This is a genomic window from Methylobacterium sp. J-043, from assembly GCF_022829505.1.
Taxonomy (GTDB): domain Bacteria; phylum Pseudomonadota; class Alphaproteobacteria; order Rhizobiales; family Beijerinckiaceae; genus Methylobacterium; species Methylobacterium extorquens_A.
Window position 1 is genome coordinate 1 of the sequence record NZ_JAKSYB010000025.1, and the last position, 55,732, is coordinate 55,732.

Annotated in this window: 51 protein-coding genes, 2 tRNA genes and 4 pseudogenes (1 of these 57 cut by a window edge); 35 read left to right on the plus strand and 22 right to left on the minus strand. The window is 66.9% G+C overall.

What is annotated here, in order from left to right:
• The first annotated feature begins 70 nt into the window (after positions 1-70).
• The gene (locus MKK50_RS01515) at positions 71-388 is read left to right on the plus strand and encodes an integrase core domain-containing protein (RefSeq protein ID WP_499019892.1); all 318 of its coding nucleotides are present in this window, start codon (positions 71-73) and stop codon (positions 386-388) included.
• A 42-nt stretch (positions 389-430) separates the two neighbouring features.
• Here the strand turns inward: MKK50_RS01515 and MKK50_RS01520 are convergent, their stop codons facing one another.
• From MKK50_RS01520 to MKK50_RS01535, 4 genes are all read right to left on the minus strand, one after another.
• Complete coding sequence (locus tag MKK50_RS01520) at positions 431-1,624, minus strand: patatin-like phospholipase family protein (RefSeq protein ID WP_499019894.1); 1,194 nt, start codon at positions 1,622-1,624, stop codon at positions 431-433.
• 463 nt (positions 1,625-2,087) lie between these two features.
• Positions 2,088-3,578 (minus strand): efflux transporter outer membrane subunit, encoded by a 1,491-nt coding sequence (locus tag MKK50_RS01525; protein ID WP_499019896.1) that lies wholly within the window; start codon positions 3,576-3,578, stop codon positions 2,088-2,090.
• 11 nt (positions 3,579-3,589) lie between these two features.
• Complete coding sequence (locus tag MKK50_RS01530; RefSeq protein ID WP_253368014.1) at positions 3,590-5,137, minus strand: MDR family MFS transporter; 1,548 nt, start codon at positions 5,135-5,137, stop codon at positions 3,590-3,592.
• The gene (locus tag MKK50_RS01535; protein WP_499019898.1) at positions 5,134-6,426 is read right to left on the minus strand and encodes an HlyD family secretion protein; all 1,293 of its coding nucleotides are present in this window, start codon (positions 6,424-6,426) and stop codon (positions 5,134-5,136) included. Before MKK50_RS01535 ends, MKK50_RS01530 begins: the two co-directional genes overlap by 4 nt.
• Positions 6,427-6,701: 275 nt before the next feature.
• Between MKK50_RS01535 and MKK50_RS01540 the strand changes: the two genes are divergently transcribed.
• Positions 6,702-7,268: a TetR/AcrR family transcriptional regulator gene (locus MKK50_RS01540; protein ID WP_499019900.1), complete on the plus strand. Its 567-nt coding sequence runs from the start codon at positions 6,702-6,704 to the stop codon at positions 7,266-7,268.
• A gap of 101 nt (positions 7,269-7,369) precedes the next feature.
• Here MKK50_RS01540 and MKK50_RS01545 read toward each other — a convergent pair whose 3' ends face one another.
• Positions 7,370-7,747, minus strand: a complete 378-nt coding sequence (locus MKK50_RS01545; RefSeq protein WP_499019902.1) for a phospholipase A2 family protein — start codon at positions 7,745-7,747, stop codon at positions 7,370-7,372.
• Between the two features lie 305 nt (positions 7,748-8,052).
• Here MKK50_RS01545 and MKK50_RS01550 point away from each other — a divergent pair, with 305 nt between their 5' ends.
• Both MKK50_RS01550 and MKK50_RS01555 read left to right on the plus strand, forming a co-directional pair.
• Positions 8,053-8,733 (plus strand): DUF4142 domain-containing protein, encoded by a 681-nt coding sequence (locus MKK50_RS01550; RefSeq protein WP_499019904.1) that lies wholly within the window; start codon positions 8,053-8,055, stop codon positions 8,731-8,733.
• Between the two features lie 92 nt (positions 8,734-8,825).
• Positions 8,826-9,086 (plus strand): hypothetical protein, encoded by a 261-nt coding sequence (locus MKK50_RS01555; protein WP_499019906.1) that lies wholly within the window; start codon positions 8,826-8,828, stop codon positions 9,084-9,086.
• A gap of 437 nt (positions 9,087-9,523) precedes the next feature.
• Here the strand turns inward: MKK50_RS01555 and MKK50_RS01560 are convergent.
• The 3 genes and pseudogenes from MKK50_RS01560 to MKK50_RS01570 all read right to left on the minus strand — a co-directional run bounded on the left by MKK50_RS01560 (position 9,524) and on the right by MKK50_RS01570 (position 12,227).
• A pseudogene (locus MKK50_RS01560) lies at positions 9,524-10,383 on the minus strand (alpha/beta fold hydrolase).
• Positions 10,384-10,403: 20 nt separating this feature from the next.
• A complete protein-coding gene (locus MKK50_RS01565; RefSeq protein ID WP_499019908.1) occupies positions 10,404-11,405 on the minus strand; it encodes an NADP-dependent oxidoreductase in 1,002 nt (333 codons plus the stop codon).
• A 33-nt stretch (positions 11,406-11,438) separates the two neighbouring features.
• Positions 11,439-12,227, minus strand: coding sequence for an SDR family NAD(P)-dependent oxidoreductase (locus tag MKK50_RS01570; RefSeq protein WP_499019909.1), 789 nt, complete (start codon positions 12,225-12,227; stop codon positions 11,439-11,441).
• 109 nt (positions 12,228-12,336) lie between these two features.
• Here MKK50_RS01570 and MKK50_RS01575 point away from each other — a divergent pair, with 109 nt between their 5' ends.
• Complete coding sequence (locus MKK50_RS01575) at positions 12,337-12,909, plus strand: TetR/AcrR family transcriptional regulator (protein ID WP_499019911.1); 573 nt, start codon at positions 12,337-12,339, stop codon at positions 12,907-12,909.
• A 533-nt stretch (positions 12,910-13,442) separates the two neighbouring features.
• On the opposite strand, the gene MKK50_RS01580 is transcribed toward MKK50_RS01575, so the two are convergent.
• Complete coding sequence (locus tag MKK50_RS01580) at positions 13,443-14,138, minus strand: TetR/AcrR family transcriptional regulator (protein WP_238509798.1); 696 nt, start codon at positions 14,136-14,138, stop codon at positions 13,443-13,445.
• Positions 14,139-14,254: 116 nt separating this feature from the next.
• Here MKK50_RS01580 and MKK50_RS01585 point away from each other — a divergent pair, with 116 nt between their 5' ends.
• The 12 genes and pseudogenes from MKK50_RS01585 to MKK50_RS01640 all read left to right on the plus strand — a co-directional run.
• Positions 14,255-15,133 (plus strand): FAD binding domain-containing protein, encoded by an 879-nt coding sequence (locus MKK50_RS01585; RefSeq protein ID WP_499019913.1) that lies wholly within the window; start codon positions 14,255-14,257, stop codon positions 15,131-15,133.
• A complete protein-coding gene (locus MKK50_RS01590; protein WP_499019915.1) occupies positions 15,130-15,633 on the plus strand; it encodes a (2Fe-2S)-binding protein in 504 nt (167 codons plus the stop codon). The genes MKK50_RS01585 and MKK50_RS01590 overlap by 4 nt, the downstream gene beginning before the upstream one ends.
• Positions 15,630-18,008, plus strand: a complete 2,379-nt coding sequence (locus MKK50_RS01595) for a xanthine dehydrogenase family protein molybdopterin-binding subunit (RefSeq protein ID WP_499019917.1) — start codon at positions 15,630-15,632, stop codon at positions 18,006-18,008. The genes MKK50_RS01590 and MKK50_RS01595 overlap by 4 nt, the downstream gene beginning before the upstream one ends.
• 66 nt (positions 18,009-18,074) lie before the next feature.
• Complete coding sequence (locus tag MKK50_RS01600) at positions 18,075-19,322, plus strand: ABC transporter substrate-binding protein (protein WP_253367995.1); 1,248 nt, start codon at positions 18,075-18,077, stop codon at positions 19,320-19,322.
• Positions 19,323-19,339: 17 nt separating this feature from the next.
• On the plus strand, positions 19,340-20,230 hold the full coding sequence (locus MKK50_RS01605; protein WP_012252921.1) for a branched-chain amino acid ABC transporter permease: 891 nt from the start codon (positions 19,340-19,342) through the stop codon (positions 20,228-20,230).
• 11 nt (positions 20,231-20,241) lie between these two features.
• Positions 20,242-21,255 (plus strand): branched-chain amino acid ABC transporter permease, encoded by a 1,014-nt coding sequence (locus MKK50_RS01610; protein WP_499019919.1) that lies wholly within the window; start codon positions 20,242-20,244, stop codon positions 21,253-21,255.
• The gene (locus MKK50_RS01615; protein WP_499019921.1) at positions 21,252-22,022 is read left to right on the plus strand and encodes an ABC transporter ATP-binding protein; all 771 of its coding nucleotides are present in this window, start codon (positions 21,252-21,254) and stop codon (positions 22,020-22,022) included. The genes MKK50_RS01610 and MKK50_RS01615 overlap by 4 nt, the downstream gene beginning before the upstream one ends.
• Positions 22,015-22,719, plus strand: coding sequence for an ABC transporter ATP-binding protein (locus tag MKK50_RS01620; RefSeq protein WP_499019924.1), 705 nt, complete (start codon positions 22,015-22,017; stop codon positions 22,717-22,719). Before MKK50_RS01615 ends, MKK50_RS01620 begins: the two co-directional genes overlap by 8 nt.
• A gap of 29 nt (positions 22,720-22,748) precedes the next feature.
• On the plus strand, positions 22,749-23,225 hold the full coding sequence (locus tag MKK50_RS01625; RefSeq protein ID WP_499019927.1) for an SRPBCC family protein: 477 nt from the start codon (positions 22,749-22,751) through the stop codon (positions 23,223-23,225).
• A gap of 66 nt (positions 23,226-23,291) precedes the next feature.
• The gene (locus MKK50_RS01630; protein ID WP_499019929.1) at positions 23,292-24,791 is read left to right on the plus strand and encodes a CoA-acylating methylmalonate-semialdehyde dehydrogenase; all 1,500 of its coding nucleotides are present in this window, start codon (positions 23,292-23,294) and stop codon (positions 24,789-24,791) included.
• A 452-nt stretch (positions 24,792-25,243) separates the two neighbouring features.
• Positions 25,244-25,770, plus strand: a pseudogene (locus MKK50_RS01635) (transposase); the annotation flags it as partial.
• A 7-nt stretch (positions 25,771-25,777) separates the two neighbouring features.
• A pseudogene (locus MKK50_RS01640) lies at positions 25,778-26,017 on the plus strand (IS5/IS1182 family transposase); the annotation flags it as partial.
• Here the strand turns inward: MKK50_RS01640 and MKK50_RS01645 are convergent.
• The gene (locus tag MKK50_RS01645) at positions 26,005-26,955 is read right to left on the minus strand and encodes a LysR family transcriptional regulator (RefSeq protein ID WP_499019932.1); all 951 of its coding nucleotides are present in this window, start codon (positions 26,953-26,955) and stop codon (positions 26,005-26,007) included. The pseudogene MKK50_RS01640 and the gene MKK50_RS01645 overlap by 13 nt on opposite strands.
• Positions 26,956-27,563: 608 nt before the next feature.
• On the opposite strand from MKK50_RS01645, the pseudogene MKK50_RS01650 reads away from it, so the two are divergent.
• A pseudogene (locus MKK50_RS01650) lies at positions 27,564-28,219 on the plus strand (IS3 family transposase); the annotation flags it as partial.
• Positions 28,220-28,223: 4 nt separating this feature from the next.
• On the plus strand, positions 28,224-28,628 hold the full coding sequence (locus MKK50_RS01655; protein ID WP_499019934.1) for a hypothetical protein: 405 nt from the start codon (positions 28,224-28,226) through the stop codon (positions 28,626-28,628).
• A gap of 433 nt (positions 28,629-29,061) precedes the next feature.
• Here MKK50_RS01655 and MKK50_RS01660 read toward each other — a convergent pair whose 3' ends face one another.
• The 3 genes from MKK50_RS01660 to MKK50_RS01670 all read right to left on the minus strand — a co-directional run bounded on the left by MKK50_RS01660 (position 29,062) and on the right by MKK50_RS01670 (position 29,976).
• Positions 29,062-29,457, minus strand: coding sequence for a hypothetical protein (locus tag MKK50_RS01660; RefSeq protein ID WP_499019936.1), 396 nt, complete (start codon positions 29,455-29,457; stop codon positions 29,062-29,064).
• 76 nt (positions 29,458-29,533) lie between these two features.
• Complete coding sequence (locus MKK50_RS01665; protein ID WP_499019938.1) at positions 29,534-29,800, minus strand: hypothetical protein; 267 nt, start codon at positions 29,798-29,800, stop codon at positions 29,534-29,536.
• A gap of 86 nt (positions 29,801-29,886) precedes the next feature.
• Positions 29,887-29,976: transfer RNA gene (locus MKK50_RS01670), tRNA-Ser, on the minus strand.
• Positions 29,977-30,108: 132 nt separating this feature from the next.
• Between MKK50_RS01670 and MKK50_RS01675 the strand changes: the two genes are divergently transcribed.
• From MKK50_RS01675 to MKK50_RS01710, 8 genes are all read left to right on the plus strand, one after another.
• Positions 30,109-31,422 (plus strand): replication-associated recombination protein A, encoded by a 1,314-nt coding sequence (locus MKK50_RS01675; protein ID WP_499020146.1) that lies wholly within the window; start codon positions 30,109-30,111, stop codon positions 31,420-31,422.
• Positions 31,423-31,457: 35 nt separating this feature from the next.
• Positions 31,458-32,951 (plus strand): carboxypeptidase M32, encoded by a 1,494-nt coding sequence (locus MKK50_RS01680; protein ID WP_499019941.1) that lies wholly within the window; start codon positions 31,458-31,460, stop codon positions 32,949-32,951.
• A 106-nt stretch (positions 32,952-33,057) separates the two neighbouring features.
• Positions 33,058-34,305, plus strand: coding sequence for an Hsp70 family protein (locus tag MKK50_RS01685; RefSeq protein ID WP_499019944.1), 1,248 nt, complete (start codon positions 33,058-33,060; stop codon positions 34,303-34,305).
• A 212-nt stretch (positions 34,306-34,517) separates the two neighbouring features.
• On the plus strand, positions 34,518-35,873 hold the full coding sequence (locus MKK50_RS01690; RefSeq protein ID WP_499019946.1) for an RluA family pseudouridine synthase: 1,356 nt from the start codon (positions 34,518-34,520) through the stop codon (positions 35,871-35,873).
• A gap of 626 nt (positions 35,874-36,499) precedes the next feature.
• The gene (locus tag MKK50_RS01695) at positions 36,500-37,201 is read left to right on the plus strand and encodes an HAD-IA family hydrolase (RefSeq protein WP_253373948.1); all 702 of its coding nucleotides are present in this window, start codon (positions 36,500-36,502) and stop codon (positions 37,199-37,201) included.
• 60 nt (positions 37,202-37,261) lie between these two features.
• Positions 37,262-38,065 carry an ATP12 family chaperone protein gene (locus tag MKK50_RS01700; RefSeq protein ID WP_499019948.1) on the plus strand — a complete coding sequence of 268 codons (804 nt, stop codon included), beginning with the start codon at positions 37,262-37,264 and terminating at the stop codon, positions 38,063-38,065.
• Between the two features lie 171 nt (positions 38,066-38,236).
• The gene (locus MKK50_RS01705) at positions 38,237-38,374 is read left to right on the plus strand and encodes a hypothetical protein (protein WP_499019950.1); all 138 of its coding nucleotides are present in this window, start codon (positions 38,237-38,239) and stop codon (positions 38,372-38,374) included.
• A 427-nt stretch (positions 38,375-38,801) separates the two neighbouring features.
• Positions 38,802-40,334 carry an acyl-CoA carboxylase subunit beta gene (locus tag MKK50_RS01710; RefSeq protein WP_003597263.1) on the plus strand — a complete coding sequence of 511 codons (1,533 nt, stop codon included), beginning with the start codon at positions 38,802-38,804 and terminating at the stop codon, positions 40,332-40,334.
• A 61-nt stretch (positions 40,335-40,395) separates the two neighbouring features.
• On the opposite strand, the gene MKK50_RS01715 is transcribed toward MKK50_RS01710, so the two are convergent.
• Complete coding sequence (locus MKK50_RS01715; RefSeq protein ID WP_499019952.1) at positions 40,396-40,950, minus strand: tellurite resistance TerB family protein; 555 nt, start codon at positions 40,948-40,950, stop codon at positions 40,396-40,398.
• Positions 40,951-41,089: 139 nt separating this feature from the next.
• A tRNA-Val gene (locus MKK50_RS01720) sits at positions 41,090-41,164 on the minus strand.
• A gap of 224 nt (positions 41,165-41,388) precedes the next feature.
• Between MKK50_RS01720 and MKK50_RS01725 the strand changes: the two genes are divergently transcribed.
• The 4 genes from MKK50_RS01725 (at position 41,389) to MKK50_RS01740 (ending at position 44,839) form a co-directional block, all read left to right on the plus strand.
• On the plus strand, positions 41,389-42,036 hold the full coding sequence (locus MKK50_RS01725) for a TetR/AcrR family transcriptional regulator (protein WP_499019954.1): 648 nt from the start codon (positions 41,389-41,391) through the stop codon (positions 42,034-42,036).
• A gap of 33 nt (positions 42,037-42,069) precedes the next feature.
• Positions 42,070-43,089 (plus strand): ketol-acid reductoisomerase, encoded by a 1,020-nt coding sequence (gene ilvC / locus MKK50_RS01730; RefSeq protein ID WP_056246484.1) that lies wholly within the window; start codon positions 42,070-42,072, stop codon positions 43,087-43,089.
• 165 nt (positions 43,090-43,254) lie between these two features.
• Complete coding sequence (locus MKK50_RS01735) at positions 43,255-43,908, plus strand: pyridoxamine 5'-phosphate oxidase family protein (protein ID WP_253367968.1); 654 nt, start codon at positions 43,255-43,257, stop codon at positions 43,906-43,908.
• Between the two features lie 106 nt (positions 43,909-44,014).
• Positions 44,015-44,839 (plus strand): class I SAM-dependent methyltransferase, encoded by an 825-nt coding sequence (locus MKK50_RS01740; RefSeq protein WP_499019957.1) that lies wholly within the window; start codon positions 44,015-44,017, stop codon positions 44,837-44,839.
• A gap of 68 nt (positions 44,840-44,907) precedes the next feature.
• Here MKK50_RS01740 and ccrA read toward each other — a convergent pair whose 3' ends face one another.
• Both ccrA and MKK50_RS01750 read right to left on the minus strand, forming a co-directional pair.
• Positions 44,908-46,206: a crotonyl-CoA carboxylase/reductase gene (gene ccrA, locus MKK50_RS01745; RefSeq protein ID WP_253367964.1), complete on the minus strand. Its 1,299-nt coding sequence runs from the start codon at positions 46,204-46,206 to the stop codon at positions 44,908-44,910.
• Between the two features lie 180 nt (positions 46,207-46,386).
• Positions 46,387-47,859: a catalase gene (locus tag MKK50_RS01750; protein WP_499019960.1), complete on the minus strand. Its 1,473-nt coding sequence runs from the start codon at positions 47,857-47,859 to the stop codon at positions 46,387-46,389.
• A gap of 355 nt (positions 47,860-48,214) precedes the next feature.
• Between MKK50_RS01750 and MKK50_RS01755 the strand changes: the two genes are divergently transcribed.
• Complete coding sequence (locus MKK50_RS01755; RefSeq protein WP_499019962.1) at positions 48,215-50,281, plus strand: protein meaA; 2,067 nt, start codon at positions 48,215-48,217, stop codon at positions 50,279-50,281.
• A 92-nt stretch (positions 50,282-50,373) separates the two neighbouring features.
• Here the strand turns inward: MKK50_RS01755 and MKK50_RS01760 are convergent, their stop codons facing one another.
• Positions 50,374-51,057, minus strand: a complete 684-nt coding sequence (locus MKK50_RS01760; protein ID WP_499019964.1) for a DUF2490 domain-containing protein — start codon at positions 51,055-51,057, stop codon at positions 50,374-50,376.
• 300 nt (positions 51,058-51,357) lie between these two features.
• Positions 51,358-52,104, minus strand: coding sequence for a glucose 1-dehydrogenase (locus MKK50_RS01765; protein WP_499019966.1), 747 nt, complete (start codon positions 52,102-52,104; stop codon positions 51,358-51,360).
• Positions 52,105-52,212: 108 nt separating this feature from the next.
• On the opposite strand from MKK50_RS01765, the gene MKK50_RS01770 reads away from it, so the two are divergent.
• Both MKK50_RS01770 and trpS read left to right on the plus strand, forming a co-directional pair.
• Positions 52,213-52,542 (plus strand): transcriptional regulator, encoded by a 330-nt coding sequence (locus MKK50_RS01770; protein WP_499019968.1) that lies wholly within the window; start codon positions 52,213-52,215, stop codon positions 52,540-52,542.
• Positions 52,543-52,693: 151 nt separating this feature from the next.
• Entirely contained in the window at positions 52,694-53,755 is a 1,062-nt protein-coding gene (gene trpS / locus MKK50_RS01775) for a tryptophan--tRNA ligase (RefSeq protein ID WP_499019969.1), read from the plus strand.
• Between the two features lie 12 nt (positions 53,756-53,767).
• Here trpS and MKK50_RS01780 read toward each other — a convergent pair whose 3' ends face one another.
• Positions 53,768-53,941, minus strand: a complete 174-nt coding sequence (locus tag MKK50_RS01780) for a hypothetical protein (RefSeq protein WP_003597291.1) — start codon at positions 53,939-53,941, stop codon at positions 53,768-53,770.
• Between the two features lie 161 nt (positions 53,942-54,102).
• Here MKK50_RS01780 and leuD point away from each other — a divergent pair, with 161 nt between their 5' ends.
• Complete coding sequence (gene leuD, locus MKK50_RS01785) at positions 54,103-54,708, plus strand: 3-isopropylmalate dehydratase small subunit (protein WP_253367950.1); 606 nt, start codon at positions 54,103-54,105, stop codon at positions 54,706-54,708.
• 93 nt (positions 54,709-54,801) lie between these two features.
• Here the strand turns inward: leuD and MKK50_RS01790 are convergent, their stop codons facing one another.
• Both MKK50_RS01790 and meaB read right to left on the minus strand, forming a co-directional pair.
• Positions 54,802-55,434, minus strand: a complete 633-nt coding sequence (locus tag MKK50_RS01790; RefSeq protein WP_499019972.1) for a pyroglutamyl-peptidase I — start codon at positions 55,432-55,434, stop codon at positions 54,802-54,804.
• Positions 55,431-55,732: the end of a methylmalonyl Co-A mutase-associated GTPase MeaB gene (gene meaB / locus MKK50_RS01795; protein ID WP_253367946.1), read on the minus strand. It continues 688 nt past the right edge of the window; only the last 302 of its 990 coding nucleotides appear in the window; its start codon lies off the right edge, out of view; its stop codon occupies positions 55,431-55,433. The genes MKK50_RS01790 and meaB overlap by 4 nt, the downstream gene beginning before the upstream one ends.

Sequence of the window (55,732 nt, forward strand, 5' to 3'; positions counted from 1 at the left end):
TTGATTTTTAACAAATTTTCAATCATCCCATGTTAACCTAAGATAGTTCAACGAGGCCCTTGGTAGTTCTATGCTGCGAAACTCTAAGATACTGATTAAGTCGGTTGTTCCACTCTTAATCATGGCTGCCGTCCCGTGGGAGAACGGCTATTGCGAGAGCTTCAACGCGAAGCTGCGGGATGCACTCCTCAACGGCGAGGTGTTCTACACCCTCAAGGAGGCCAGCGTCGTGATCGAGCAATGGCGGAGGAACTACAACAGCATCCGGCCGCACTCGTCGCTCGGCTATCAGTCACCTGCGCCCGAGGTCGTCATCTGGCCAACCGAACCGAGCGGCTCAGGGCCGCTCGCTCACCCCGCCATCGTCACGCGACCGACGATGCACTAACTTCGAACCTGGGCCACCGAATGGGGGCAGGCCAGGGATGGTCTAGTTTGCCGATGCGATGACCTTCGCCGTCAGCGGCGAGACCGGCACGTCCGCCCGCCAGGCTGATCCGGACCGGGCCGGGTCGTAGCCGGCTTGGTAGAGGCTGCGCATGTAGGCCGTGTCGAAGCCGCGCGCGGTCGAGGTCCGCGGCGCGTCGTCGTCGATGTAGGTGAGGTGGAAGCCGATGTTGTTGGCCCGGGAGAAGGCGTAGGTCGCCGCAAGGCTCGCGCGGCTGCGGGCCTGGCTGCCCGTTGCGACCGTCTGCTCGACGATGGAGAGCGTGTCGTTCCTCACCAACTCGAAGTCGGGTTCGACCCTGCCGTTCATCAGGACGTAAATGTTGGATTTGCGCGGGACCGATCCGGCCCGGCCGCCGCGCACCAGGAACGCCTGCGGCACGGTGAAGACCGGTGTCACCACCGAGCCGTCGACATGAAGTTCCTGGAAGGCGCGGTCGCCGGTCCGCACGTCGAGCAGTTGAGGCGGGAACACCGCAGGAATGCTGGCGGAGGCGGTGAGCGCATCCCGGAACAGCGTCACGGCGTTGGGGGCGCCGCTCGCGGCGATAGCACCCATGTTCCAGATCATCGCGCGCTTGGCGTCGAGATTGGTCGTCACGACGAGCAGGCGGCGACCCTTGGCATGCTCGGTGGCGACGGCGGCGAGAAGGTCCGGCGTGACGTAGCGTCCGACGAGATCGCGCAGGCGGTCGTCGCCGAACAGCCCGGAACCGAACAGCACGTTCACGACACTCGGGTCCTTCACCAGGTTGCCGGCGACGCCGCTGGTGTAGATCTCGGTCAGCACCGGATCGTAGTCCGGCCCGAGAAAGGCGAACGGCGCGATCAGGGCGCCCGTGCTCACACCGGAGACGAGGCTGAACTCGGGGCGGGTGCCGGTCGCGGTCCAGCCGTTGAGCACCCCGGCCCCGAAGGCGCCGTCGCCGCCCCCGCCCGATAAGGCGAGGTAGGAGAAGGGGCGGTTGCGTACCGACTTGTCAGACAGCATCGCAGTGAATGTTTCGACGGACGCGTCCGAGTAGGCGCGGGCGCCGGGGATGCCAGACACCTGCCCGGCCGCGGACTCGCCCGAGCCATAGGCAATGCGGGGTACGGAGGCGCACCCTCCCAGCGATCCGGCGACCGCCGAGACGAGGGCTATGCGCGACAGGCTATGGCGGCGGGGGAACGTCATAAGGTTTCCTAAGGTACCCAAGGCGGCGCCGGGCTTCGAACGAGCAGAACGGCCGGCTCAAAGGGGGGGCGGGATGAGCCGGCCGTCGCACCACGCGGCCCAACAGGCTTGGGACGCGCGATCCATAAAAATCCAGGGTTCTTCGACAAACGCGATATCGAAGATGATCATCAGATCGAAGCTTTCACTATCTTGGCAAATATCTATCGTAGAATTTTTACTATATTTCAAATTAGAACATGGTAAATCAGATGGCAATTAGCGCCATGAACAAAAATGCAATGAACAAGTAAAAGATCTTCATGTCACGAATCACATATGGTCGAGATCTGGTTTTTCGGATGGCTTGATCCCGGATTTTCCACCTGGGAACTCCCTGGATTTGATTTCCGAACTTCGGCTGCCCGGAAGGGGGTCCGCCCGGACCCCTGTGTCGAGCGTCGTTCGAGCGAGCGGCGTTTCATCACTCCACGAGCGCCACGCGCTCCGGGCCCAGGCCCCAGCCGAGGCCGAGGCTCTTCTGAAGCGCGACGTAGGCGTTGGTGTACTCTGCTTGCGCCTGGGCGAGGCTCTGCTCCGCCTGGAGGCGCTGGCGCTCGACGTCGAGGACGTCGATGGTGCTGATCGTGCCGGCGTCGTTGCGCTGGTCCGTCAGCATCGAGGCCCGACCGGCCGACGCGTTGGCCCTGGCGAGGCGCGCCACGGTGGCGCGCTGATTGCCGTAGCGCGAAAGCGACGTCTCGGCGTCCTGCATCGCCTGCAGCACGGCCTGCTCGTACTGGGCCAGCGCCACGTCCGTCCCGGCCTCGGACTGCCGGATCTGAGCAAGGGTGCGTCCGAAGTCGAGGATACTCCACGACAGGGTCGGCCCGAGGTTGTAGGTCGAGGCCGCGAGCGAGCCGATGGAGCCGATGTTGGGCGAGACCCAACCGGCGTTGCCGATCAGATTCACGCGTGGGAACAGCCGGGCCACCGATTGCCCGATCTGGGCGTTGGCGGCGGCGAGTTCACGCTCGGCCCGACGGATGTCCGGACGCCGCCGGATCATGGCAGCGGGGTCGCCGATGGCCACCACACGCGGCGGCATCGGCACCGCACGCGGCGGCTTCAGGAGGTCATCGACGGCGCCCGGCTCCCGCGTGATCAGGACGGCGATCTGGCTCAGGGACTGGTCGATCTGGGCCTGGAACGCCGGGGCCTGCGAGGCGGTGGTCTCGAACTGGGTGCGCAGGCGCTCGACGTCGAGCGACGACGCCGCGCCGCCGCCGAGCCGTTGCTCGCTCAATCTGACGGCTTGGCGTTGCAGACCCGCCGCCCTCTGTGTCAGCGCAAGACGCCTCTGAGCCCCGCGCAGGGTGACGTAGGCCTGCGCGACCTCGGCCGCGACCTGCACCTGCGCGTCGGCGAGCGCCGCCTCGGCGGCCTCGCCCTGGGCTGCCGCCTGCTCGATGGCACGCTGCTTGCCGCCGAAGATGTCGATCTCCCAGGTGGCGTCGAAGCTCGCGTTGTACAGGTCGATGTTCAGCGACTTCGGAACGGGGGCCCCGGATGCACCGGCGCCCAGGCCGCTTCCGACGAAGTCCCTGACGGGGAGCTGATTGTTCAGCGCGAAGGTGTTCGCCGAGATGCTCGGGGCGAGGTCGGCCGTCCTTTGGCCGAGCATGGCACGGGACTGACGCAGGCGAGCCGAGGCGATCTGAACGTTCGTGCTGGAGGCAAGCGCCTCCTCGACGAGGTCGCTCAGCACGGGGTCCCGCAGGGCGATCCACCACCGTGCCGGCGGGTCGACCGGAACGGCGGTCCGCACCGTGGCGGCCCGTACGAACGGTGCTCCGGTGGTGGCACGGGGCGCGGCGTCCGGGGCGCCCGCGTAGTCCGGACCGACGACGCAGCCGCCGAGGAAGGCCGCGACCGTCGCGGGCGCCGCGGCGCCGAGCAGGGTTCTGAGGGTCATGACGCGGTGACTCAATGCATCGCGACCGGACCGCCCTTGGGCAGCGGACGCAGGAACAGGACGAGGGGAATGACCACCAGCATGATCACACCGAAGACGAAGAAGAGGTCGGAGAAAGTCATCACCAGCGCCTGGGTGTCGACGACCTGCTTCAGGCCTGCGAGGGCCTGACGCATGCCGTCGGGGCCGCCCGCACCGCCCATCGCGTTCAGGCGATCCTGAGCCAGAACGGAGTTGGCGTTCACGGATTCGAGCAGGCGGTCGGTGTGGAGGTCGTTCCGACGCTCCTGAAGGGTGGTGATCAGGGCGAGGCCGAAGGAGCCGCCGAGGTTGCGTGCGCCGTTGAACAGGCCGGAGGCGTCGTTCGCCTTCTCGGGCGGGACTGACGTCGTCGCGGCCTGGTTGAGGAACAGCAGCGAGAAGCCCTGACCGAGCCCGCGCAGGAGTTGCGAGACCACGAACTGGCCGCCCGCGTCGTCGGTGGTGAGACCGGAATCGAGGAAGCAGCTCCAGCCGTAGAAGATCAGGCCGAGGGCGACGGCGATCCGCACGTCGATCACGCGGATCAGGAATGGGAAGAAGGGCAGCATCATCAGGGTCGGCACACCCGAGAGCAGCACGATGTGCCCCGCCTGCTCGGCGTTGTAGCGCGGCACCTGCGCCAGGAACTGGGGGATCAGGTAGAGGATGCCGTAGAGCCCACCGCCGACCGCGAAGCTCATCAGGAACACGCTGCCGAAGGCCCGCTTGCGCAGAAGGCTCATGTCGATCACCGGGACTCTTGCGGTGAGTTGCCCGATGGCGAGCAGGACGAAGCCGAAGGCCGCTGCCACGCTCAGCGAGACGATGAGGTTCGAGTCGAACCACTGCTCGCGCTGACCGTCCTCCAGCACCACGGTGAGGCAGCCGAGGCCGATGATGAGGCCGAGGATGCCGAACCAGTCGCCTTGGAATATCTGCGCCGGTTGGGCCTTCTCGTGCGGCAGGCCCACGAAGAGCAGGACGAGAAGGCCGAGGCCGATGGGGACGTTGATGAAGAACAGGTAGTGCCAGCTCGCGTTCTCCGTGAGCCAGCCGCCGATGACGGGACCGACGACAGGGCCGAGCACGGCGGTCATCCCGAAAAGGGCGACCCCGATGGGTTGCTTCTCCGGAGGCAGGCGCGTCGCGACGATGGTGAGCGCCGTCGGGATCATGCCGCCGCCGGCCAATCCCTGGCCGACGCGGCCGATGATCATCATGTCGAGGTTGGTCGCCACCCCGCACAGCACCGAGAAGCCGACGAACAGGATGGTGCACGTGACCAAGAAGTTGCGCAGGCCGAAGACGCGTTCGAGCCATCCCGTGAGCGGGATGATGATGATCTCGGCGACGAGGTAGGACGTCGAGATCCACGTGCCCTCCGAGCCGCTGGCGCCGATCTCGCCCTGGATGGTCGGCAGGGCGGCGTTGACGATGGAGGTGTCGAGGGTCGCCATCAGCGCGCCGATGGTCCCGGCTGCGACGGCAAGCCAGGCGGCGGCGTCCGCCTTGGCCGGAGGGGTGTGGTGCTCGCTCACGGACGGGCGCCCGCCGAACGCGCCCGGCCGACCTGTCCGCCCGGTCCCACCTGTGCCACGGGCTCTTCGGCCTCGCCGTCCTCCTCGTCCTTCTCCTCGTCGGTCGCCGCGCGTGTATCGACCGTGACGACGACGCTCAGCCCGGGAACCAGGACCTTGCGGGCCTCGGAGCCGGCCTTGAACCGGATGCGGACCGGCACGCGCTGTACGATCTTGGTGAAGTTGCCGGTGGCGTTCTCGGGCGGGATCAGCGCGAACTGTGCGCCGGTGCCCGGCGAGAAGCTGGCCACGCGCCCCTGCAGGTCCCTACCCGAGAGGGCGTCGACGGCGACGGTCACCGGCTGCCCGATCCGCATCAGGCCGACCTGGGTCTCCTTGAAGTTCGCGTCGATGTAGAGGTCGTCGACCGGCACGACGCTCATCAGGCGCGTACTGGCCTGGACGTACTGGCCGACCCGGGCGGTCAGGTCACCAACTCGGCCGGCGATGGGACTTTTGATCGTGGCGTGGCCGATGTCGATGCGGGCCCGTAGCAGCCCGGCGCGGGCCTGATCCACTGCGGCCTTGGCCTGGACCACTGCAGCCTTCAGGGTGTCGACCTGTTTCGTGGCCGATAGCAACTGGGCCTTGTTGACCTCGACCTGAGCGTCGTTCTGCTCGGCTTGGCTACGATACTGGTCGAGCTTTTCCACGGTGTCGGCGCCCGATGCCGCGAGCGGCTTGTAGCGCCGGACCTGCTCGGCGGAGAACCGAGCGTTGACCTGCGAGACGGACAGCTGTGCCTTGGCCTGGTCGATCTGCGCCTGCTGCCGCGAGAGCTCGGTCTCCGCGCGGGCGACGTCGGCTTGGCGCACGTCGACCTGAGCCTGCTGCTCCGTGAGCCTCGCCTGGGCCTCGCCGTCGTCGATGGTCATCAGGATCTGGCCTGCAGCCACGACTTGGTTCGCCGACACCGGAAGCGAGGAAACGTACCCCGAGACCTGGGGAGAGACCGTCACCTGATCGGCCTTGATGTAGGCGTTGTTGGTCTCCTGGAAGAACCGGCCGACCGTCCAATACCGGTATGCCCAGATCCCGGTGCCGACGATGGCAGCGATCCCGATGACCGCGAGCAGAACCTTCACCCAGGTCTTCTTCAGAGGCGACGGCTTCTCGGCATCCTCCCGCTCGCCATCGGCCTTCGACGCGGTGTCGCCCGCAAACTTGTCGTCACTGCGCGGCCCGCGTTCAGCGCCATCGTGGCTCCGCGTCTGGGAACGGGTCTCCGAGTCCTGCTCAGCCACTGCCATCGTACGTCCGCCACGCGACCGAATTATATGAAACGAAGTCGTTCCCTAATCTCGTTCTGCATGGCGCGCAATTCAAATTCGTAGGCTGATGCGTCCCTGTTCATGGGTGATTCGGCACTACCTAGGGGGATCCCCTTCCGTTAGGGAAAGGCGACCGCTACGTTTCCTGCAAGGGAGGAGCGACATCGATGTCTACGGAGTCAGCGTTGGCGGCGCCCCAGAGGCGTGTCGGGCGCCCTGCGCGCGGGACGGAGGGCGAAGCAACCCTGCGGATCTTGGATGCTGCCACCCCGATCTTCCTGTCAGAGGGGTTCGAGGCGGCCAGCATCGACGCCATCGCGACTGCGGCAGGAATCTCGAAGAAGACCTTCTACGTCAGGTTCGGATCGAAGGCAGACCTGTTCGAGGCCGTTTGCGTGCGCTTTATCGAGCAGCGCATACCGGCCATCGCGCGTGAAGCGGCCCACGATGGTCCTGTTGGCGAACGTCTGCACAGGCTCGCCCTGGCGACGCTGCAGTCCGCATTGGTTCCGGACGTCGTCGCGTTCCAGCGGATCATCACGGCGGAGGCCAAGCGCTTCCCGCAGTTCGCCCACGCGATGTGCGACTTCGGCCAGTCCCGAATCCACGCCATGATCGAGCACTGCCTGGAGGCCGGCGTGCGGACCGGCCAGATCGTGGTCGAAGACGTCCGCTTCGCGGCCAACTACTTCCTCAACGCGACGATCCGACAGCCGCTCGACATGGCGGTCCTCGGCCTGGAACGACCCGAGATGACCCACCTCAAGCGGGAGGCACTGAAGCGCAACGTCGAGATGTTCCTGCGGGGCGTCCGCCCGTAAGGCGCGGCGGGCCGACCGGCATCTGAAACGCCTGCCGACAGCAGCGGCGGGCCGGCGATCCGCGCGTCCGGTCCGGATCCGAGCCGTACACCGAGTGGCATTCAGCGCTGCAAGGCGGCCATGCTGTCGCGACAAATCATCATGTCGCTTCCTTGCGCGACGAAGCCGGCCATCATCCGCACGTCGTCCGGCTGCCGTGGGCTTGCGGCGACGAGGCCGGCTTCCCGCTTGAGCCGCTGATTGCAGCCGCAGGTCGGCAAACCGACATCCGGGGTGCAGGCGTCGTGACGCATGCAGGCCGCGTCGAGGGCGTCGATAGGCGTCACTCCAGGACCGTCGTTGCCTGGGCCGCAGTAATGGCCGTGGATCAGGAGCTTGGGACGCGCGGTCTGCGCGTGGAACTCCTGGGCACCGGCGGGCACCGTAAGGGCGATGGCGAGGATCGGCGCGAGCAGGCCGGCAAGTCTGTGAAGGCGCATGGGACCAGTCCGTTCGGTGCCGCACCATGCAAGCACCGGATTTGGCCACCCAACATTTAGTAAACCTCATCGTTCCATTGGATGACGGCATTCTACCATGCGTTTGACGGGTGGGCAGAGCCCATGATCTGCGGCAGGCCAAGCTTGCCCCACTAAATACCTACCAGATCGTGAGGTAGCGATCCAACGTGCCATTTTATATGGAACGATTGCGTATCCGGTCTGTTGTGGCACCCGAGGCATCCCGGGACCGGCCTGTGGCCCTCTCGCCCCCGCACTCGCAACCCCTTCAGGACGTCGCAGACATGACCACGAACGCACGTGTTTCCCTCGCCGCAGCCGCCCTCGCGCTGAGCATCGCGGGTCTCGGCTCCGCCAATGCCCAGGTCGTCGGCCTCGGTTCCCCCTCGGTCAACACCGGTGTCTTCCGCGCGGAGGCCCTGCGCAACGACGCCTACAGCATCGAGGCGGGCCGCATTGCCCTGTCCCGCTCGCACGACCCGAAGGTCCGTCGCCTCGCGCAGCGCTCGATCGCCAACCGGCAGGCGACCACGGACGCGCTGCTTCCGACCGGCGCCTCGCTCTCGGCCGGCGGCATCGTCGTCGATGACCGCGCCCTGCCGCTCGACGCGCCGTTCGCGGTCATCGGCACCCCCGTCGCGGCCGTCGGCGCGGCGGTCGGCGTCCCGGCCGTGGTGAATGCCAATCGGGCGGAACCCGGCAAGCGCGTGGCCCTCGATCCCGCTCGCCAAAAGATGCTCGCGAACCTGAACGCCGCCGACGGTCGTGATTTCGACGCCGTCTATTCCGGCCAACTGGCAGCCGCCAACGCCGAGAACGTCAGGCTCTATCGCGGCTACGCCCGGACCGGCGACAGCGCCGCCGGCCGCCAGTTCGCGACCCAGGCCCTGCCGATGCTGGAGGACACCCGCGAGGACGGCGCCGTCCTGCATTCCCGCAAGGTGAATGGCGGCGCCGAGGACTGAAGCCTCCACGTTCTCCGTCGGGGCGGCGCCGGGGATCCGTGTGCCGTCCCGTTCGGGTGCCCCGTCAGGATGCAGGGCCGAACGACGAAGAGGTGGAACGCGTGATCCTCCCGAAGCTGGCACTGGCGATCCTGATCGGTATCGCCGCCTTCGCCTGCTCGGCGGACGAGGCCGAACAGGCAGCCCTGTGCCGGGGCGACGTGATGCGGCTGTGCATGGGCGAGATCCCGGACCAAGACCGGATCGGGTCGTGCAGGAAGGCCAAGCTGGCCAGCCTCAGCCCCGGCTGCAAGACGGTGTTCGTCAGAGGCCTGCAGGAAGCGGGCGCCCAACGCACGGCCAGAGTTCGTTGAAGGTATGGCCGTGCATGAGGGTGGGGCATCACTTCGGACGCCAACGAACGAGCGTAAGGTTGCAGACTTCGGGGGCGTACGCCCATTCGCGCAACTTGTCCGACCGCAAGGACAGGATCGGCTCAAGTCGATGTGCGGCGGCGTTTCAGCGATCGTCGACGGCAACCCGTCCCGCGTCCCGACCGGCTCCCTTGCAGGTAACCGGCGAGCATGCCTGGCTTGCCCTACTCCAGGCACGTTCGATGACCTTGACGGAGCATGACATCGCATCTGTCCTGGGGGGGCGGGACCCCACCGCTCTGGTGCCCCCTAGACACGGCGAAGATGCGCTCGAATACGGCAGCCGACGGGACGGTGATCGGCCGAGGGCAGCCCGATCGACCCGAAGAAGGGGGCCAGCCCATTCGAATGGCTCTACTCAAGAGGCGGCACAGCCTTCAGGCGTCGAGGAAGGCGACGGTCTTCCGCGTGAAGGTCTCGTGGTTCTGGAAGATGCCGCCGTGGCCGGCATCCTCGTAGAAGACGAGCTCGGCGTCCGGCAGCCGTCGCGCCATGTCCGCGGAGTTGGCACTTGGCACCATGACGTCTCGGTTGCCGTTCACGACGAGGACGGGCCGCGCAATGCCTCCCAGGTCCTGCGGCGCCTGGCGACCCCAGGCCTGGATCGCCTTGAGCTGCCGTAGGAACGCTCCCATCCCGACCGGCGTGTCCCGATCCGCCGTGCGCTCCTTCAGCCGTCCCAGGAACGCCTTGGCGGCCTGGCGGCTGGGCTTCGATGCCGTGAAGAACAGGTACGTCTTCGGATCCCGGAAGGTCAGGAGCCCCTTCAGGATGAGCGGCCAGGACACCGCCCCGACCCTCTCGATGCCTGCGCCCCCGGCGGGGCCGGTCCCGGCCAGGATCAGCCGACGCACGAGGGTCGGCTCGCGCAGCGCGACTTCCTGCGCCACGAAGCCTCGGAGCGAGAAGCCGAGGATGTCGACGTGGTCGAGCCCGAGCGCGCGGATCGTCGCCACCGTGTCCGAAGCTATTTCCACCACGGTGAGCAATGGCTTGCCACCCGAGGCGCCGATGCCGCGATAGTCTAGGGCGACGACCGGACGGCCGGCAGCGAGCCCGTCGACGATGCGGGGGTCACGTTGTCGAGGTTCGCGCCCCAGTGGTTGAGCAGGATCACCGGGACGCCGGTAGCGAGTCCGAGTTGCCGGTAGGCGAAGGTCGTGCCGACGGCCTGGACGCTGCGGGTCGGAACGTCGACCCACCGTGTCGCGGGGTCGGCGAACCGGGAAAGCGGCATGTCCATAACAGGCATCCTCCTCAACGGATCTCGACCACGACCTTGCCCTTGGATCTTCCGCCCTCAAGATCGGTCAGGGCCGCGTCGGTCGCTGCGAACGGGACCACCCGGTCCATGACCGGGCGGATGGTGCCGGCCTCGATCAGCGCCGCGATCTCGGCCAGCTGCGCTCCGTTCGCCCGCATGAACAGGAACGCATAATCGATGCCGCGTGCCTTGGCCCTGCGGCGGATGCTCAGGCTCAGCAGGCTCATGACCTGCGCGAGGAACCAGTTCAGCCCCTGTGCCTTGGCGAAGGCCGGGTCCGGCGGGCCGGAGATCGAGATCAGCCTTCCGCCCGGCCTGAGTACGTCCAGCGACTTCCGCAGCGTGTCGCCGTCGAGGCTGTTCAGAACGACGTCGTAGCCGGACAGCACCTTCTCAAAATCCTGGCGCTTGTAATCGACGACGACATCGGCCCCGAGGTTCCTGACAAGGTCGGCATTCCCGGCGCTCGCGGTGGTCGCGACCGTGGCGCCGAGGTGCTTGGCGAGCTGGATGGCGAAGGTGCCGACGCCGCCGGATCCGGCGTGGATCAGCACCTTGTCGCCACGTTTGACCTTGGCGTGCTCGACCAGGACCTGCCATGCCGTCAGGCCGACGAGGGGGATCGAGGCCGCCTCGGCCATGGAGAGGTTCTTGGGCTTGAGCGCCACGTCGGTCTCGTCAACGGCGATGCGCTCCGCGAGGGTGCCGATGCGACCGTCGCGGGGCCGGGCGTAGACCTCGTCGCCCGCCTTGAAGCGGCGCACGCTCGACCCGACCCGGATGACGGTGCCGGCAAGGTCGTGCCCTAGGACGAAGGGTGGCTTGTACGGCAGGAGGAGCTTGAACTCGCCGCTGCGGATCTTGGCGTCGAGGACGTTGAGCCCCGCCGCCGCGATCTCGATCAGGACGTCGCCTGGGCCCACCGTGGGTTCAGGCAGATCGCCCATGCGGAGCGGCTGCTTCTTCTTGTATCGGTCGAGGATGAACGCCTTCACGGGCCTACGGTCTCCGATTTTTGGGGGGAAGATTCACGCGACGGAGGCGTAGCGCGGTGCGGCGTGAATCTGGGCGAAGCCTGGGATCATCGCCTGTCGAGCGGCCTGGAAGGCGTCCCACTGCCCGGCGTCGTGAAGCGGCGGGATCGTCACCGGCTCGCGGCGGTCGAACCCGGCCAGTGCGGCGTCCACGAGGTCGCCGACCTCCATCATCGGCGGCAGCGTGGCGGGGTCTGCTCCCGACCGGCTCCAGATCTCGGTCCGGGTGGCCGCGGGCAGCACGGCCTGCACGTACACCCCCTTGGGTGACAATTCGTGGCTCAGACCCTGGGACAGGAACAGGACGAAGGCCTTGGTCGCGCCGTAGACCGACATGCCGAACTCCGGGACCAAGCCAACCACGGAGCCGATGTTGACGATGGCGCCCGCACCGGCCTTGGCGAAGCGGGGCGCGACCGCGCTAGCGAGCAGGACCAGCGTCGTCGTGTTCAGGGTCACGAGCCGTTCGACGTCGTCGGTGGCCTGCTCGATGAAGCTGCCGCCGACGTTGGCGCCGACGTTGTTGACCAGGATGCCAATGCGGTCGTCGTCGCGCAGCCGCGTCTCGACGGCCCGGACCTGATCCGGAACGGTAAGGTCGGCCGGCAGGACGTCAACGGCAACGCCGTGCTCACATCTGAGCCGGTCGGCGAGGTCATCCATCCGTGCCTTGTCGCGGGCGACCAGCACGAGGTCGTGCCCACGTCGGGCGAAGCGGTCGGCATAAGTCGCCCCGATCCCGGTCGATGCCCCCGTGACGAGAACCGAACTGTTGGCTGTCATGGGACACGCCCTTTCCTGTCAGATCCATAATCATGATTGCGATCATGATTGAACTCAAATATGATGATGGTCATATTTACGTCAACGGGGTCGATGGGGAATTTTTGAGATGCGTGTCACGCAGGAGCAGATGCGGGAGAACCGTCGCCGCATCCTGGCGGCGGCGAGCCGCCTGTATCGCGACAAGGGCTACGATGCGGTCGGCGTCGCCGAGGTGATGAAGGCCGCCGGCCTGACGCATGGCGGCTTCTACGGTCACTTCGCCTCGAAGGAGGATCTGATGGCGCACGCCATCGCGCATGCCACGACCGAGGTGTCGGGCAGGGGCGGCGACCTGCGGACGTTCATCGGGAAATATCTGTCACCCGCGCATCGGGACGACGCCGCGGATGGATGTCCGATGGCAGCCCTGGCCGCCGACGTTCGTCACCGCCCGCCAGCGGCGCGTTCGGCCATGACGACGGGCATCCGCACGCAGATCGACCGGATGGTTCAGGCGGTTCCGGAGGGCGTCAGCGCCGACCGCCGCCGCGAGGCCATCGGCACCTACGCGGCTATGATCGGTGCGCTCATCCTGGCTCGGGCAGCCGATGACCCGGCGCTCTCGGACGAGATCCTCCAGCAGACCCACGCCTGGCTTGTCGACGGCACCAGCGAAGCGAGCGCCTCGACCGACACATAACCCCTCATACCAAATCCGTTTGATCCCTTCGGGATGGCGGATTTGGGCTTCGCTCAGGCGCCGCGCAGGCCCCACTGTCCAACATGGTTCGCCTGGAAAAGAGCACGCCCCAGATCTGGCGGGTCACGGTGTCCAACCCGCCCGTCAATCTCGTCGTCCCCGAAATGGTGTCGGCGCTGCATGCCGTCGTCTTGGAAACGGACGGTCCGAGGGGCGGCACCGGCAGGTAGCCTAGCCGCAAGTGAATGTCCGGTTTCGGGCGGTGCGCTGGTGGCCGCTCCTGGCACACAGCCGAACAAGCGGAGCGCGAACTCCTGCCTTCTTCCGGACCTCTGCTTGCGGCTGCACAGGTGTCCGCTACGAATCCAGCCGGTCTGGAAACGATCGCTTGTTGCTCTGGCTTGAGCTGCTCCGACGACAAGAAGATTCTGTACACATCAGATGAATGCGGTATCGCAATGTTCAGCCAAATTTATAAATAGTAGATTTATAGGACATGACCAACAACGCGGGTCCATAGATGCTATGCTTCATCAATTGCCGTGTATGCTATCGAAGAAAATTTTCGGTGCGCCGCGCATGAAGACGCCGACATCATCGGAGAGCGTCTGAGACAGATCTTCTGGGATCGGCCAGCCATAAACAAACTTTCGGATCGCGAGATAGAAGACCTTGCCGTGTAGGGCCCAGGCCGCCTCGGCCTCCCGCTCGGTCAAGGGAACCGCGGCGAAATCCGGCAGGCCGAGATCCGCCCGGAGTTCAGCGCAGATCGGATGGATGACGCGGTCACGCACGATCTCAAGATAGCGCGGAGCGATGTCGTAGCCCTTCAGCCCCGAGAAGACGAAGATGCGCACCCAGACATAGTCGAAGATCCTCCCGGCATACTCGCTATAGAAGCGCAGGATCCGCGTCTCCAGCGGTTGCGAGCGGTCCTGCACTAAGCCGCTCCAGGCCGGATTCCAGCGCTGCACGTAGACGTGCTCGTAGACACGGTCGAGCAGCGCTTCCTTGGTGGGGAAGTAGCGAAAGATTGCCGAGTGCGTGATGCCGAGGCTCTTGGCCAGTTCCCGTGTCTGACCGCCGAGACCGTGCTCGGCGAAAAACTGCGCCGCTGCCTCGACGATCTGCTGCTCACGCTGCGCCGCGGGGAGACGCCGCCGGCCAGTAGGGTCCAGCGTCGGCGGCTTCCCATCCGGGACATCCTCCAGGGTGGCGGGCGAATCCATGCTTCGTGACCGTTTGGTTATTTCGCTTGACGCGATCGTCCGCACTTGGATAGCTTGTAACCAAGCGGTCAACAACGATCGACCGCGGCGACATGCGGCCTGTGGGAGGGACGCTCATGAAGGCTCGTGCCTTCGATTACCGTCGCGTGGCAAGCGTGGCGGAGGCGCTCGACACCTATGCTGCCTGTGAAGGCGTGGCGCGCTTCCTTGCGGGCGGCCAGAGCCTGCTGCCGGCTCTGAACCTACGCCTCGACGCGCCCGACCTGCTCATCGACATCGGACGGATCGAAAGTCTGCGCGGCATCGCGCTTGAGGGCGACCGGCTGCGCATCGGCGCCCTCACGCGTCACGCTGAGACCCTGACCTCCCCGCTGATCGCCAAGCACGCCCCGCTCCTGACCCAGGCCGCGGCCTACATGGCGCATCCGGCGATCCGCAATCTCGGCACGATGGGCGGCAGCCTCGCCCTGTCCGATCCGGCCTCCGAACTGCCGGCCTGCATGCGAGCGCTCAGCGCCGAGCTCGAGATCACCGGCCGTGACGGTACCCGTACGGTCACGGCGGACCACTTCTTCCTCGACCTGTTCGAGAACGTGATCGAGCCCGGCGAGATGTTGACCGCGGTGCGCGTGCCGCTGCCCGTGCCCGGCACGCGGATGCGGTTCGAGGAAATCGCCCGGCGACGCGGTGACTACGCCTTGGTCGGCCTCGCGGCGCATCTCGTCCTCACCGGTGCGACGGTCGAATCGGCCCGCCTCGCCTTCTGCTCGGTCGGCCCAACGCCGATGCGGGCGCCAGCGGCCGAGGCCGCGCTGGCCGGCCGGCCGCTCGATGCGGCGGCGATTGCGGAAGCCAAGGCAGCGCTCGCCGAAGACCTCGCGCCGGACGAGGACGAGGGCTTCTCGGCGGCGGCCCGGATGCATCTCGCCCGCGTCCTGCTCGGCCGGGTGCTGTCCGCTCTGAGGGGACAAGAGTACGGCGAGATGGCGGCATGATCGAGCCGCAGCCCGTCACCGTCACCATCAACGGCGCCCGCGTCCACCGCTTCGTCGAGCCGCGGGTCTCGCTCGCCGACTTCCTGCGGCGCGATCTCGGCCTCACCGGCACCCATCTCGGCTGCGAGGTCGGCGCTTGCGGCGCCTGCATCGTCAATCTCGACGGACAGCCGGTCCATGCCTGCCTGATGCTCGCGGTGCAGGCGGACGGGATGCGGATCGACACAATCGAAGGTCTGTCGGATTCCGGCGAACTCGCCGAACTGCAGGCGGCCTTCCACGCCCGCAACGCCCTGCAATGCGGTTTCTGCACGCCGGGCATCCTCGTGGTCGCCCGTGACTTTCTCCGCGACTGCCGCGCCAGCGGACGCAGGCCCACGCGTGCGGCGATCCGCGACGCGCTCTCGGGCAATTACTGTCGCTGTACCGGTTACGAGGCGATCGTCGACGCCATCGAGAGCGTCGCGGGCGCAGCCCCGATGCGCGAGGATGCGGCGTGAGCGCGGCGACCGACAGCCCAACCCACCGCGGCGAGAAGGGCCGCTATATCGGCCGCGGCCTGCCGCGTCCGGGCGCCAAGCGCCTGCTGGCGGGGCGGGGCCGCTACACCGACGACGTGAGCCTGCCGCGCATGCTCCACGCCGCCTTCCTGCGCAGCCCCTACGCCCATGCCCGGCTCGGCGCCATCGACGTGTTGGAGGCCGCCGCGATGCCCGGGGTGCACCGGGTGCTGACGGGCGCGGATTTTTCCGCGATCTGCACACCGTGGGTCGGAACGCTCAGCCATTTCAAGGGCATGCGATCGGCGCCCCAACTGCCGCTGCCCCTCGAGAAGGTCGTCTGGGCCGGGCAGCCGGTGGTGATGGTGGTGGCCGAGACTCGCGCTGAGGCGGAGGACGCGCTCGAAGCGGTCCAGGTGGAGTTCGAGGAGCTGGAGGCGGTGGTCGATCTCGACGCCGCCCGGGCGCCCGACGCGCCCCGCATCGACGCGGACGCGACCGACAACGTCCTGTTCCGCACCCGCATCGAGTTGGGCTCGACGGCGGAGGCCTTCGCGGGAGCGCAGAGCGTCGCGGTCGATCTGCGCTTCGGCCGGCACACGGCGGTAACGATGGAGCCGCGCGCCACGCTCGCCGATTTCGACCCGAGCGAGGAGCGGCTCACCGTCCACCAATCGACCCAGACGCCCTACCAGTTCCAGGATCTCTACGCCCGCCATTTCGGCCTGTCCGAGGCGCGGGTGCGGGTGATTGCGCCCGATGTCGGCGGCTCCTTCGGTATGAAGCTGCACGTCTATCACGAGGACATGGCGGTGGTGGGCGCGAGCCTCCTGCTCAAGCGTCCGGTGAAGTTCACCGCCGACCGGATGGAGGCCTTCGCCAGCGACATCCACGCCCGCGACCACCGGGTGCGCGCCCGCCTCGCCTTCGCTCCGGACGGCACCCTGACCGCGATCGAGGTGGACGACGTGACCGGCGTCGGCCCGTTCTCGGCCTATCCGCGCACCAGCGCGGTCGAGGGCAACCAGGTCGTGCGCCTGATCGGCGCGCCCTACCGACTCACCGATTACCGCGCCGACCTCACCGTGGTGGCGCAGAACAAGGTGCAGATGAGCCAGTACCGTGCGGTCGGCCACCCGATCGCCTGCGCGGTGACGGAGCGTCTCGTCGATCTCGCCGCGGACCGGCTCGGCCTCGACCCGTTCGAGATCCGGCGGCGCAACTACGTGACCGACGACATGTACCCGCACACCACGCCGAGCGGGTACCGGTTCGAGAAGCTCTCGCTCGCGACCTGCCTTTCGCGGCTCCACGACCTGATGGACTATCCGCGCCTGCGCGTCGAGCAGGCCGCACTGCGGGAGAAAGGCGTCCATCGCGGCATCGGCATCGCCACCTATGTCGAGATCACCAACCCGACGCCCGCCTTCTACGGGGTCGGCGGCGCCCACATCTCGGCGCAGGACGGCTGCGTCCTCAAGCTGACGCCCGCGGGCGAGGTGCAATGCGCCATCAGCATCACCGAGCAGGGCCAGGGCAGCGAGGCCATCGTCGGCCAGATCGTCGCCGAGGGGCTCGGCGTCGACCGGGACTGCATCCGGGTGCTCACCGGCGACACCGAGACGACGCCCTCGGGCGGGGCCACCTGGGCCTGCCGCGGCGCCGGCATCGGCGGCGAGACCGCCCTCCAGGCGAGCGGCAAGCTGAAGCGGCGCATCCTCGAGATCGCCGCCGCGATCCTGCAGGCGGAGGCCAGCGCGCTCGACATCCGCGAGGGCGTGGTGACGAATGCCGACGGCGCGCCGCGTATGACGCTGAAGGAGCTGGCGAACCTCGCCTATTACCGCTCCGACCTGCTGCCGCCGGACGTTTCGCCGGCGCTGACGGTGGCGCACCACTTCGCCCCGCGCGGCTATCCCTTCGCCTTCACCAACGGCATCCACGGCAGCCTCGTCGAGATCGATGTCGAGACCGGCTTCGTCACCCTCCTCAAGCACTGGGTGGTTGAGGATTGTGGGCGGGTCATAAACCCGCTGTTGGTGGACGAGCAGATCCGCGGCGGCGTGGTGCAGGGGCTCGGTGCCGCCTTCTTCGAAGAGTGCCGCTACGGCGAGACCGGTCAGCTCTTGAATGGCTCGATGACCGATTACCTCGTGCCGATGGCCTGCGAGATGCCGGACATCGTGATCGCCCATGTCGAGACGCCGACGGGCGACACCGAACTCGGGGCCAAGGGTGTTGGCGAGGCCGGCACCGCCGCCGCCTCGGGTGCGGCGCTGAACGCCGTCAACGACGCCCTGCGCCCGCTGGGCGCCAGCATCTCGCAGCTGCCGATGACGCCCGAACGCATCTTGAGGGCGCTCGACGTGATCTGAGCGCGCTCATTCGACTTCGCGACGCGGGCCGCACGCATGAGCCCGCGCGACGACAGGGAGAGAACGATGATCCGACAGGGACCGGGATACAGCGCCGTCTCGCGCCGCACGCTCGTGCGGGGCATGGCTGCGGCCGGCGCGCTCGCCGGGATCGGCATGCCCTTCGTCGCCCAGGCGGCGGAGCCGATCCGCATCGGCTTCCCGACGCCGGTCACCGGCCCGTTCGGCGCCGAGGCCAAGGACCAGATCCGCTCGGCGGAGCTGGCCGTGAAGCAGTTCAACGAGGCCGGCGGCCTGAACGGTCGCATGGCCGAGCTGCTGGTGCGCGACGACAAGCTCAACCCCGGCGAGGCCGCGACCCGGACGCTGGAACTGATCGAGAAGGACCGGGCCCACTTCATCGTCGGCGCCCTGTCAAGCGCAGTGCAGCTCTCGGTCAACGAGATCACCCGCTCGCGCAAGGTGCTCTACATCTCGATCAGCCAGTCCGACACGATCAACGAGGCTAAGGACTTCAGCCGCCACACCTTCCACGAGGCTCTGAACCCGCACATGACCACCGCAGCGGTGGCTAAGCACGCCTTCAAGAAGGGCACGCGGGTCGCCTACCTCGTCGCCGACTACGCCTACGGCCACGAGATGCTGCGCGGCTTCAAGCGCGCGGCGGCCGCCATCGGGGCCGAGACGGCGGGCGAGATCCTGCACCCGTTCGGCGCGCCCGACTACTCGACCTTCATGCCGCGCCTGCGCTCGATGCGCCCGGACATCCTCTGCATCTGCAATTTCGGCCGCGACCAAGCCAACAGCATCAAGCAGGCCAACGATTTCGGTCTGAAGAAGGCCGCGCGGATCGTTGTGCCGGTGCTGCTGCACAACCAGCGCCTCGCGGGCGGTGCCGACGCCTTCGAGGGCGTGGTGGGTGCCAGCAACTACTACTGGCGTCTCGGAGAGACAGTGCCCTCGGCCAAGGCCTTCAACGACGCCTTCCGCGCGGCCTATGGCGGCGCACTGCCCACCGATTATGGCGCCTACGGCTACACGGCCGTGCGCTCCCTGCTGATGGCGGTGCAAGCGGCGGGCGACACCGACACGGACCGGGTGATCGCCGCGCTGGAGGCGCTGCAATACGACGTCGCCAAGGGCTCCGAGCGCTACCGAGCCTGCGACCACCAAGCGATCCAGTCGGTGCTCATCACGGAATCCAAGAAGAAGTCCGAGATGCAGGGCGAGGCCGACCTGTTCAAGATCCTTGAGGTCGAGCCGGGCGCGGAGGCGATGCTGCGCTCCTGCGACGAACTCGGCCACCGGGCCTGACAAGAGCGGGGGCGGCCATGGATCCGGGATTCCTCGACCTCGAACTCATCGCGATGCAGCTCTTCTCGGGCGTAGCGCTCGGCGCCGTGTTCGTGATGCTGGCGCTCGGCCTGTCGATCATCTTCGGCATGCTCGGCATCGTGAACTTCGCCCACGGCAACGTCTTCATGGTCGGCGCCTATGCGGGCGTGTTCGTGATGGAGCGCACGGGCTCATTCTGGGCCGCGCTGCTGTTTGGGCCGCTGATGGTCGGGGCACTGGGCCTCCTGATCGAACGCTTCCTGATCCGGCCGTTGGCCGGGCGTTCGCCGGACGATCCGCTGCTGCTCACCTTCGGGCTCGGCTACGTGCTGGTGGAGGGCGTCCGCATCCTGTTCGGCTCGGACGGCCTGCCCTTCGCCACGCCTGAGGAACTCTCGGGCGTGGCCGATCTCGGCATCGGCTTCTTTCCGATCTACCGGCTGTTCGTGGTCGGCGTGGTGGCGCTGGTCCTCGTCGCCCTCTGGTACGGGCTGGAGCGCACGCGGCTCGGCCTGATCGTGCGGGCCGGCGCCCGCGACCCCGAGATCCTGCGGGTGCTCGGCGTCGATATCCAGCGGCTCTGGCTCTGGGTGTTCGCGCTCGGTATCGCGCTGGCCGCGCTCGGCGGCGTGCTCGCCGCACCGATGCGCTCGGTGAATCCGGAGATGGGCAACGTCGTACTGGGCGAAGCCTTCGCCGTCACGGTGATCGGCGGGATGGGCTCGCTGATGGGCTCGGTCGTGGCCGGGCTGCTTGTCGGCATCGTGGTCTCGATGACCGCGCTCTTCGCCCCCGAGATGGCGAGCATCGCGATGTTCGCCTTCATGGCCCTGGTTCTGCTGGTCCGGCCGCAGGGCCTGTTCGGCAAGCCCGGCCTCGGCGTCTGAGGAGCCCCGCAATGCAGACCCTCGACCAGACCGTCGTCGCGGCACCGCCGAAGGTGCCGCGACGCTCGCCGATCGTCCTCGACGGCGTCTCGCGCTGGCGCGCGCCGCTTTCGATCCTCGCGCTGCTGGCGCTGCCCTTCCTGCTTCCCTCGCAGGCACTCGCGGTCAACGTGCTGATCTACGGGCTCTACGCCGTCGGCTACAACCTGCTCTACGGCTATACCGGCCTGCTCTCCTTCGGCCACGCCGCCTTCTTCGGCACGGGGGCCTACCTCACCGGGATCGGCATCGGCGCGTTCGGCCTGCACCCGCTGCTGGCGATGGCGCTGGCGGTCGTCGCCGCGAGCGGGCTGGCACTCGTCATCGGCACCGTGTCGATCCGCTCGCGCGGCATCTACTTCGCCATGGTGACGCTGGCGCTCGCCCAACTCGTCTACTACGTCGCGCTCCAGGCCTCCTCCTGGACCGGGGGCGAGAACGGTCTTCGCGGCTTCACGGTCTCGACCATCGACCTCGGGATCGTCTCCCTCAATATCCTGAACCCGCTGACGAAGTACCTCTTCGTGCTGGCCTTCGTCGGCGCGGCGCTCGCGCTGATCTCGCGTATCCTCGCCTCGCCCTTCGGCGCGGTGATCGAGGCGATCCGCGAGAACGAGACCCGGGCCCGCGCCTGCGGCTTCGACGTGGAGCGCACCAAGCTCCTCGCCTTCGTGCTGTCGGGCCTGTTCTGCGGCCTGAGCGGAGCGCTCTCGGCGATCCACCTCTCGATCGTGCCGCTGGACAGCCTCGCCTACCACACCTCCGGCACGGCGGTTGTGATGACGCTGGTGGGCGGCGCGGGCACCTTCTTCGGCCCCTTCGTCGGTGCCCTGACCGTGCTGGTGCTGGAGGACGTCCTGAGCCTCTGGACGCCGCACTGGCAGCTCGCGCTCGGCTCCGTCTTCATCCTGTTCGTGCTGTTCCTGCCCCGCGGCCTCTGGGGCACGGCGCTGGGGCGGCTCACCGCGTTGCGGGGGCGCCGATGAACCCTGTCTCGAACCCCATCCTCGAAGTCGAGAACCTCGGCCGGCGCTTTGGCGCCTTCACCGCCCTCGAAGGCGTCTCGGCTGCCTTCGGCGAAGGGCGCATCACCGCCATCATCGGCCCGAACGGGGCGGGCAAGAGCACGTTCTTCAACCTGCTCTCCGGCGCCCTCAAGCCGACGAGCGGGAGCTTGCGCTGCTCCGGCCGCGACATGAACCGTGTGCCCCAGGCGCGCTTTGCCCATCTCGGCATTGCCCGCTCCTACCAGATCACCAACCTGTTCCCGCGCCTGACTGCCCACGAGAACGTGCGCACGGCGATCCAGGCCCGCACCCGCCGCTACGATTTCTGGAGCCGTCGCGACGCGCTCACCGGACTCGGCACGCGCGCCGACGAGATCCTCGACGCGGTCGGCCTCTCAGGCCGCCGCGACCGGACCGCCGCCTCGCTCGCCCACGGCGAGCAGCGGGCCCTGGAGATCGGTATCGCGCTCGCCGCCGACCCGAAGTTGCTGCTGCTCGACGAGCCCACCGCTGGCATGGGCCCGGAGGAGACCAAGGAGATGGTGGCGCTGCTGCGCCGCCTGGGTGAGAGCCGCACCATCCTGCTGGTCGAGCACAAGATGAAAATGATCCTCGGCCTGTCCGAGAGGATCCTCGTGCTGCATCACGGCCGGCTCATCGCCGACGGGACGCCGTCCGAGATCCAGACCGACCGGGAAGTACGCCGAGTCTATCTCGGCCAGAGCGGCGGGTACGGCCATGCTTGAGATCGATCGCCTCGACGCATGGTACGGCCCGAGCCATGTCCTGCACGGCCTCTCCCTCAAGGTGCGGCCGGGTGAGATCCTGGCGCTGGTCGGCCGCAATGGCGCGGGCAAGACCACGACCATGAAGGCCGTGATGGGCCTGATCCCGAAGGTCGCCGGTAGCGTCCGCTTCCTCGGGGAGGATCTGCTCGGGCGCCCGGCCCATGCCCGCTTTCCGCTGGGCCTGGCTTACGTGCCCGAGGACCGACGCATCGTGCCCGGCCTCACCGTGCGCGAGAACCTGAAGCTCGGTCTGCTGCGCGCACCGGCCTCCATCAAGGAGGGACCGGCCATCGCCGAGATCGCCGAGACCTTCCCGCGCCTCGCCGAGCGGCTCGACCAAACGGCCGTGACGATGTCCGGCGGCGAGCAGCAGATGCTCGCCATCGCTCGCGCGATGATCGCGCGCCCCAAGCTGATCCTGCTCGACGAGCCCTCCGAGGGCATCATGCCGGTGCTGGTCGAGGAGATGGGTCGGCTGTTTGTGTCTCTGCGTGGGCGCAGCGTAACGCTGGTGCTTGTGGAGCAGAACGTCGAATGGGCGCTCAACCTCGCCGACCGCGCCGTCATCATCGATCAGGGCGCGGTCGTGCACGAGAGCTCGGCCGCGGCCCTTCGCGCCGATACCGCGATTCAGGATCGCTACTGCGCGGTCTGACCGCCACGACCCGTTACGGGAGGTAAGCCATGGATATCACAGGCGAGTACTGCATCGCGGCGCCGCGCGCGGCCGTCTGGGCCGCCCTGAACGACCCGGAAGTGCTCGCCCGCTGCATCCCCGGCTGCAAGGAGCTGACGCAGACCTCGCCCGAGGAGCTGGCCGCCAAGGTCGCCCTGAAGGTCGGTCCGGTCTCGGCAACCTTCGCCGGTACCGTGCGGTTCGAGGACCTCCGCGCCCCGGAGGGCTACACCCTGGTCGGGCAGGGCAACGGCGGCATGGCGGGCTTCGCCAAGGGCCGCGCCGTCGTCTCGCTCCGCGAGGAGGGTGCGGACACCGTGCTGACCTACGAGGCCAAGGCTGAGATCGGCGGCAAGATCGCCTCACTCGGCGGACGTCTGATCCAGGGGACCTCGCGCAAGCTCGCCGACCAGTTCTTCGGCACCTTCGCCGCCGAACTCGGAGCGCCCGCGCCCGCCTCCGAAGCGGCCGTCGCCGCCCCCTGAACGCCCCTTTCACCGAAGCTTCGAAGATCCACCGGCCCGCAAGGCTGGCACGGACAGGACAGAGCCATGCCTCAAGAGATTCCGCACTTCATTGATGGTGCCCGCGCCCCGGGCCGCTCCGGCCGCACCGCGCCGGTCTACAATCCGGCCACCGGCGAGGAGACCGGCGCGGTGGCGCTGGCGAGCCGCGACGAGGTCGAGGCCGCGGTGGCATCGGCCAAGGCCGCCTTCCCGGCCTGGGCCGCCACGCCGCCCCTGCGCCGCGCGCGCATCCTCAACCGCTTCCTGCGCATCATCGAGGAGCGCACCGACGAACTCGCTGCCGTCATCACCGCCGAGCACGGCAAGGTGCTTTCGGACGCCAAGGGCGAGATCCAGCGCGGGGCCGAAGTCGTGGAATTCGCCACCGGCATCCCGCAGCTTCTAAAGGGCGAGGTGACCGAGAATGTCGGCACTCGCGTCGACAGCCACTCCCTGCGCCAGCCGCTGGGCGTGGTCGCCGGCATCACGCCGTTCAACTTCCCCGCCATGGTGCCGATGTGGATGTTTCCCGTGGCGCTCGCCTGCGGCAACTGCTTCGTCCTGAAGCCCTCTGAGCGTGACCCGTCCACCGCTTTGCGGATGGCCGAGTGGCTCAAGGAGGCCGGCCTGCCCGATGGCGTGTTCCAGGTGGTGCAAGGTGACAAGGAGGCGGTCGACGCGCTCCTGCACAGCCCCGGCATCAGCGCGGTCAGCTTCGTCGGCTCGACCCCGATCGCCCGCTACATCTACGCGACGGCCACCAGTACCGGGAAGCGCGCTCAGGCGCTGGGCGGCGCCAAGAACCATATGATCGTCATGCCCGACGCCGATTTGGATCAGGCGGTCGATGCCTTGATGGGCGCAGCCTACGGCTCGGCGGGCGAGCGCTGCATGGCAGTCTCGGTGGCGGTGCCGGTCGGCGAGCGGACCGCCGACGCCCTGATCGAGCGGCTGATCCCGAAGGTGCGCGCCCTCAAGGTCGGCCCCGGCACCGACCCCGAGTCCGAGATGGGCCCTCTGGTGACGCGCCAGCACTACGATAAGGTGCGCGGCTACATCGACCAGGGCGTGGCCGAGGGGGCCGAGCTCTTGGTGGACGGGCGCGACCTCAAGCTCCAGGGCTACGAGGCGGGCTACTTCATCGGCGGCTCGCTGTTCGACCGGGTGACGCCGGAGATGCGGATCTACCGGGAGGAGATCTTCGGGCCGGTCCTGGCCGTGACTCGGGTGCCGGACTACGCCGCGGCCGCGCAGCTCATCAACGAGCACGAGTTCGGTAACGGCACCGCGATCTTCACCCGCGACGGCGACGCGGCACGCGAGTTCGCCCACGCGATCGAGGTCGGCATGGTCGGCATCAACGTACCGATTCCGGTGCCGATGGCGTTCCACTCCTTCGGCGGCTGGAAGGCTTCGCTGTTCGGCGACCACCACATGCACGGGCCGGAGGGCGTGCGCTTCTACACGCGCCTCAAGACCATCACGACCCGCTGGCCGACCGGCATCCGTACCGGCGCCGACTTCGTGATGCCGACCATGCAGTAACGCAGGCAGGTTGGCCGATACGCAGGAGGTCAAAAATTGGCCTCCTGCAGACTTTGATGCCTATCGCGAGCCTTCGCTTAGCGACCAACCCAAGAGCCTGACGTAACCTCGTGCTCATGCTGATCGCGTTCGAATAGGCGCGGGATCTGATGACGCTGGAAGCACTCTGTCCACCCCACTCGGGCAAATCGGTGAGCGGGGGCCAAGTCGTTCAGTCCGGCCTCCTAAAGCGCCGGGACCGACGAAATCATAGCGCGCCAACTCCTAACCCTTCTTGGGCCATCGGAAGGTCTGCATATCTGCAGTCCAATTGGCCTCGAAAGAGCGAGCATGGCTGCCAGCTTCCCGTCCGGTTAGAGAGCACCAGGCAGAAAGACGGACTTTACTGTTTGGCCTGCTGCCGGTTTCACGGACACCCGGTTTAGGTGTGATGGTGAAGCCTGAGGTACTCCATGCAACGTCGCAAGTTGGCGCGTGAGTTCAAGATTGAGGCGGTTCGACTGGTTCGGGAACGCGGAGTCAGTGTTGCGCAGGCAGAGCGCGACCTCGATGTTCACGAGACGATGCTGCATCGCTGGGTGAAGCAGGCGGCAGCTGATCCGCAACATGCCTTCCCTGGTCGGGGTCAGATGAAGCCCGAGCAGATTGAGATCGATCGGCTGTGCAAGGAGGTCTCTCGTCTGAAGGCAGAGCGTGACATCCTAGAAAAGGCTGCCACTTACTTTGCGAGGGAAGCGATATGAAGTTCGCTTTTTTCGCAAAGCATCGCGCCGTCTGGCTGGTGGCCTGGATGTGCACGGCGCTGAGCGTGTCGCGCTCCGGCTTTCACGCGTGGCTCACCCGGCAGCCGAGCCAACGCACACAGGAGGACGAGGCCATCCTGGTCAAGGCTCGCGCCAGCTTCGTGGCCAGCGACCGCACCTACGGCGCAAGGCGTGTCTGGCGCGACGTGCTGGCAGAAGGCATCGCATGCGGGCTAGTGCTGCGACAGCGACGCCATCCGTCGTCAGATCGAGGCGACGGGGGCAGCGCCCAACATCCCGCCAAAGTCCAACCGCCGGTGGAAGCCGTGCTTTTCCCCCGTCCTGTACAAGGGATGCAACGCCATCGAGCGCATGTTCGCGCGCCTTAAGGATTTCCGCCGCATCGCCACCCGATACGACCGCCTGGCAGCCAACTACCCGGTCGCCGTCTGCATCGCCGCAACCGTCAGCTACTGGTTATGAGTCCGGAGCCTAAGCCCACTCTGTCTCCCTCGATGGGACGTTAACATGAGAGCGGGGAGCTGCTTCATAGCGTAGTCGATAAAGCTTCGCGCCTTTGCTGGCAGGAGGCGTGAAGTCGTGACGATGTAGACGGGTGTTGGCGCCAGATCCCACTCCGGCAGCACCTGCACCAACCGCCCATTCGTAACATCGCGCTCGACGCTGAGGTGGTGAGCGTTGAAGATCCCCTGACCTGCCAGTGCAAATCGGCGCGCGAGGCTTGGCGAGTTGCAAGAGATCGGGCCGCTTACGGCCACTGAAACGATTTCGCTGCCGCGGGTGAACGACCAGGTCGTGCCTGCACCGCCATCGGACACGATGGCATGGTGTACTGAAAGGCATTCAGGCGTTCTCAGCGAACCTTCAGCGCTGAGATAGGACGGCGCGGCGAAAAGCCCGTTCTCCACTTCAGATACTTTTCGTACGATCAGCGAGGTTTCACGCGGCTCCTTGATGGCAATCGCGAGGTCGTAGCTATCGCTCACCAGATCAACGGGTGTGGGCTTCAGATCGACGTGGACGCTGATATTCTCGTAAACGGCTGAAAAATCGGTGACGATCCTTGAGAGGTGATGTAATACCCAAAAATCCGGCGGGGCAGCGATCTTCAGCAGGCCGCTCGGCCCCCTGGCTTCAGCGACGAGGTTATCGAGGGCCTGTTGTGCCTCGTCAACAAGACGGGTTGCTTGTGCAAGATAGGCTTCGCCGTAAGACGTTAAGATGAGCTTGCGAGTGTTACGGTCGAGTAGGCGCAGACCAACCGATTGTTCAAACGATGCAATTCGCCGCGAGAGCGAGGAGATCGGCATGCCTAGTGCTACTGCGGCTTGGCTGAAGCTTTTCCGTTTAGCCACCTCGACGAACAGCGCCATGTCACGCAGCACCTGGGAATTCGGCATATGTTTGTCGTGCCCTCGTGATCACCCGAATGAGGGCTTTCACAGTCCCAGCTTCCGGAAATTTCCGCACGTTATGAGAGGTAGATACAACGGCTTGCGAAGGCCTCTTCAACGCTAGGATCGTCCAAACCGCTCTTAGGTCGGACACCTAACAAATGGCATAAAACCAATCCATGAAGAAGGCTATAAATGTCGCACAAGGAGGTTTTCGGCTGATTTCGAGCCGGAAATATGTTTTTCATAGGATTTTCAGAATTTGACATATACAGACAAAACTCAGATATTTTATTTAAATACGCGTATATTATATAGTATATACATCGGCGTTTTTATGGTCCGCACGTTTCCTTCTGTGCAAGTGGATCGCATATTGAGGTTTGCGCGCTGGCGCTACGAGCAAGGCTAAATCCCCAAACCGAGGCGCTACGCAGCATTCCGGCTTGACAAGCGTCCGCTACTCCACAAGTTGAAACTTCAATGCAAGTTGCGCGCAATCTAAAAGTGCACACGGTTGTGCGAGCTACTGCTGCGAAAGCCTTAGTGAACTGGCCTGCGGCCGGTTTCACGGACACCCAGTTTAGGTGTGATGGCGAAGCCGGAGGTACTCCATGCAACGTCGCAAGTTCGCGCGTAAGTTCAAGATTGAGGCGGTTCGACTGGTTCGGTAACACGGAGTCAGTGTTGCGCAGGCGGCGCCGACCTCGACGTTCACGAGACGATGCTGCATCGCTGGGTGAAGCAGGCGGTGGCTGATCCGCAACACGCCTTCCCTAGTCAAAGTCAGATGAAGCCCGAGCAGATTGAGATCAATCGGCTGCGCCAGGATGTCGCTCGTTTGAAGGCGGAGCGTGGCATCCTAAAAAGTCTGTCGCTTACTTTGCCAGGGAAGCGATATGAAGTTCGCTTTCATCGCAAAGCATCGCGCCGTCTGGCCGGTGGCCTGGATGTGCACGGCGCTGAGAGTGTCGCGCTCCAGCTTTCACGCGTGGCTCACCCGGCAGCCCAGCCAACGCACACAGGAGGACGAGGCCATCTTGGTCAAGGCTCGCGCCAGCTTCGTGGCCAGCGACCACACCTACGGCGCAAAGCGTGTCTGGCGCGACGTGCTGGCAGAGGGCATCGCGTGCGGGCTGCACCCCATCGAACGGATCATGCGCGAGAATGCCCTGCGAGCACGGCCGCGTGACGGGGGCTGCCGAAAGACGCGGGTGAGCGGAGCGCCGCCTCGCCCAATCTTCTGGAGCGGCGGTTCGCGGCCGACGCAGCGGGTGCGCGGCGATATCGCCGATGCCGTCGAGAAGGCCCGCCGGGCCGGCGAGGGTAACAAGGCCCGGTTGCTGCGCGGTGTCCGCGACGACCTCGATGCCGCCCTTCAGGAGGCCTCCCCCGGCTTCCGCGATGCGATGGGCCGTTCTGCCGCCGCCACGCGCGAGATCGACGCCATTGAGACCGGCACGACCGCAGCCGGGCGTGGGCGCACCGAGGACAAGATCGCCGCGCTCGAACGCATGACGCCCGGCGAGCAGGCGGCGTTCCGCACCGGCTACGACGACCCACTCATCGCGAGCGTTCAGGGCGCAGCCGAGGGCGCGAACAAGGCCCGGCCCTTCACCTCCATGGCCCGCAGACTGAACTCCCCGCCTTCGCGGCGGAGGGGCGCGGCGACACGCTGATGCGTCAGCTCGGGCGCGAGAACGAGATGTTCGCCAACCGCGCCGAAGCGCTCGGTAACACGACACAGGTCGAGGAGCTGCCGATCGCGCAAGCCTGATCAGGGTGCTTCCTAACTGATAGCGGCGATTGCATCGCCGCCGTTACTCGAAGCCTAGCGTAAAAATCGCAATGCCAATCGCGGCGAGACCTGCCCATACGAGGCTGGCATGACGATCGCTCGAAGCCATCATCGTTGCGACCGATGCGAACGCGACCATTAGCAACAGCCCGACCACAACACCCGCCCTGCAGCATGGTACAGGGCGCAGCATTGGCATTTTGAACATATAATTCATTTACAAATGTGGGAACGCTGACGTGCGCGCTGAGGTGCTGCAGCGCGCATCGAACTGTGCACGAGGTGCGCGGCTAGCGCGTCGCCAAAGGCTTCGGTTACTTCCCTTCGCGACGGGCCGCAAACTCCCAGATCGGGATCCCAACCGGCGCACCGGGTGTATCCCGGTAGCCGCTCACGTTGCCGAACAAGACCCGATTCGGCTCGATGCCGATCGCCTTGTGCCCTCCCGTCACCATCACCCCGCACCAATCCACGCGCAACGTTCCGCGCTCGGGGTGGACACCGAAGAGCTGCTGCGCCGTCCAGCCCAGGCGCACGGCCTCAACACAGAAGCGCTCGATGAAGTCGGTGCACGCTTCGTGGACGTTCGCCCAAGCGGTGGGGTTGAGATAGCGGCAGGGCGACGAGGTCGGACGGAGCTTACCGAAGGCCTTCCGCCACTCGGCCGCCTCAGGCGGGAGATGATCGGGCGCAAGTTCGGGAAGGAGCATTGCGACTGCCGGCTGAGACAGGGGCCGACGGCATAGGGGGGTATCCGGTTGCCTCAGGCTTACCGGCCGACCGGGCTCACGCCTTCTGCGCCCGCGCGAGCAAGATCGCGGTCCGAATCGCCCCGCGCTTCAAGCTGGGGCTGCTCTCGGGGTTGGCGACGACTTGGCTCGCCCAGCCATGGCCAGCGACGGCCGCAGCGAGGTCGAGGCTGTAGCCGTCGGCGATCGGGTGGGCGGTGGTGCCGGGGTCGGCGAGGTATGCGTCGACCGCCGCGGTGACCTGATCGTCGGTGACAAACTTGGTCTTGAAGAGTTCGCCGACAGTTGAGTTGGCGTCCGCCATCTCAGGCCTGCGAAATCACGTTGGTGGGGTAGATAGTGGGGTAGGCCGCCCTGATCGCCAAATTCTATAGCAGAATCAGTGAGACTTGGCGGAGAGGGGGGGATTCGAACCCCCGATGGGCTTGCACCCATGCCGCATTTCGAGTGCGGTGCATTCAACCGCTCTGCCACCTCTCCGCAGAGGTGTCGTATCGACGCGGAGCGCCCTAGCACGGGGCGGGTCGGGCCACAAGCCGGCTTCGCAGAGGATCGGGGACTTCGCCGGCTGAGCCCTTGCGGACGGATAGCCCTGCGGTGTTCATGCCACGCATGTCCGATCTGTTCGCTTCCGCCGGTCTTGAGACGGGCGCGCCCCGGCCGCTTGCGGATCGTCTGCGTCCGCGCCGCCTCGCGGAGGTGGTGGGGCAGGAACATCTCACGGGGCCGGACGGTGCGCTGACGCGTCTGCTCGCCTCGCGCAGCCTCGGCTCGCTCGTGTTCTGGGGGCCACCTGGCACCGGCAAGACCACCGTGGCGCGGCTCCTCGCGCACGAGACCGACCTGCATTTCGAGCAGATCTCGGCGATCTTCTCCGGCATCGCCGAACTGCGAAAGGTGTTCGAGGCGGCGCGCAAGCGGCGCGCAACGGGTCAGGGCACGCTCCTGTTCGTCGATGAGATCCATCGCTTCAATCGCGCGCAGCTCGATGCCTTCCTGCCGGTGATGGAGGACGGGACCGTCACGCTCGTCGGCGCGACGACGGAGAATCCGTCGTTCGAACTGAATGCCGCTCTGTTGTCGCGCGCGCGGGTGCTGCTGTTCCGTGCGTTGGACGCGCCCGCCCTCGCCCGGCTGCTGGCCCGGGCCGAGGAGATGGATAGCCAGCCCCTCCCCCTCGACGAGGAGGCGCGTGCGGCGCTGGTTCGCATGGCCGATGGCGACGGGCGCGCGGCGCTGACGCTCGCGGAAGAGGTGTGGCGCTCGGCGCGTCCCGGGGAGATTCTCGACGCAGAAAAGCTCCAGACCCTCGTGCAGCGCCGCGCGCCGATCTACGACAAAGCGCAGGAGGGGCACTACAACCTCATCTCCGCGCTGCATAAGACGGTGCGCGGCTCGGACCCCGACGCGGCACTCTATTACCTTTGCCGCATGCTGGATGCCGGCGAGGACCGATTGTTCATCGCCCGGCGCCTCGTGCGGATGGCGGTGGAGGATATCGGGCTCGCCGACCCACAGGCCCTCGTCGTCGCGAACGCGGCCAAGGACGCCTTCGACTTCCTCGGCTCGCCCGAGGGCGAACTCGCGCTGGCACAGGTCACCGTCTACCTCGCCTGCGCCCCGAAATCGAACGCGGTCTACACGGCCTACAAGGCGGCGACACGGGTAGCGAAGGCCGCGGGTTCGCTCGCGCCGCCGCGCACCATCCTCAACGCCCCCACGGGGCTGATGCGACGGATCGGTTACGGCGAGGGCTATCGCTACGACCACGATGAGCCCGATGCTTTCTCGGGCCAGGATTACTGGCCGGAAGCGCTCGGGCGCCAGCACTTCTACGAGCCGACCGACCGGGGCATGGAGACGCGCTACCGGGAGCGGCTGGCCTACTGGGAACGGCTGCGGCAGGAGCGCCGCGGCAACGATTGACCGTCAGGAACGACATCGAGGGATCGCGACCGATCATGCAGGCCTACACCGCGCTTACCGCCACCTTCGCCCGCCTCGGCGCGCTGGAGGATACGAGCGGCATCCTCGGCTGGGACACCCAGACGCAGATGCCGGACGGCGCCTCCGAAACACGCGGCGAACAACTGGCCGTGCTGAGCGTGCTCGCCCACGAGATCCTCACCGACCCGCGCAACGCGGAGCGGTTCGATGCGGCGGCGACCGAGGCCGACCTCGGCGAATGGGAGCGGGCCAACCTGCGCGAGATGCGCCGGGCTTATGCGCATGCGGCGGCGGTGCCGGGCGATCTCGTTGCAGCGGCGTCAAAAGCGGCGACGCGCTGTGAGATGGTCTGGCGCGAGGCGCGGCGCGATTCGGATTTCGCGCGACTGCGTCCGCATCTCGAAGAGGTGCTTCGGCTGCGACGGCGTGTCGGCGAGGCCAAGGGGGCGGCGCTCGGCCTTGCGCCCTACGATGCGCTGCTGGACGGCTACGACCCCGGTATGCGGCGCGCCCGCATCGATCCGATCTTCGACGCGCTGCGCGCCGTCCTGCCGGATCTGGTCGTCGCAGTGCGCGAACGGCAGGCGGCCGACGCCCCTCCCCTGCCGCTGCCGGGTCCGTTTCCGGTGGCGATCCAGCGGGAGATCGGTCTGGGGCTGATGCGGGCCGTCGGGTTCGATTTCACGCGCGGACGGCTCGATATCAGCCTGCACCCGTTCTGTGGCGGGGCCACCGACGACGTCCGCATCACCACCCGCTACGACGAGGCGAGCGCCACCGGAGCGCTGATGGGTGTGCTGCACGAGACCGGCCACGCGCTCTACGAACAGGGTCGCCCGGCGGCGTGGCGCCACCAACCGGTGGGGCAGGCCCGCGGCATGAGCCTGCACGAGAGCCAATCGCTGCTCGTCGAGATGCAGGCTTGTCGCTCGGCCGAGTTCTGCGCCTTCCTCGCACCGACCCTGCGCACGGCGTTCGGCGGCGAAGGGCCGGCCTGGGAGGCGGAGAACCTGCACCGCCTCTACACCCGCGTCGAGCCGGGCTTCATCCGAGTCGATGCCGACGAGGTTACCTACCCGGCCCACATCCTGCTGCGGTACCGCCTGGAGACGGCGATGATCGCCGGTGATCTCGCGGTCGCCGACCTGCCGGGCGCCTTCAATGACGGCATGAAGGAGCTGCTGGGGCTCACCGTGCCCGATGACCGGCACGGTTGCCTTCAGGACATCCACTGGCCGGGCGGCAGCTTCGGCTACTTCCCGACCTACACCCTCGGAGCGCTGGCCGCCGCGCAGCTTTTCAAGGCCGCCTGCGCCGCCCATCCCGGCATCCGCCCGGCGCTCGCGGAGGGCGATTTTTCGCAGTTGCGCGGCTGGCTGCGGGAAAACGTCCATGCCCGCGCGAGCCTGATGGACACCGACGCGTTGCTGACCGCCGCGACCGGAAAGCCGCTCGGGGCGGAGGATTTCCTGGCGCATCTGCGCCGCCGCTATCTCGGAGCGGCGTAGGAATGGGTCGAACGAGATTGCCGGGCAGTCGCTTCTGGGATTGCACTCTGAGGCCGGGGGCCGTAACGGGGCCGCCCTCCCCTTAGAATCCAAGCGATCCGGTCCCATGGCGGCCTGCGGCCTCGATTTCGGCACGTCCAACACCACCCTCGGGATCGGCACGGACGTCCGTCCGACCTTGGTGCCGCTGGAAGGGACACATCGCACCTTGCCGAGCGCGATCTTCTTCGCGCCCGGCCGTGAGGCGCAGATCGGGCGGGAGGCGATCGAGGCCTATGTCGAGGGCACGCCCGGCCGCCTGATGCGGGCGCTCAAATCCGTGCTCGGCTCCCCCCTGATCGAGGAGACCACGCCGGTCGGGCGCGAGCGCATCCGCTTCCGCGATGTCATCGCCCGCTATCTCACCCTGGTGAAGGCGCGTGGCGAGGCGCAAGCCGGCGTCGAACTCGACACCGTGGTGCATGGGCGCCCGGTCCACTTCGTCGACAACGACCCGGCAGCCGACCGCAAGGCGGAGGACACGCTGAGGCAGATCGCCGAGAGCATCGGCTTCCGCCACGTCCGCTTCCAGTACGAGCCGATCGCCGCCGCGCTCGATTACGAGCGTACCGTGACGTCGGAGGAGATCGCGCTGATCGCCGATATCGGCGGCGGTACGTCCGACTTCTCCATCGTCCGGCTCTCGCCCGAGCGGCATCGGCGCGACGAGCGGGCCGAGGACATCCTGGCCAATGACGGCATCCGCATCGGCGGCACCGATTTCGACCGCAACCTCAGCCTCGGCGCGGTGATGCCCCTTCTCGGCCTCGGCAGCCCGATGAAGCGGGCGGACCTCGCCGTGCCGAACGCGTACTTCCACGACCTCGCCACATGGTCGAGCATCAACCGGCTCTACAATCCCAAGACCCTGCGCGAGATCGACGAGGTGGTGCGCGACGCCGCCCGGCCGGAACTCGTGGCGCGTTTACGCACCGTCGTCGAGGCGGAGCGCGGGCATTCCCTCGCCATGGCGGTGGAGGGGGCCAAGATCGCGGCGTCCGATGCGGGGGCAGGCACGGTCGATCTCGAATGGGTCGAGGCGGGCCTGGCGGCGGATGTAGACCGCTCACGGCTCGCCGGGCACACCGACGACCTCGCGCGGCGCATGGCACAGCGGATCGACCGCTGCCTCGATCAAGCCGGTCTGACGGCCGATCGGATCGACGCGCTGTTCCTCACCGGCGGCTCGACCGGCTTGCCGCATGTCCGCGCGGCGCTGACGGCCTGCGTGCCGGGGGCGCGGGTAGTCGATGGCGATACGTTCGGTTCGGTCGGACTCGGCCTCACACTGGAGGCGGCGCGGCTCGCGGCCTGACGCGATCACCCCGGTGCGGAACAAGCCCGCGGCATCGTCACCTATGCCGGGCTCTCTCGACAGTTCGAACGAAATCGCCATGCTTCGCGGCTGCCATGGCACAGGGCGCTGAGGCTCGTCGCCATGCGTTGCATGCGGTCGCGGACAGGGATTCTGCCTTGCAACCGGCCGCGGCGCTTTGCGCCGTCATCTCAGGGTGATAGCAGCGGCACATGAAGGGACGTCCACCACATCGCGGGTCCGGCGCAAAGCGCGGACCCGGCGGGTTCGCGCCGCGCGCCGGCACGGGGCCGCGCAGCTCCGCCAAAGACGCAGCGCAGCGCGCCGCCCGCAATCGCGGCGAGGATGCCGCCGAACGCTCGCCATGGGATGACGGCGCGGCCGGTGAGAGCGCGCCGCGCCCGAAGCGCGTACCCGAAGCCGCCGCACCGAAAGCAGAAGCGCCGCGCGCCAAGCCCCGCTCTGCCAAACCATCCTTTGCAAAGCCTGACCCGGCCCAGGCGCCGACCGCGGAGGCTCCGGCCGGACCGACGCGCCGCGAACAGCGGGCTGCGGCATCGGCGACGCTGGCAAGCGGCGTGCAGACGCTGACCGTCGATTCCGACGAGGCCGGGATGCGCATCGACCGCTTTCTCGGCGCTCGCTTCCCGCAGCTTCCCTTCACCCGCGTGCAGAGCATCGTCCGCAAGGGCGAGTTGCGGGTCGATGGCAAGCGCGTAAAGCCGAGCGACCGGTTGGAGCCGGGTTCGAGCGTGCGGGTGCCGCCGCTCAAGCTCGACCAGCCGACCGAGAGGCCGCGCAGCGCCGCCAAGATCGACGGAGACGCCGAATTCCTGCGTTCGCTGATCCTCTACGAGGATGCGGACATGATGATCCTCAACAAGCCGTTCGGCCTCGCCGTGCAGGGCGGCACGGGCACCGTGCGCCACGTCGACGGTCTCTTGGAGGCGTTGACCGGGCCGGACGGGCAACGCCCGCGCCTCGTCCACCGCCTCGACAAGGACACGGCCGGTTGCCTGATCGTCGCCAAGACGCGGCTCGCCGCCGCGACCCTGGCCAAGAGCTTCCGCTCCCGTGCCGCGCGCAAGATCTACTGGGCGCTGGTGGCGGGCGTGCCGCGCACCCGCCAGGGCCGGGTCTCGACCTATCTCGTCAAGGACGAGCCGACCGATGCCGATGCGCGGATGCGCGTCGCCAAACACGGCGACGAGGGCGCCAGCCACGCACTCACCTACTACGCCACGGTCGATCAGGCGGCGCAGAAGCTGGCGTGGCTCTCGCTGAAGCCCGTCACCGGGCGGACGCACCAGTTGCGAGCCCACGCCGCGCATATCGGCCACCCGATCGTCGGCGACCCGAAATACTTCGACGTGGAGAACTGGGAGCTGCCCGGTGGCATTCAGAACCGCCTGCACCTTCTCGCCCGCCGCATCGTGATCCCGCATCCGCGCACCGGCCAGCCGGTCGATGTCAGCGCCCCGCTGCCGCCGCACATGGCGCAGAGCTGGAACCTGCTCGGCTTCGATGCGGCCCGCTACGACCCGATCGTCGAAGCACCGGAAGCCTGAACGATCCAAGGCTATCTTCACGAAAGCGAAGAGAGCCTTGGAACCGAGCCCTGTTGCCATAACTCTCGCTTCATCCGCCTGCTGCGTGGACGAGGGCATCGCGAGGTGCTTCTATCGGCACCGCGTTTCAGGCCCGGAATCCCGGTGCCGAAGTTCGGATCGACGGCCTGCGGTCGGGGTTGCCGTCGGGACTGTCTGAAGCCCCTCCCTGCCGCGGGCCGGTACAACGAGGTTCAGGATCGCATGAGGCCCCTTACCCTGTTGTCCGTCGCGCTGGCCGGCCTGCTCTGCGCCGCCGCGCCGGCCGGCGCGGCGCCTCCCGGCGATGGGGCGCCGGGGCAGCCCCAGGGACAGTCCCAAGGACAGCTCCAGGGCGCGCCCCACTCGGCGGTCCCTCCCCCGTCTCAGGCGGCACCGACGGCGCGACCGGCAGGTCAGGGCGTGCGGGCGTCGGAGCGCCGACGCCGCATCTCCTACGCCGCCTGTAACCGCGAATCGCACCGCCGCAGGTTGTCCGGCGGCGCACGACGACGCTTCCTCGTTCGCTGCCGCCTCGGTTACGAGCGGCGCCCGGCCTCGCAGCCGGCGCCCGCTCGCAGGCCATGAGCCGACGGGGCGCTCCGGCCGTGCTCAAGCTGATCGTCTTCGATGTCGATGGCACCCTGATCGACAGCCAGCACCTGATCGTGGAGGCGCAGCATCGCGCCTTCTCCGAGCATGGCTTGGAGGCGCCCCCGCGCAAGGAGGCGCTGTCCGTCGTCGGGCTGTCCCTGCCCGAAGCGTTCCGTCGCCTCGTCGGCGAGGCCGGGCCGATCGAATCGCTCGCGCACAGCTATCGCAAGGCGTTCCAGGCGTTGCGGGTCGATCCCGACTATGAGGAGCCGCTGTTTCCCGGAATGGCCGAATTAGTCGAGCGGCTGCACCGCCGTGACGACATCCAGCTCGGCATCGCCACCGGTAAGTCGCGCCGGGGCGTCGATCATCTCGTGGACAAGTACGGCTGGGAGCGCTGGTTCGCCACGATCCAGACCGCCGACGACGCCCCCTCCAAGCCCGATCCGGCCATGCTGCTTCAGGCCATGGCCGAGACCGGCGCCGAGCCGTCGATGACCGTGATGATCGGCGATACGACCTTCGACATGATGATGGCCCGAAGCGCGAGCGTGGCCGCCATCGGCGTCGGCTGGGGCTATCACACGCCCGGCGCCCTGTTCAGCGCGGGTGCGGTGACGGTGGTCGATTCGGCTGCCACTCTGAGCGACCTGTTCTCCGGCCCCCTGGACGATTCGCAGCCCGGCCCGGTGACGGAACGGCTCGCGACTCAATAAGCGCATCCTCCGTCGCGCCGGAGACTCGCGCGCGGCGATGAGAAATCCTATCTGCGGACCATGAGCACTTCAGGCGACGACGTCACCCGTGATTGGCTGGGCGAACCCGGGGAGAGCGGAAGACCCGACCGCGTCCAGGCCTCTCGCTCCGGTACGGGGCCGACTCTACCGAAGCGCTTCTACGCGCAGGCCGGCCTCACGGAGACCGAGGGCGGCTTCCGCCTCGTCCTCGACGGGCGGGGGGCCAACACACCGGGCCGCCGACCGCTGGTCGTGCCCGATCGGGTGCTGGGCGAAGCGCTCGCGGGGGAATGGGAGGCGCAGGCGGAAGTGATCGACCCGCGCACCATGCCGCTGACCCGCCTCGTCAACACCACGATCGACGGCGTGGTGGAACGCCGCGCCGCGGTCGCGGAGGATCTGGCCGCCTTTGCCGGCACCGATCTCGTCGCCTACCGGGCCGGCGCGCCGGAACGCCTCGTCGCGATGCAGGCCGAAGCCTGGGATCCGCTCGTGGATTGGGTGGCCGAGACGCTGGGCGCGCGGCTGTTCCTCGCCGAGGGGGTCATGCATGTCGAGCAGCCGGAGGGCTCGGTGGCGGCGTTGCGTGCCGCGATCGAAGCGGTGGACGACCCCTTCCGCCTCGCGGCCCTTCACACGCTCACGACGCTGACCGGCTCCCTCGTGCTCGCGCTGGCCGTTCTGCATGGCCGCCTGAGCGCGGACGACGCCTGGGCGGCGGCTCATGTGGACGAGACCTATCAGGCGAGCGTCTGGGGCCGCGATGCGGAAGCCGAGGCGCGTCTCGCCCACCGTCGGACGGAGTTCGAGACCGCAACGATGATGGCGCAGCGGCCCAACTGAACGGCCGCCTGCACATGAATGATGCGGGCGCGATCACTGTTGAGGCACCGTGCATTTTCTTGAAGCGATTATAATATCCTGAACCTATTAAGTCGAAGTGTCACTTCATTGCACTATCGGCATGGCTTGCTCGTGTTCCAGTTTTGGCATCGTCCAACTTTGGAGACGAACGTGCCGACCCTTCGACTCGACACCCGGCGGATCGCCCTCGCCACCATCACGGCCGTGCTCACCTTGAGCGCCGCCGCCTGCGCGACCAAACCCCCGCCCTCACCGGTCGAGCCGGTGCCGCTGATCAAGAAGGGCTGAGGACGGGCATTCGTCTCGAGCGAATCTCTGATACCGTTTCCGCTTGATCCGAGCGGGGACGGGATCAGCAAGCCCGCGCGGCGACTGAGGAGGGGACCCATCGCGCCAGCGCGACGGGATCCCGCAGAATCCCAGATCCGCCATCCCGAAGGGATCAAACGGATTTGGTATGACAACGCGTGGTCCCGGCCTTCGCGCCGGGGCTACCCTCTCGACGATGAGACACATGAATTGGCTCCGGCCGAGCATCGCCCCAAAAGCGGTCCACCTGCTTTTGGAGAAAAGCACGATGCTCCCGCAGCGTCGCAGACCGTTTCCGAGGGCGGGAACGCGTGCTAAGGGCGATCGATCGATGCAAGGTCAAGCTCTTACGCTTTGATCTGCATTCAAAAAACGATTTCGATCCCCAGGGAGTCTCGCCAGCACCATGAAGGACATTCTCGAGAAGCTTGAGGAGCGTCGCGCACAGGCCCGTCTCGGCGGCGGGGAAAAGCGGCTCGAGGCGCAGCACAAGCGCGGCAAGCTCACGGCGCGCGAGCGCATCGAACTCCTGCTCGACCATGGGTCGTTCGAGGAGTTCGACATGTTCGTGCAGCACCGCTCCACCGACTTCGGCATGGAGAAGCAGAAGATCCCCGGTGACGGCGTCGTCACCGGTTGGGGCACCGTCAACGGACGCACCGTCTTCCTGTTCTCCAAGGACTTCACGGTGTTCGGCGGCTCGCTCTCGGAGGCGCATGCGGCCAAGATCGTCAAGGTCCAGGACATGGCGCTGAAGATGCGCGCGCCGATCATCGGCATCTTCGACGCCGGCGGCGCCCGCATCCAGGAGGGCGTGGCCGCGCTCGGCGGCTACGGCGAGGTGTTCCGCCGCAACGTCGCGGCGTCCGGCGTGATCCCGCAGATCTCGGTCATCATGGGGCCGTGCGCGGGCGGCGACGTCTACTCGCCGGCCATGACCGACTTCATCTTCATGGTGCGCGACACGAGCTACATGTTCGTGACCGGCCCCGACGTGGTGAAGACCGTTACCAACGAGGTCGTTACCGCCGAAGAACTCGGCGGCGCCAAGGTCCACACCTCGAAGTCCTCGATCGCCGACGGCTCGTTCGAGAACGATGTCGAGGCGATCCTCCAGATCCGCCGGTTGCTCGACTTCCTGCCCGCCAACAACATCGAGGGCGTGCCGGAGATCGAGAGCTTCGACGACGTCAACCGCCTCGACAAGTCGCTCGACACGCTGATCCCGGACAACCCGAACAAACCCTACGACATGGGCGAACTCATCCGCCGCGTGGTGGACGAGGGCGACTTCTTCGAGATCCAAGCGGCTTACGCTCGCAACATCATCACCGGCTTCGGCCGCGTCGAGGGCCGCACCGTCGGCTTCGTCGCCAACCAGCCGCTGGTTCTGGCCGGCGTGCTCGATTCGGACGCCTCCCGCAAGGCGGCCCGCTTCGTGCGCTTCTGCAACGCCTTCTCGATCCCGATCGTCACTTTCGTCGATGTGCCGGGCTTCCTGCCGGGCACGGCGCAGGAATATGGCGGTCTGATCAAACACGGCGCCAAGCTGCTCTTCGCCTACTCCCAGGCCACTGTGCCGCTCGTCACCATCATCACCCGCAAGGCGTTCGGCGGCGCCTACGACGTCATGGCGTCGAAGCATGTCGGCGCCGACCTAAACTACGCTTGGCCGACGGCGCAGATCGCGGTGATGGGCGCCAAGGGAGCGGTGGAGATCATCTTCCGCGCCGAGATCGGCGACGCGGACAAGATCGCCGAGCGGACCAAGGAATACGAGGACCGCTTCCTCTCGCCCTTCGTGGCGGCGGAGCGCGGCTACATCGACGAGGTGATCATGCCCCACTCCACCCGCAAGCGCATCGCGCGGGCGCTGGGGATGCTGCGCACCAAGGAGATGGAGCAGCCCTGGAAGAAGCACGACAACATCCCGCTCTGAACGCGGGACCACGACGGGCCGCCCCTCGGGGCGGCCTTTTTCGTTCGCGCGACGTCGCGTCCTACCCGAAGTTGCCGGCGCGGCTTGTCGCCAGTTCCGGCCTGCCGGCGATCAGTCGCCGTTTGAGCCGGGCCAAGGCCTCACGCTGCAACTCGCTCGGAGCGGAATGGGCGGAGGCGACCTTCGTCAGCATGTCCACGAACTGCATCCGCTCCTCGCCGGTCAGCTTCTCGCGAAACAGCGGCAGCAGCGGATCGGCGACGAGCGAGAACGGGCGGCGCTCCTGCGTGTAGCGCCATGCCCGCTCGAAGGTCGCGGAGATCGTCTGGATCTCCAGCGGGTTTTCCATGAGCTCGAAGATGCGGGTCTTCTCGGATGCGGTGATCGGGCTGCCGGTGCGCACGATCTGGATCATCAGGATGACGGCCGCGAGTCGCACGTCGTTCACCCGCTGCAACGGCGTCCCGACGAAGCCCTCGAACACCGACTTTGCCCTGCGCTGAAGCCCCTTGGTGTCCTGATCGATCTCCTTGAGCTGCTTGACCGTGTAATGGGCCCGCAGGAGCCAAATCAAAACGCTGGCGACGACGGCGGTGAAAATGATGAGGATCGGCAACAGGCGGTCTCCGCGAACCCACAAATGATGCGAATCGCCGCCTAACCGACCACGCGGACGTGCGCGGGTCAAATATCTGACGGCAGCGGATCGAGCGAGGTTTGTGCTGAAGAACGACCGACGCTCTATGAGGGGGGCGTGGTGGGCGCGACAGGGATCGAACCTGTGACCCTTCGCGTGTGAAGCGAATGCTCTCCCGCTGAGCTACGCACCCGAGCCCCGACGTGCCACCGCGGGGATGGGCGGCACCGGTGTCGCTGTGGCGACGGAGGGCCGTATACGCCGAGGCCGGGCGCTCGGCAAGCGGGTTCCGCACCACGGCGACAGATACGTGACGGTACGAGGAACAGCGCGATATCGGCTACCCCGCTTGTCGCGCGCGGCCGGGTCGGTTAGACGAGCGTACCGTACGGTACGGTACTGCCCAGCAAGCGGAACATGCAGGCGAGCCCCCTCATCACCGACGAGCTTTCGGCCGAAACGCCCACCCCCCGCCAGCAGGCGGTGCTGGATGCCGCGCTGGCGCTGATGGTCGATGGACGTGATCCGCTGACCATGGACGCGGTGGCGCGCCGGGCGAGCTGCTCGAAGGAGACGCTCTATCGCTGGTTCGGCGACCGTGACGGCCTGCTCACCGCGACGGTGCGCTGGCAGGCCTCGCGCGTCCATGCCGGCCGCTACGACGTGAGCGGGCTGGATGCCGTCGCCTTGCGCAAGAACCTTCTCGATTTCGCCGAGACCTGGCTCGCGGTCATCACCAGCCCGACCTCGGTTGCGCTCAACCGCATCGCCATCGCCGATGCGGGGTCCAGCAAGAGCACTCTCGGCGGCATCGTGCTGGCCAACGGGCGCTTTGCCATCGGCGAGCGGGTGAAGCCGGTGTTGGAGGCGGGCCGCGCGGCCGGTCTCCTCGTCTTCGAGGACAGCGAGGCGGCTTTCCGGACCTTCTTCGGTCTGGTCGGCCGCGATATTCAGATCCGACTTCTTCTCGGCGACGCGCTCGATCTCGATGCCGCCGGGATCCGGAGCGACGCGGCCCGTGCCGTCGAGCAGTTCCTGGCCCTCTACGGCCGGGCGAAACCCTGAACCGAAACCACTGACACGAGAGAGGACACCACCATGCGCGTCTATTACGATCGCGATGCCGACCTGAACCTGATCAAGGGCAAGAACGTCGTCATCGTCGGCTACGGCTCCCAGGGCCATGCCCACGCGCTCAACCTGCGCGACTCGGGCGTGAAGGACATCGTCATCGCCCTGCGCGAGGGCTCTGCCACCGCCAAGAAGGCCGAGCACGAGGGCTTCAAGGTGATGAACGTCGCCGACGCCGCCAAGTGGGGCGACGTGGTGATGATGCTGACCCCGGACGAGCTGCAGGGTGACATCTACAAGGAGTCGCTGGAGCCGAACCTGAAGCAGGGCGCCGCGCTCCTGTTCGCCCACGGCCTCAACGTGCACTTCAACCTGATCGAGCCCCGCAAGGACCTCGACGTGCTCATGGTCGCCCCGAAGGGCCCCGGCCACACCGTGCGCGGCGAGTACCTCAAGGGCGGCGGCGTGCCGACCCTGATCGCCATCGCCCAGGACGCCTCGGGCAACGCCCACGACCTCGGCCTCTCCTACGCCTCGGCCAATGGCGGCGGCCGCGCCGGCATCATCGAGACCACCTTCAAGGAAGAGTGCGAGACCGACCTGTTCGGTGAGCAGGCCGTGCTCTGCGGCGGCCTCGTCGAGCTGATCAAGGCCGGCTTCGAGACCCTGGTCGAGGCGGGCTACGCCCCCGAGATGGCCTATTTCGAGTGCCTGCACGAGGTGAAGCTGATCGTCGACCTCATCTACGAGGGCGGCATCGCCAACATGAACTACTCGATCTCGAACACCGCCGAGTACGGCGAGTACGTCACCGGCCCGCGTATCGTCACGCCGGAGACCAAGGCCGAGATGAAGCGCGTCCTCAACGACATCCAGTCGGGCATCTTCACCCGCAACTGGATGCTGGAGAACAAGGTCGGCCAGACCTCGTTCAAGGCCACCCGCGCCAAGCTCGCCGCCCACCCGATCGAGGAAGTCGGCGCCAAGCTCCGCGGCATGATGCCGTGGATCTCCGAGAAGGCCCTGGTCGACAAGTCCAAGAATTAATTTGGGATCAGGAGGCCGTGCTTTGCTCGGCCTCCACCGTTGTGGAAAGAGGCCGGTTCGCGCGAGCGTGACCGGCCTTTTTTGCGGCCCCGTTTGCACCATCATGCCTTTGCCTTAAACGCATCCCGAGGAGGCCCGAAGCAATCGGCCCCGGAGGAGACGCACATGGCATCGCTCTACTCGGAGGCGCACCGCGCCCTCCAGGAGGAATTCGGCACGACCAAGCTCGCCGTGCGCCTCGACGAGGATTGGGTGCATGAGACGATCCAGCCGGAGGAAGCCGCGTTCATCGGCTCGCGGGACATGTTCTTCCTCTCGACCGTCGATCCCGACGGCATGCCGACCGTCTCCTACAAGGGCGGCCCGACCGGCTTCGTGAAGGTCGTGGATGGCTCAACGCTGGTCTTCCCCGGCTTCGACGGCAACGGGATGTTCTACTCGATGGGCAACATCGAGGGGCAGGCCAAGATCGGCCTCCTGTTCATCGACTTCGAGACGCCGCACCGCATCCGGGTCCAGGGACATGCCTCGCTGCTCCGCGACGATCCGCTGATGGCCGATTACACGGAGGCGAAGTATCTCGTGCGCGTCGATGTCACGAAGATCTGGGTCAACTGCCCACGCTACATCCACAAGTACAAGAAGCTCGAGCAGAACAAGTACGTCCCCCGCCCCGACCGCGAGACGCCGCTCGCCGCCTGGAAGCGGCTCGACCTCGCCGGCGACGTCATCAGCGACGAGGACAAGGCGCGCGTCGCGAGGGAAGGCCGCCTCGAGGTCCCGGAATACGAGGCGCTAGTCGCCCGCGGCGAGGCCTGACGTCGAACGGCTCTCGTGATCGTTTAGACCCGGCCGGCTTTACGAGCCGCGCCGGGTCGTGCTTCGTGCGCGCGACCTCGATAACCGCACTGGGCCGCCTCTCGGCATGACGTTCCTCAGACAAGCCCTACAGAACCATCCGCAGATCAAGCGGGCACTCAAGTCCGTCGCCAAATCGGCCGGCTTGTTTCGCGACAGCCCGGCCAACGACTTCTATCGCGATCTGGCGGAGGTGAAGACGCGAGGCGACGACGCCTTCTCGAAGCTGTTCTACGGCTATGACGGTGACCACCTGATCAACAAGTGGAACCACTTCCTGCCGATCTACAGCCGGCTGTTCGCGCCCTTCCGCGACGGCAGGCCGGACGGGCGGCCGCTGCGCTTCCTCGAGATCGGCGTCTACGAGGGCGGTTCCCTCGATCTCTGGCGGCGCTTCTTCGGCCCCTCTGCCATCCTCTACGGCATCGATGTCGATCCGCGCTGCGCGGTGTTCGACGGCCGCGCCGCGCAAGTCCGTATCGGCTCGCAGGCCGATCCCGCCTTCCTTCGGTCCGTGGTCGAGGAGATGGGCGGCGTCGATGTCATCCTCGATGACGGCAGCCACGTCGCGAGCCACCAGCGCATCACCTTCGAGACGCTGTTCCCGCTCCTGGCGCAGGACGGGCTCTACGTCGCCGAAGACCTGCACACCTCGTACTGGCGCGACTACGAGGGGGGCTACCGCCGCCGGGGCACGTTCCTGGAGATGACGAAGGCGTTCATCGACGACATGCACGCTTGGTATCACGATCGCGGCGCGCAGGAGATCGGCCGGAGCATCGGCGCGATCCACGTCTACGACAGCATCGTCGCCTTCGAGAAGGGCAGCGGCGAACGGCCGTTCCACACCACCATCGGCACGCCGCAGCGGGCGATCGACCGAGTGCGCTGAGGGTTGAAACGAAAACGCCCGCGCCTCTATCGAGAAGCGCGGGCGTCCTTCAGCTCAGATCGACCGGCTCACATCGCCTTGAGCGGACCGGCCTCGATCACGTCCTCGACGGTGCGCAGGCCTGCGCGGGTCGAGTTCACGAGCACCGCCATGTTGCCCGGCGGGTGCTGGTTCTTCCACATCTTGGTGTGAGCGGCCGGGATCTTGTCCCAGGGGAACACCTCGCTCATGCAGGGATCGACGCGCCGGTCGATGACGAACTGGTTGGCGGCCGAGGCCTGCTTGAGATGGGCGAAGTGCGAGCCCTGGATGCGCTTCTGGCGCATCCAGACGTAGCGGGCGTCGAAGGTGATGTTGAAGCCGGTCGTGCCGGCGCAGAACACGATCATGCCGCCGCGCTTGGCCACCAGGGTCGAGACCGGGAAGGTCGCCTCACCGGGATGCTCGAACACGATGTCGACGTCGTTGCCCTTGCCGGTGATGTCCCAGATCGCCTTGCCGAACTTCCGGGCTTCCTTGAGCCAAGTGTTGTACTCGGGGCTGTTCACCTTCGGCAGCTGGCCCCAGCAATCGAAGTCCTTGCGGTTGATGACGCCCTTGGCCCCGAGGCTCATGACGTAGTCGCGCTTCGACTCGTCCGAGATGACCGCGATGGCGTTGGCGCCCGAGGCCGCGCAGAGCTGCACGCCGAACACGCCGAGACCGCCGGAGGCGCCCCAGATCAGCACGTTCTGTCCCGGACGCACGGTGTGCGGCGCGTGGCCGAACAGCATGCGGTAGGCAGTGGCGAGGGTGAGAGTGTAGCAGGCGGCCTCTTCCCAGGTCAGGTGCTGGGGACGCTTCATGAGCTGGCGCGACTGCACCCGGCAGAACTGGGCGAAGGACCCGTCACCGGTCTCGTAGCCCCAGATGCGCTGCGAGGGCGAGAACATCGGGTCGCCGCCGTTGCACTCTTCGTCGTCGCCGTCGTCGCGGTTGCAGTGAACGATGACTTCGTCGCCGACTTTCCAGCGCTTCACCTTCGAGCCGACCTTCCAGACGATGCCCGACGCGTCCGAACCGGCGATGTGGTACTCGCCCTTGTGCACGTCGAAAGGCGAGATCGGCTCGCCGAGGCCGGCCCAGACGCCGTTGTAGTTCACGCCCGCGGCCATGACGTAGACGAGCACCTCGTCGTCGCCGATGTCCCACACGGGGAGCACTTCGAGCTGATGCGACTCCTCCGGCGGCCCGTGGCGCTCGCGGCGGATCGCCCAGGCATACATCTTGGCAGGCACGTGGCCGAGCGGGGGGATCTCGCCGAGCTCGTAAAGGTCCTTGGCTTCCGCCGTCTGCCCGGTCCAGGCCGGCGCTGCACTTGCAGCCATCGTGGCACTCCCTGTCTCTCTGGATTCGCGCGTGACGAAACGCGCGACCTTGGCCGACGCTATAAGCACGATGTTTCCGGCCTTCCAAGTGGCCTAAAAGGCAACGGTTTGTCTCGTCCGCACAAAAAAGAGGCGCCGGCCACGGCCGACACCTCTGAATTCAAAATAACATTGAGATGACTACTCGGCGGCGGCCCGTGCGGTGTCGATGCCGAGACCCTGGGCGACGCCGCGCCCAAAATCCTCGTGCACCTTGAACCAATGGGCGATCATCCGCTCCTGGATGTTGCGCGGGCTGTCGCCCATGGAGGTGACGATGTTCTCCACGAGCCGCTGGCGGCCGCCCTCGTCGAGCACCTTGGTCCAGAACAGCTTGGGCTGACCGTAGAGGTCTTCGTCGTCGCCCGGCCAGCCATAGCGGCCGGCATCGCCCCGGATCCGCAGCGGCGGCTCGCTGAAGGAAGGGTCCTGCCTCGGACCGCCGAAGGAGTTCGGCTCGTAATCGACCTGGGCACCGTGATTGCCGTCGGTGCGCATGGCGCCGTCGCGGTGATAGGTCTGGACGGACGCGTTCTTCGCCTGGTTCACCGGGATCTGCTGGTAGTTCACGCCGAGCCGGTAGCGGTGCGCGTCGGCGTAGGAGAGCACCCGGTTCTGCAGCATCTTGTCCGGCGAGAAACCGATGCCGGGCACCACGTTCGAGGGCTCGAAGGCGGATTGCTCGATCTCGGCGAAGTAGTTCTCCGGATTGCGATTCAGCTCCATCTCGCCGATCTCGATCAGCGGATAATCGCCGTGCGGCCAGACCTTGGTGAGGTCGAACGGGTTGATGGAGTAGGTGTCGGCTTCCAGCTCCGGCATGAGCTGGACGGAGACCTTCCATTTCGGGAAGTCGCCCTTCTCGATGGCGGTCGAGAGATCGGCGGCGGAGTAGTCCGGATCCTTGCCTGCCACCTCGTCGGCCTCGTCGGCGGAGAAGTTCTGGACGCCCTGCTTGGTGTGGAAATGGAATTTCACCCAGTGGCGCTCGCCCCGGTCGTTCCACAGCGAGAAGGTGTGCGAGCCGTAGCCGTTCATGAAGCGCGCCGATTTCGGCGTGCCGCGATCCGAGTACAGGAACATCACCTGATGGATCGCCTCCGGCGACAGACTCCAGAAGTCCCAGCGGCGCCAATGCGGCTTGAGGTGCGTGCGCGGATCGCGCTTCTGCGTGCGGATGAAGTCGGAGAACTTGATCGCGTCGCGCACGAAGAAGATCGGGGTGTTGTTGCCGACGAGATCCCAGTTGCCCTCCTCGGTGTAGAACTTGAGGGCAAAGCCGCGCGGGTCGCGGGCGGTGTCGGCCGAGCCGGACTCGCCGCCGACGGTGGAGAAGCGCGCCACCATCGGCACTGCCTTGCCGAGTTCGGTCAGCACCTTGGCGCGGGTGAACTCGGCGAGGCTCTTGGTCAGCCGGAACGTCCCGTAGGCGCCGTAGCCCTTGGCGTGCACCACCCGCTCCGGAATCCGCTCCCGGTTGAAATGGGCCATCTTCTCGATGAGGTGGTAGTCCTGCATCAGCACCGGCCCGCGCGGGCCGGCGGTGAGCGAGTTCTGGTTGTCGGAAACCGGGTTACCGAACGCCGTCGTCAGGCGCGGGCTCTGGTCTGCCATCGCGTGCTTCTCCTTGCTGATGCCTCTATGGGCGAGCGTCGCAACCGGCGGTGAGCCGTGCGAGCGTTGCGGGCCCAACGCGCGAGGCCGAGCTTGGAGCCATTCGATTTTGCAACGATGCGATGCATCTGTCGCCGTAGGGTTGAAGGATCATTGGCACTCGATCGGCGCCCACCACCATCCGCTCGGATGCCGCACGACAAATCCGCTTCACGTCCCCTCAAGTTTTTCCAACAGCAGCGACGTCGATCCTCGACCTTTCTCCCAGATGACGCGGCGCAGCGGCTTCGCTACGGTGCCGGCCAACAGCCGCGCCTCGAGGCGTGCGATCGCATCGGACAGGGAGTCGAGTGGGATGAGCGCGCAAGCGAGCGTTGCCGAGGTCAAGCGCGACAAGCCGTGGATCATCCGCACCTATGCGGGTCACTCCACGGCGGCAGAGTCGAACAAGCTCTATCGCGGCAACCTCGCCAAGGGTCAGACCGGCCTCTCGGTCGCCTTCGATCTGCCGACGCAGACCGGCTACGACCCGGACCACGAACTCGCCCGCGGCGAGGTCGGCAAAGTCGGCGTCTCGATCGCGCATCTAGGCGACATGCGGGCCCTGTTCGACCAGATCCCGCTGGCGCAGATGAACACCTCGATGACGATCAACGCCACGGCGCCGTGGCTGCTGTCGCTCTATCTCGCGGTGGCCGAGGAGCAGGGTGCGCCGCTCGCCGCGCTCCAGGGCACCACGCAGAACGACATCATCAAGGAGTATCTCTCGCGCGGCACCTACGTGTTCCCGCCTGCGCCCTCCCTTCGGCTCACCAAGGACGTGATCCTGTTCACGACCAAGAACGTGCCGAAGTGGAACCCGATGAACGTCTGCTCCTACCATTTGCAGGAAGCGGGCGCGACGCCGGTTCAGGAACTCTCCTATGCGCTGGCCATCGCCATCGCCGTGCTCGACACGGTGCGCGACGACCCCGATTTCGACGAGGCGAGCTTCTCCGACGTCTTCAGCCGGATCTCGTTCTTCGTGAACGCCGGGATGCGGTTCGTCACCGAGATCTGCAAGATGCGGGCGTTCGCCGAGCTGTGGGACGAGATCGCCCAAGAGCGCTACGGCATCACGGACGCCAAGAAGCGGATCTTCCGCTACGGCGTGCAGGTCAATTCCCTCGGTTTGACGGAGCAGCAGCCCGAGAACAACGTCCACCGCATCCTCATCGAGATGCTGGCGGTGACGCTCTCCAAGCGCGCCCGCGCCCGCGCGGTGCAGCTCCCGGCCTGGAACGAGGCGCTCGGCCTCCCGCGCCCGTGGGACCAGCAATGGTCGATGCGGATGCAGCAGATCCTCGCCTTCGAGACAGACCTGCTCGAATACGACGACATCTTCGACGGCTCGACGGTGATCGAGGCGCGCGTCGAGGCGCTCAAGGAGCAGACCCGATCCGAGCTGACCCGCATCGCCGAGATCGGCGGGGCGGTCACGGCGGTCGAGGCGGGCGAACTCAAGCGGGCGCTGGTCGAGTCGAATGCCCGGCGCATCTCGGCGATCGAGAAGGGCGAACAGGTCGTCGTCGGCGTCAACAAGTGGCAGCAGGGCGAACCCTCGCCGCTGACGGCCGGGGACGGCGCGATCTTCACCGTCTCGGAGACGGTCGAGATGGAAGCGGAAGGCCGCATCCGCGAGTGGCGCTCCAAGCGCGACGACCGGGCGGTCGGCCAAGCGCTCGCCGATCTGGAACAGGCCGCACGCTCGGGCACCAACATCATGCCGCCCTCCATCGCCGCTGCGAAGGCGGGCGTGACCACCGGCGAATGGGGCCAGCGCCTGCGCGAGGTGTTCGGCGAGTACCGCGCGCCTACGGGCGTGACGCTGCAGACCGTCACCTCCGGGGCGGCGGAAGATGCCCGCCTGCTCATCGCCGATCTCGGCGAGCGCCTGGGCGAGACGCCCCGCCTCGTCGTGGGCAAGCCGGGCCTCGACGGCCACTCCAACGGCGCCGAGCAGATCGCGCTGCGCGCCCGCGACGTCGGCTTCGACGTGACCTACGACGGCATCCGCCAGACCCCGACGGAGATCGTGGCCAAGGCGAAGGAGCGCGGCGCCCACGTCATCGGCCTCTCGGTGCTGTCGGGCAGCCACGTGCCGCTGGTGCGCGAGGTGAAGGCCAAGCTGCGCGAGGCCGGGCTCGATCACGTCCCGGTCGTCGTCGGCGGCATCATCTCGACCGAGGACGAGTTGGTGCTCAAGAACATGGGCGTCACCGCCGTCTACACGCCGAAGGACTACGAGCTCGACAAGATCATGGTCGGCCTCGCCAAGGTGGTGGAGCGGGCGCTCGACAAGCGCGCCGCCGACCGGGCGGATACGGAGGCCGGCGTGCCCGGCGCGCCGAAGCGGAACGAGGGTGCGGCGCAGGTTTTCTAACGTCTGCCGCGATGTCCCGGGAGCGGTCACGAACCGATCGCCGCCGCTCCCACCCTCGCCGAGCCGGTATCGACCGCTGCGCGGGGAGCCGCTCAGTACCGAAGGAAGAGATTGAGCGACAGGATGTGATCCAGCTCGGTGCCGCCGGCCTGCGTTCGGGCCGTCTGGTTCAGGTAGCCGATCTCGACCGTCGATTTCCCAGAGATCGGCAGCTCGAAGCCGACAAAGGCCCGGATGCGGTCGAAGCCGGCTCGCGCACCCCAATCCGTATTGTTCAGGGCCACGAAGAGTTCCGTCCAGCCGACGGCCGAGACACTGCCCCAATCCTGCGGCAGGGGCATCGCGAAACGAACGTTTTCGCGCAGCCGGAACCCCAAATCCCGTCCGGCAGATTGCCATCGCTGCTCGAAACGGGTGCGGGACGAGACCTTCACGCCGGAAACTTCGCCGATCTTCCAGTTGATCTCCTGAAAGCTGCGATCCTCGGTCCGCACCGTGTCAGGCATGCCGTGGTCTTCGACGTAGGCATAACCCTGGTAGAGCACGAGCGCGTCGTTGACCTTCCAACCGACCGCCGGGCGAAGAATGAGTTGATCGAGCTGTGAGATGCCGTTGCCGATGCGCGGCTGGACTTCCGCAAAGTACGCCACGTCGCCGACGGATCCGAACAGGCTCGTGTTGATCCAGAGTTGACCGTCCTGCACCGGCTCTGCAAAGGCCCGCGCTCCCGGTGCGATCAGGCAAACGGCCATGAGGAAGCGCGTCAGTCGGATCACGATCCACTCTCTGCCCGCAGCATCGCCCATTCTCGGCCGACGGCGCCAAATTTGAAAAGCAGTTGTTCTTTCTCCCAACCCAACGTCAAGCTCATCGCGAAACCGTATGCGACGAGAGCACCAAGCGGGCCGACGGCGAGACTGTTCTCGACGCGAGACATCCACTGACGCGTGAGCTGCCTCCCTCAGGAAACGCGGCGAGGACGCAGGTCGGCGACGGCGGAACATGGCCTGCCCACTTCCTTCAAGGTCTTTTCCTGCGCTCACTGCGAGTGTGCGCAGGTGCGAAAACGCTGCGCCTCAGCGAACGCCGCCGCTGGCGTTGATCACTTCCCCGGTTACCCAGCGGGCATCGTCGGAGGCGAGGAACGCGACGACCCCGGCGATGTCGTCCGGCTGGCCGGATCGGCCGAGCGGAGTCTGTGCGACGAAGCCGGCCTCCATCTCCGAGCCGGCGATGCCGGCGGTGTGGGTGCCCTCGGTCACGACGTAGCCGGGGCTGACGACGTTGACCCGGATCTTGCGAGGAGCCAACTCGTTGGCCAGGACGCCCGAGATCGCGTTCAAGGCCCCCTTGGTTCCGGTATAGACGGCGCTCGTCGGCGTCTGCACGTCGGTGACGGCAGACGAGATGTTGATGATGCTCCCGCCCTCCCCCAGGTGTTTCGCGGCCGCCTGAGTCGCGAGCAGCACGCCCAGCACGTTGACGTCGAAGAGGCGGCGGTAATGCGCTTCGGTCACCTCTTCGATCGCCGCGAATTCGTAGATGCCGGAATTGTTCACCAGCACGTCGAGCCGGCCGAACTGCTGCACCGCCGCCTCGACCAAGCCCCGCGCCTGCGCGGCCTGCGAGACGTCCGCCTTGACTGCGACGGCCCTGCCGCCTGTGGCGGTGATGGCATCGACGACGGCATCTGCGCCGGCCTTGCTCGACGCGTAGTTGACGATGACGGCCGCGCCATCTTTCGCCAGTGCCTTCGCGATGGCGGCGCCGATCCCCTTAGACGCGCCGGTCACGACCGCGACCTTGCCTTCAAGCTTCGACATCTGTGCTAACCCTTCGACAGGAGCCGGCGCCGATACGGTCGCCGCAGTCCCATAGTTCGGGATTTCGGAACTATCGAAGCGGGGTTCAAGTCCCCATATGGATAAATCATGAGGCCCCTGTTTCACCCCGCGATCGAGGACGTCCCGCCGGAGGCGATCCTCCACGCCCTGTCCGACCCGCGCCGGGCGGCCATCTTCGCCCGGATCACCAAGGCGGGGTGCGTTGAGGCTTGCTCGGCCCTCTCGTCGGTCGGCGATCAGGTGATCCCGAAATCGTCGCTGTCCAGCCACTTCAAGGTGCTGCGCGAGGCTGGGTTGATCCGCTGCGAGCGCCATGGCGTCGAGATGCGCAACCACTCGCGCTGCGCGGAAGTGGAGGTACGTTTCCCCGGCCTGCTCTCCGCGATCATGAACGCCTACGCGGCGCGGGCTTCGTGATCGCTCGCGGATCATGAGCCCGCCGGACGGGCGGCACGCGAGCGTGGCCCAGCCTGCTTGACCGGCCGCCGCTGCGGGTGCCAGAACCCGCCGCTTCAAGCGGGATGCGAGATCGCCTCGGCCCGGACCTTCTTTCCAGGGACCCGCGCCGATGGCCGCGTTCACCGAACTCGTATTCTCCGGCGTCCAGCCGACCGGGAACCTGCACCTCGGCAATTATCTCGGCGCCATCAAGCGCTTCGTCGAGATGCAGGAGCGCGACGCGCAGTGTCTCTATTGCGTGGTCGATCTCCACGCGATCACGATGTGGCAGGACCCGCAGGCGCTCAAGGGTCAGATCCGCGAGGTCACCGCCGCCTTCCTCGCCGCCGGCATCAATCCGAAGCGCTCCATCGTCTTCAATCAGTCCCAAGTACCGCAGCACGCCGAACTCGCCTGGATCTTCAACTGCGTCGCGCGGCTGGGCTGGCTCAACCGGATGACGCAGTTCAAGGACAAGGCCGGCAAGGACCGGGAGAATGCCTCCATCGGTCTCTACGATTACCCCGTGCTGATGGCTGCCGACATCCTCGCCTATCGCGCCACGCACGTGCCCGTGGGTGAGGACCAGAAGCAGCATCTCGAACTGACCCGCGACATCGCGCAGAAGTTCAACAACGATTTTGCGGGGTCGATCCTGGCCCATGGTCACGGCGAGCAGTTCTTCCCCATCACCGAACCGCTGATCGGCGGGCCGGCGGCGCGCGTGATGTCGTTGCGCGACGGCACCAAGAAGATGTCGAAGTCGGACCCGTCCGAGTATTCGCGCATCGCGCTCACCGACGACGCCGACGCCATCGCGCAGAAGGTGCGCAAGGCCAAGACCGATCCGGAGCCCCTCCCGTCGGAGGTCGCGGGTCTGGCCGGCCGGCCGGAGGCCGACAACCTCGTCGGCATCTTCGCGGCGCTTCGTGGCATCACCCGCGACGAGGTGCTGGCGGATTTCGGCGGCGCGCAGTTCTCCAGCTTCAAGCCGGCTCTGGTCGATCTCGCCGTCGAGACGCTGGCGCCGATCAGTGCCGAGATGAAGCGGCTCGTCGCCGATCCGGCCTATATCGATTCCGTTCTCGGGGACGGCGCGAGCCGGGCCGAGGCGATCGCGGCGCCGACGCTGGATGCGGTCAAGGACATCGTCGGCTTCGTCCGGCGCGGGCCGGCGCTCAGGGCAGTGTGATCCACCGCGCCGTCACCGCCGGGGCTCGTCCTTGCGCAGGTGGCGGCCATAGGCCTGCTCCTTCTCCTCGCGCTCCTTGATCAGGTCGGCATAGGCTTGGCGCATCTCGGGGGAGACGCTCACACTCTTGCCCTTGGCGGGCTTGCGCTTGGGCGCCTTCTTGAAAGTGTCTGACGTGTCGGCCATCGGTTTCGCTATCCCCCTTCGCGAACGATCATATCATAAAGGCAAGCCCGGTGCCGGCTGAAACGGGGCGGCTACCGGCGAGGCGATTCGACTGCTAGATACCGGCGGACCGAGGCCGGAGGATCTTTACCCGGCAGCCGACGACGATTTCGAGAAGACCCATGGAAAAGTTCACGACCCTTGAGGGCGTCGCCGCGCCGATGCGGATCATCAACATCGACACCGACCGCATCATCCCCAAGCAGTATCTCAAGACGATCAAGCGTACCGGGCTCGGCCAAGGCCTGTTCTCGGAGATGCGCTACAACGACGACGGCTCGGAAAATCCCGATTTCGTCCTCAACCAGCCCGCCTACCGCGACGCCAAGACCCTCGTCGTCGGCGACAATTTCGGCTGCGGCTCCTCGCGCGAGCACGCGCCCTGGGCGCTGGCCGATTTCGGCATCCGATGCGTGATCTCCACGAGCTTTGCCGACATTTTCTTCAACAACTGCGCCAAGAACGGCATCCTCGCGATCATCGTCTCGCCGGAGGATCTGGAGAAGCTGTTCCAGGACGCGGAGCGCGGCGCCAACGCGACGCTGACGATCGATCTCGCCGCGCAGACCATCAAGGGCCCGGACGGCGGCACCCTGCATTTCGACATCGACGAGGGCCGCAAGCACAACCTGCTCAACGGCCTCGACGAGATCGGCCTGACCCTCGACCAGAAGTCTCCGGCGATCGACGCCTACGAGGCGAAGCTCGCCCAGCGCGAATGGGCATGACCGGCGGCTAGAGCGCATTCCGACGAAGTGGAAACCGGTTCGTCGAAAGGATGCGCGTCAAAACAAGGATCTCGAGACGCCGGCCCGATGCAATCAGGTCGGATACGGCTCTAAAGCCCTGCCCCGCAGGGCGAGCACCCGCGCCGCCTCGATGAAGGCTTCGGCCCAGAGATCGAGCGCGGGCCGTTCGCGCCCTCCGCCGGGTTTCGGACGCCGGGTGCGCCTCGGCATCGGAATGTGCAGGAACAAAGCCGGCCGCCCGGTCGCCAGCACCCGGTAGTACGAAGCGTTGCACAGGTAGCGTCCGGCCTCGCGCGAGGCAGCGGCATCGAGGCCGGCGCGCCTCAAGGCCACCCGCACCTGCGCCGCCGCGGCGCTCCGGCGCTGCGCCGGGCCGTCCGAGTCGAACGCGAGGGACCCCCCCACCGCCCCGCTCGCATCGGGAAACAACCGGCTGACCCGGTTGACCGCGCGGGTCTCGACACAGACGCGGGAGCGGCGCGCGGCCACCCCGATCATCAGCACGGCGCGCGGGCCCCTGGCCAGGGCCGGAGCCAGCCCCGTGTCGAGGGCGTCGTAGCGCGTGTCCAGCACGAGGCAGTGCGGCGCGTGGCCGAGGATGCGGCGCAGATGCGGTGACGCCGCCAGACGCCGGGCAAGGCGGGCGCTCGGATTGTCGGGGACGGTCGGGAACGGGCCGAAGCCCGTGATGAGCAGGCGGCTCACAACCCGATCAGGGTCGCGATCGCGTCGGCGCCGGCAGCGGGTGAGTGCTCGCCGCCCGCGACAGCCCGCTCCGCCTCGGCGGTGGCTTGGCGCACCTCCGCGCTGCCGACGAGGCGCTGGTGCAGTCGCTCGTGGACGAGCGCCCACATCCACTTCACGTCCTGCTCGCGGCGCTTGCCCGCGATCTCGCCGGTGGCGGTGAGCTTGCCGCGGTGATCCTCGATCCGGCTCCAGAGGGAATCGAGGCCCTTACCGTGCAGGCCGGAGATCGTGACCACCGGCGGCGTCCACGTGGCGG

What these genes read in the sequence shown, in the direction of transcription:
- MKK50_RS01515 (WP_499019892.1), top strand. Translation starts at nt 71, where the DNA reads ATGCTGCGAAACTCTAAGATACTGATTAAGTCGGTTGTTCCACTCTTA.
- MKK50_RS01520 (WP_499019894.1), bottom strand. Translation starts at nt 1,624, where the DNA reads ATGACGTTCCCCCGCCGCCATAGCCTGTCGCGCATAGCCCTCGTCTCG.
- MKK50_RS01525 (WP_499019896.1), bottom strand. Translation starts at nt 3,578, where the DNA reads ATGACCCTCAGAACCCTGCTCGGCGCCGCGGCGCCCGCGACGGTCGCG.
- MKK50_RS01535 (WP_499019898.1), bottom strand. Translation starts at nt 6,426, where the DNA reads ATGGCAGTGGCTGAGCAGGACTCGGAGACCCGTTCCCAGACGCGGAGC.
- MKK50_RS01545 (WP_499019902.1), bottom strand. Translation starts at nt 7,747, where the DNA reads ATGCGCCTTCACAGACTTGCCGGCCTGCTCGCGCCGATCCTCGCCATC.
- MKK50_RS01550 (WP_499019904.1), top strand. Translation starts at nt 8,053, where the DNA reads ATGACCACGAACGCACGTGTTTCCCTCGCCGCAGCCGCCCTCGCGCTG.
- MKK50_RS01570 (WP_499019909.1), bottom strand. Translation starts at nt 12,227, where the DNA reads ATGACAGCCAACAGTTCGGTTCTCGTCACGGGGGCATCGACCGGGATC.
- MKK50_RS01575 (WP_499019911.1), top strand. Translation starts at nt 12,337, where the DNA reads ATGCGTGTCACGCAGGAGCAGATGCGGGAGAACCGTCGCCGCATCCTG.
- MKK50_RS01580 (WP_238509798.1), bottom strand. Translation starts at nt 14,138, where the DNA reads ATGGATTCGCCCGCCACCCTGGAGGATGTCCCGGATGGGAAGCCGCCG.
- MKK50_RS01585 (WP_499019913.1), top strand. Translation starts at nt 14,255, where the DNA reads ATGAAGGCTCGTGCCTTCGATTACCGTCGCGTGGCAAGCGTGGCGGAG.
- MKK50_RS01590 (WP_499019915.1), top strand. Translation starts at nt 15,130, where the DNA reads ATGATCGAGCCGCAGCCCGTCACCGTCACCATCAACGGCGCCCGCGTC.
- MKK50_RS01600 (WP_253367995.1), top strand. Translation starts at nt 18,075, where the DNA reads ATGATCCGACAGGGACCGGGATACAGCGCCGTCTCGCGCCGCACGCTC.
- MKK50_RS01605 (WP_012252921.1), top strand. Translation starts at nt 19,340, where the DNA reads ATGGATCCGGGATTCCTCGACCTCGAACTCATCGCGATGCAGCTCTTC.
- MKK50_RS01610 (WP_499019919.1), top strand. Translation starts at nt 20,242, where the DNA reads ATGCAGACCCTCGACCAGACCGTCGTCGCGGCACCGCCGAAGGTGCCG.
- MKK50_RS01615 (WP_499019921.1), top strand. Translation starts at nt 21,252, where the DNA reads ATGAACCCTGTCTCGAACCCCATCCTCGAAGTCGAGAACCTCGGCCGG.
- MKK50_RS01620 (WP_499019924.1), top strand. Translation starts at nt 22,015, where the DNA reads ATGCTTGAGATCGATCGCCTCGACGCATGGTACGGCCCGAGCCATGTC.
- MKK50_RS01625 (WP_499019927.1), top strand. Translation starts at nt 22,749, where the DNA reads ATGGATATCACAGGCGAGTACTGCATCGCGGCGCCGCGCGCGGCCGTC.
- MKK50_RS01630 (WP_499019929.1), top strand. Translation starts at nt 23,292, where the DNA reads ATGCCTCAAGAGATTCCGCACTTCATTGATGGTGCCCGCGCCCCGGGC.
- MKK50_RS01645 (WP_499019932.1), bottom strand. Translation starts at nt 26,955, where the DNA reads ATGCCGAATTCCCAGGTGCTGCGTGACATGGCGCTGTTCGTCGAGGTG.
- MKK50_RS01660 (WP_499019936.1), bottom strand. Translation starts at nt 29,457, where the DNA reads ATGCTCCTTCCCGAACTTGCGCCCGATCATCTCCCGCCTGAGGCGGCC.
- MKK50_RS01665 (WP_499019938.1), bottom strand. Translation starts at nt 29,800, where the DNA reads ATGGCGGACGCCAACTCAACTGTCGGCGAACTCTTCAAGACCAAGTTT.
- MKK50_RS01675 (WP_499020146.1), top strand. Translation starts at nt 30,109, where the DNA reads ATGTCCGATCTGTTCGCTTCCGCCGGTCTTGAGACGGGCGCGCCCCGG.
- MKK50_RS01680 (WP_499019941.1), top strand. Translation starts at nt 31,458, where the DNA reads ATGCAGGCCTACACCGCGCTTACCGCCACCTTCGCCCGCCTCGGCGCG.
- MKK50_RS01685 (WP_499019944.1), top strand. Translation starts at nt 33,058, where the DNA reads ATGGCGGCCTGCGGCCTCGATTTCGGCACGTCCAACACCACCCTCGGG.
- MKK50_RS01690 (WP_499019946.1), top strand. Translation starts at nt 34,518, where the DNA reads ATGAAGGGACGTCCACCACATCGCGGGTCCGGCGCAAAGCGCGGACCC.
- MKK50_RS01700 (WP_499019948.1), top strand. Translation starts at nt 37,262, where the DNA reads ATGAGCACTTCAGGCGACGACGTCACCCGTGATTGGCTGGGCGAACCC.
- MKK50_RS01710 (WP_003597263.1), top strand. Translation starts at nt 38,802, where the DNA reads ATGAAGGACATTCTCGAGAAGCTTGAGGAGCGTCGCGCACAGGCCCGT.
- MKK50_RS01725 (WP_499019954.1), top strand. Translation starts at nt 41,389, where the DNA reads ATGCAGGCGAGCCCCCTCATCACCGACGAGCTTTCGGCCGAAACGCCC.
- ilvC (WP_056246484.1), top strand. Translation starts at nt 42,070, where the DNA reads ATGCGCGTCTATTACGATCGCGATGCCGACCTGAACCTGATCAAGGGC.
- MKK50_RS01735 (WP_253367968.1), top strand. Translation starts at nt 43,255, where the DNA reads ATGGCATCGCTCTACTCGGAGGCGCACCGCGCCCTCCAGGAGGAATTC.
- MKK50_RS01740 (WP_499019957.1), top strand. Translation starts at nt 44,015, where the DNA reads ATGACGTTCCTCAGACAAGCCCTACAGAACCATCCGCAGATCAAGCGG.
- ccrA (WP_253367964.1), bottom strand. Translation starts at nt 46,206, where the DNA reads ATGGCTGCAAGTGCAGCGCCGGCCTGGACCGGGCAGACGGCGGAAGCC.
- MKK50_RS01750 (WP_499019960.1), bottom strand. Translation starts at nt 47,859, where the DNA reads ATGGCAGACCAGAGCCCGCGCCTGACGACGGCGTTCGGTAACCCGGTT.
- MKK50_RS01755 (WP_499019962.1), top strand. Translation starts at nt 48,215, where the DNA reads ATGAGCGCGCAAGCGAGCGTTGCCGAGGTCAAGCGCGACAAGCCGTGG.
- MKK50_RS01765 (WP_499019966.1), bottom strand. Translation starts at nt 52,104, where the DNA reads ATGTCGAAGCTTGAAGGCAAGGTCGCGGTCGTGACCGGCGCGTCTAAG.
- MKK50_RS01770 (WP_499019968.1), top strand. Translation starts at nt 52,213, where the DNA reads ATGAGGCCCCTGTTTCACCCCGCGATCGAGGACGTCCCGCCGGAGGCG.
- trpS (WP_499019969.1), top strand. Translation starts at nt 52,694, where the DNA reads ATGGCCGCGTTCACCGAACTCGTATTCTCCGGCGTCCAGCCGACCGGG.
- MKK50_RS01780 (WP_003597291.1), bottom strand. Translation starts at nt 53,941, where the DNA reads ATGGCCGACACGTCAGACACTTTCAAGAAGGCGCCCAAGCGCAAGCCC.
- leuD (WP_253367950.1), top strand. Translation starts at nt 54,103, where the DNA reads ATGGAAAAGTTCACGACCCTTGAGGGCGTCGCCGCGCCGATGCGGATC.